The organism is Aureibaculum flavum, assembly GCF_016406085.1.
GTDB classification, from domain to species: Bacteria; Bacteroidota; Bacteroidia; order Flavobacteriales; family Flavobacteriaceae; genus Aureibaculum; species Aureibaculum flavum.
On sequence record NZ_JAEHFJ010000015.1, the window covers coordinates 1 to 57,671 of the forward strand.

A 57,671-nucleotide genomic window follows, 5' to 3' on the forward strand; every position below is an offset into this window, starting at 1 on the left:
ATTTGGCTTAAAGATTATCTTCAATTAGATGGATTGGCCTATAAATTCGTTCCTATTCTTACACCAAGTAAAAGTTCTAACGGACGTCCAAAAAGTGTGTTAGACCTTGGTAGAATAGACACTGAAACCATGTATAACAATGTGAAAAAATGGGATTGGAGAAACAGCAATGGTGACATTTACGTAGATGTAGAAACGCGTAAAAACGGCATTACATTTAGAAATAGTTTGATACGATTGGCAGAAGCATTTATTAAAGAAGGTAATAAAGAAAAAGCAGAAGAAATATTAGACCTTTCTATTGAAAAAATGCCCATAAAACGATATGGTCATTTTGGACTTGTATTAGGTTACCCAGATGCTTATTACCAAATTGGAAATAAAGAAAAAGCAAAAAATGTTGCCAATACCTTAGTTGATATTTTTCAAGATAGGATCGAATTTTATAGTGGGTTAGACAATTATGGTGTCTCACAACATTATGATGATATTGAAGGTACGTTAATGATGTATAACAACATCGTTGCTACTGTTGATGAAAATGACAAGGAATTTGCTGAAGAACTTAAAAAAGGATATATCGCTTCAATACGCTCTTTAGAAGGTGTTATTGAGTAATTGTAAGTGTTTATCAGTATAATGTCTTTCAGAGTGAGCGAAGAATCTTATTAAATTTTACACGAATAATAATGAGATTCGTCGTTTCTCGCAATGGCATTTGTTTCAAAACAAAGATACTAGTCGTTAATCCGTTTTCTACCTAAAATGAACTCTTATTTTACAAAAATTCCAAAATGGATTAGGTCAGTATACCCAAAACAAATATGGAGTTTTTCTAATTCTAAAAAAGAAATTTTTCTCACTTTTGATGATGGTCCTACCCCCGAAATAACAGATTGGGTTTTAAATATGTTAGACCAATTTGATGCGAAAGCTACATTTTTCTGTATTGGCAATAACATTGAACAGAATCCAACTACATATGAGAACATTCTAAAAGCAGGACATTCAGTTGGCAACCATACCTACAGTCATGAGAAAGGTTGGAAAACCAAGAATGAAGACTATTTGAATTCAGTTCTAAAAACAGACAGAATCATTGAAGAGTTAAAACTAAAACCGAATAACCCCAAACTGTTTCGCCCTCCTTACGGTAAAATAAAAAGATCTCAAACAAAACTTCTTTTAGAGAAAGGGTACAAAATAGTAATGTGGTCTATTTTAAGTTGGGATTTCGACACGTCTATTACTCCTAAACAATGCTTAAACAATGTAGTTAAAAATGCAGAGCAAGGCAATATTATTGTGTTTCATGATAGCGTAAAAGCTTTTGAAAGACTACAAATAGCACTTCCGAAGGTATTGGAATATTTTAGCGAGAAAGGATTCGTATTTAAAAGGATAAGCTAATAAATATTTATCATAAATAATTTTGAGACGCTTCGCACTACTCTTTAGAAGCATAACACGATTGAAAAATTAATTAACCCTGCCTCTATTATACGTACTGCTCTACCAAACTTATTAAGGTATTTGCATCTTGTTCTCCAGATTGACGCCATTTCATTTCTCCATTCTTGTAAATGATAAATGTAGGGTTACCTTTTATACGTAATGCGTTTGCTAAGATTTCGTTTTTATCAATATCTATTTTTATGACCTTGGCTTTATCTCCTAAAGCTGCAGCAACATCTCTTAACACTTTATGGAAAGTATTGTTATTTTCATTCCAATCCGCGTAAAAATCAATTAAAGTAGGAATGCTTGAACTGATTAACTCACCAAATTTTGCCATAAAATATAGTATTAAATATTAAACAATCAACTCCGAGTTAAAGGGTTAGTTATACAAATATAACATTTTTAGATTATTTTTTAACTTTTTAACGTAATAACAGACATTTCTACTAAAACAACTGATTATTGACAAACTAAATACATTTAAACGAAGACTTCAATTACTCAATAAAAAAACAAATAACAACCACCTTAGTCTTTGTAATAAAAGATTGAAGTGTATCTAAATTTAGATCCTAGTAAACTGAAACTAAGTTTGCATAGGTAACAAAACTAAATCAAAGCCATTCATAAATATATTTTTTAGCATTTATTTAACCAAATTAATCATACTGACAATCTTCTCAGAGTCAGAAATTGCCAGTATGGTATCATCAAAAAAACGGTCGCTATTCATTGTAACATGGACTTTCTTCTGAGAACGATATAATGATGTTGCAGAAAAATGTACTTGATTAAATCCAGCCTTTTTAAATTCCAAAATAGTATCTATGTTCACACCACTACCAGGCATAATTTCAATAAATGTACCAGCCCTAACCTTAAGTTTTTTTAATAATTCAATTCCTTTAATAGCCTGATTTTCTTGCCCCGAAGTTAATATTCTGTTAACTCCAATTGCCTTCAACTCATCCAAACTCTTAAGTGGATTCACCACCCAATCAAAGGCTCTATGAAAAGTAAAAGACATAGGCCTTGCCAACTCAATCAACTCTTTTGTTCTTTCTAAATCAATTGTATTATCTGTATTTAAAACACCTGAAACTACACCTTCACATCCAAGGTTTTTACATAACACAATATCTTGCTTCATAACTTCAAAATCAGCATTAGAATAGGTGAAATCGCCACTTCTTGGACGAATTAAAACATGCACAGGAATCCTTAAATCTTGTTTTATCTTTATTATTAATCCATAAGATGGAGTAATACCACCAACCGCCAATTCTGAACACAATTCAATTCGATCAGCCCCAGAAGCTTCAGCATTCACTGCAGATTGGTAACTATTTGCACAAATCTCTATTTTCATGGTTTATTATTTTACCTTTCCTTTTAACATTAATCTACTGTTGTTAATCTAAAATCTAACAAAGTTATCACTGTTTTTAGTATCTTGCTTCACTTAATAAAAATCACAACTAAATAGTAATAATATTCAACTCAAAAATACAACTAATGAATCAAGAAAAGTCATATCGCAGTTCCTTTATATTATTAACCGTATTATTTTTCCTTTGGGGATTTATAACCGTATTAGTTGATTCTTTAATTCCTCGCTTACGAGAATTATTTACACTTTCGTACTTCCAAGCAGGTATGGTACAATTTGCTTTTTTTGGAGCTTATTTTATCCTTTCTATACCTGCCAGTTTTATACTTTCTAAAATTGGATATAAACGCGGAATTATATTAGGATTAATAACTATGGCTGTTGGATGTTTATTATTTTACCCTGCGGCATCCTATCGTGAATTTAGCATTTTCATGTTGGCTTATTTTATTTTAGCAGGTGGAATGACGGTATTACAAGTAGCAGCAAATCCTTATGTAGCTGCCTTAGGTAGTGAAGATGGTGCTTCAAGTCGATTAAATTTATCACAAGCGTTTAACTCCGTTGGCACAGCTATTGCTCCTATTATAGGTGCACTGTACATCTTAAGTGACAAAATAAAAACACCAGAAGAAATTAGCTCATTAGTTGGTGCCGCAAAAGAAACGTATTTAACTGCAGAAGCTGCGGCAGTACAAACTCCATTTATAGGCTTGGCCATTTTTATAGGATTAATTGCCGTTGTTTTCTTTTTCGCAAAACTACCGAAACTGATAAGTGAAGAGTCTACAGGAACTTATGCTCAAGCCTTTAAACAAAAGAATTTAATGTTGGGTGTTTTAGGTATTTTCTTTTATGTGGGTGCTGAAGTTGCCATTGGTAGCTATTTAATCAATTATTTTTTAGACATGAACCTCGTGCCATTGGTAAGAGATAGTTCGGTAATGATGAATACAGCAAACTTTATTGCTAACCTTTTCCAAAAATCATTGGATGGTGCAGATGACAAGGCACTGTTAGGTATTTTTGTATTATTCTATTGGACGGGTGCAATGGTAGGACGTTTTGTTGGATCATATTTAACTACTGTAATGAAACCAGGTAAAGTATTGGGTGTTTTTGCAACGCTTGCGGTTACCTTAATTGTTATTTCAATGAGTACAACAGGGCTGGTTTCTATGTGGACAATTATAGCTGTAGGATTGTTTAACTCCATAATGTTCCCAACGATATTTACCTTAGCCATTGACGGTCTAGGTCCATTAAAACCGAAAGCTTCTGGTTTACTGTGTACAGCTATTGTAGGTGGAGCTATTATTCCACCTTTGTTTGGATTACTTACGGATAATGTTGGTTTTAAAACAGCCTTAATTTTTGTTATTTGCTGCTATGGATACATATTGTTTTACGGATTAAAAAACACAAAAAGCAAGCATAAAAGCGTAACAGAATATAGTTTGTAAAAGCCCCGGCTTGCTGCACCAGCACAGAAAATGAATAACGCAAATAACTTAACGACCAAATAATAAACATATGAAACGTAGAAATTTTATAAAAAATGCTTCCTTAAGTGGAGTTGGGCTAGCTATTGGAACTTCGTTAACAAACTGTGCTGAAAAAGCTTCTGAAAATAATGAAAAAGTAATAGCCACCTCTGTAAAAGCATCTTTACCATTGGTTATTGCAACATGGAATTTTCCTAATGCCACAACCAAAGCTTGGGAAACATTTCAAGAAGGAAAATCAGCTCTTGATGCCGTTGAACAAGGTTGCAAAGTTGAAGAAGCTGATTTAAATAACACCACCGTAGGTAATGGAGCTTCACCAGATAGAGACGGTAATGTTACCTTAGATTCTTGTATAATGAACGCCAAAGGAGATTGCGGATCAGTTGTCTATTTACAAAACATTACACACGCTATTTCAGTAGCTAGAAAAGTGATGGAAGATACACCTCACGTGATGCTAGCAGGTAAAGGAGCTGAACAATTCGCTTATGAAAGTGGATTTAAAAAAGAAGATTTATTAACTGAATCGTCCAAAAAAGCATGGGAAGCGTGGAAAGTAAAGTCAGAATATAAACCAATAATTAATATTGAAAATCACGATACCATTGGCATGTTAGCGGTTGATAAGAATGGAGACATTTGTGGGGCATGTACTACTAGCGGATTGGCATATAAAATGGCGGGACGTGTTGGTGATTCACCCATAATTGGTGCTGGATTGTTTGTTGACAATGAAATTGGTGCTGCCGTTGCCACAGGATTGGGTGAAGAAGTTATGAAAACCGTAGGTAGTTTTTTAGTTGTAGAATTAATGCGACAAGGTAAATCTCCACAAGAAGCTTGTGAAGAAGCCATAAAAAGAATTGTGTCCAAACCAAATAGTAATTATAAAAACTTTCAAGTCGGTTATATTGCCGTTAACAAAAAAGGAGAAACAGGGTCCTACTCTATCCATAAAAACTTTAGTATGAGCAAATTTCAGGATGGTAAAAACACAAATACCCAATCTGATTATTTTATTAAAGAAGAAAAATAATTTAAACCAAATACATACAGTAATTTAGACCTCACAGTTCGTTAAGACATGTGAGGTTTTTTTATTAGCAAATAAAATATTTTATTTGTCTAAACAATCTTTGTAGATTTGAGCATACTTGAAAACATAACAATGTCTGCACAAAAACGCTTATTCTTACTCGATGCTTTTGCCCTAATCTTTAGAGGTTATTACGCTTTTATAAAAAACCCTATCATAAATTCTAAGGGTATGGACACCTCAGCCATAATGGGATTCATGAATTCATTACTAGATGTAATAAAAAGAGAAAACCCTGATCATTTAGCGGTGTGTTTTGACAAAGGTGGCAGTGTAGATCGTGTGGAAATGTTTGCCGAATATAAAGCCAACAGAGACGAAACACCTGAAGCTATAAAAATTGCGGTGCCTTACATCCAAGAAATTTTAAAAGCCATGCACATTCCAATTATGGTAAAAGAAGGCTTTGAAGCAGATGATGTTATTGGCACACTAGCTAAAAAAGCGGAAAAAGAAGGGTACCAAACTTTTATGGTGACACCCGATAAAGATTTTGCTCAATTAGTTTCTGAAAATATTTTTATGTACAGGCCTAGATTTGGGGGAGGTTATGAAACTTGGGGGGTACCTGAAATACTTGAAAAATTTGAAATTACTGATCCACTACAGGTTATCGACTTTTTGGCAATGAAAGGTGATGCCATTGATAATATTCCTGGTTTACCAGGCGTGGGAGATAAAACAGCCAAAAAATTCTTAGCTGCTTATGGTAGTATTGAAGGACTATTCGAAAACAGTCACGAGCTTAAAGGTAAGATGAAAGAAAAGGTTGAGGCCAATGTTGAACTTGGACTTTTATCAAAAAAATTAGCGACTATAATGTTAGATGTTCCTGTGGAATTTGATGCTAAAGATTTTGAACTCGACCAACCCAACTTACCTAAAGTCACTGAAATTTTTGAAGAATTAGAATTTAGAAGATTATTGGTTAATCTTGAAAAAACTTTCGCCCCAAAAAATGAAAACACAGAAGTAAAGCCTCAAATACAAACGAAAAAAGAAGGAGTTAAAAACAATCCAACGGACAATATTCAATTCGACCTATTTGCAGCTCCTGGAACGGGAAGTAGCGAACCAAAAGTGATAGTTAACGGATTTAATTCCATTGAAAACACCACCCATTTTTACCAATTGGCGAACACACCACTTTCAAGAAAATTATTATTAAAACAACTATTAGCTCAAAAATCAGTTTGTTTTGATACAGAAACTACAGGTTTAAAATCTTTGGAAGTAGAATTAATTGGCATTGCTTTTTCATGGGAACACCACAAAGGTTTTTATGTTCATTTTCCAGAAAACCAAGAAGAGACTTTAGAAATATTAGAAGAGTTTAGACCATTTTTTGAGGATGAATCTATTGAAAAAGTAGGGCATAATTTAAAATATGATATTAAGGTATTATCCAATTATAATATGCCAGTAAAAGGTAAATTATTTGATACGATGATTGCACATTATCTGATAAACCCAGATATGCGTCATGGAATGGATATACTAGCAGAAACATATCTAAACTATCAACCCGTTCCAATTACGGAATTGATCGGTAAAAAAGGTAAAAACCAAGGCAACATGCGTGATGTTGAACTGGACAAACAAACAGAGTATGCGGTTGAAGATGCTGACATTACGTTACAACTTAAAACACATTTCACTAAAGAATTAGAAGGTGGTAACCTTACCAATTTATTCAATGATGTAGAAATGCCATTGGTAGCTGTGCTTTCTGCAATGGAAATTGAAGGAATTAACATAAATACTAGTTTTCTAAAAGAACTATCAGTAGCGTTAAATAAAGATATTGAACGTTTAGAAAAAAGTATTTATGAGCAAGCAGGAGAAGAATTTAATTTAGCATCTCCAAAACAACTGGGACCTATTTTATTTGACAAACTTAAATTAGTAGACAAACCAAAAAAGACCAAAACAGGTCAATACTCTACTGCTGAAGATGTCTTATCCTTTTTAGCGAAAGACCATCAAATTATTAGAGATATTCAAGAATTTAGACAATATAAAAAATTACAAAGTACCTATGTAGATGCGTTGCCTAATGAAGTTAACCCTAAAACTCATAGAATTCACACAGTATATGCTCAAGCGGTCGCCGCTACAGGTAGGTTGAGTTCTAACAATCCTAATTTACAGAATATTCCGATTCGGACAGAACGCGGAAGACAAGTGCGTAAAGCGTTTATTCCAAGAGATAAAAATTACACATTGTTGGCAGCAGATTATTCTCAAATTGAATTGCGAATTATTGCTGCATTAAGTAAAGAGGATAACATGATAAATGCATTTAAAAACAAAGAAGATATCCATGCTTCTACTGCCGCTAAAGTTTTTAATGTCCCAATTAGTGAAGTAACTCGCGAACAACGTGGTAATGCCAAAACAGTAAATTTCGGAATTATATATGGGGTTTCGGCATTTGGCTTGAGTAATCAAACCTCACTGTCACGAAGCGAAGCTAAAGAATTGATTGATACCTATTATGAAACCTATCCAAAATTACGCAGTTATATGGATGGTCAAATTCATTTTGCAAGAGAAAATGGCTATGTTGAGACCGTTTTAGGTAGACGTAGATATTTAAAAGATATAAATTCTCGTAACGCTATTGTTCGAGGAGCAGCGGAACGAAATGCTGTAAATGCTCCTATCCAAGGAAGTGCCGCCGACATTATTAAATTGGCAATGATTTCTATTTACAATCGTTTTCAACAAGAAAATTTTAAAAGTAAAATGTTATTGCAAGTTCATGATGAATTGGTTTTTGATGCACACAATGATGAACTGGAAATTATAAAACCTATCATTAAACAAGAAATGGAAAATGCTTACAAATTATCCGTACCTTTAGATGTTGAGATTGGAATAGGTGAAGATTGGCTAGTAGCTCATTAGAACTCAATCAGACTTCAAGATACATAAAAATATAACTAATTTTTTAAAAAAAATATCATGGCAAAATCACAAGACGCAAAGAAAAACTCAAAAAAAGAGCCTCTTTTAAGTGCAAAAGAAAAGAAGCAAGCTAAAAGAGATAAAAAAAACAAAAGAGAATAGCTTAATCTATTGCATTAATACCCAACAGCTCTAGCATCAAAACTTCTAGAATCTGCAGCACCATAAACCTTATTGTTTTTATGATCTATGGTTATACCCATGGCCTGCCCTTGCATATTTCTAAAATACACTTCATGTCCCAATGCCTCATATAATTTTTGGGTATCTGGTGAAATACCAAATTTTTCAAAAGAAGTTTTATTCGGAAACCATTGATGATGAATTCTCGGTGATTCTATGGCTTGAGCGATATTCATATCAAAATCAATTACATTTAAAATAACTTGTAAAACGGTGTTAATAATGGTTCTTCCTCCGGGACTACCAATAACAATTACAGGTTTTCCGTTTTTTGCAACAATAGAAGGTGTCATACTCGATAACATTCTTTTTTCAGGCTGCACTAAATTCGGTTTTGTACCAATTAAACCTCTAGAATTTGTATAACCAGGAATAGGGTTGAAATCTCCCATTTCATTGTTTAATAAAAATCCTGCTCCTTCGACTACATATTTATTACCATAACTATTCTCTAATGTATATGTCATAGAAACGGCATTACCTTGTTTATCAACCACAGAAATATGGGTAGTTTCAGGACTTTCAGGTACTAAATGTTTTGCATTAAAATGTGCAGAGTCACTTAATGAAGCCTTCTGTAAGTCAATACTAGATCTTAAATTATTAGCATGCTCTTTTGACAACAACTTATCTATTGGCAAATCAGGATTAAAATCTGAATCTCCCACAAACTCAGCCCTATCAGAAAAGGCTCTTCGCATCGCCTCTGTTATCACATGCAGGGAAGCTGCAGAGTTATGACCCATTTCACTCAAATTGTACCCTTCCAATATATTCAACATTTCAATTAAAGCAATTCCTCCAGAACTTGGTGGTGGCATACCTACAATTTCATATCCTCTATAGGTTCCCAAAACAGGTGTTAATTCCTGTGCTCGGTATTTGGCTAAATCTTTTTCAGTTATAATCCCTCCGTTTTTCTTCATAAAATCGGCAATTAATTTTGCTGTTTTGCCTTTATAAAAACCATCTGCTCCTTTTTTCTGAATTCTTTTTAATGTTTCTGCTAATTCTGGTTGTTTAAAAATTTCACCAGGTTTATAAGGTGTATTATCAGGTTTTAAAAATGCTTTAGCAGTAGAAGGGTATTTCGAATTATTTTTTGCAATAAAATGAACAAACCATTCATTACGATAACTTGCTGGATAACCCTCTTCTGCCAATTTAACGGCAGGAGCCACCAAATCTGACCAAGGTAATTTTCCCATTTTTTGATGAGCCATATATAAACCAGCAACAGTACCTGGTACCCCTGTCGCTAACAACCCTTCATGATTTGAATTATTTTTTATTTTACCATCTTTTCCTAAAAACATATCTTCTGATGCGGCTAATGGAGCTTTTTCCCTAAAATTAAACGTTGTTTTTTTTCCATCATCTCCATAATAAACTAAAAATCCACCACCACCAATATTACCCGCAGATGGTAAGGTAACTGCCAAAGCAAAAGCAGTAGCTACAGTAGCGTCAATGGCATTCCCACCCTTTTTAAGAATGTCACTCCCAACTTTAGATGCTAAGTAATGACTAGTAACAACCATTCCGTTTTCACTAGGAGCAGGTGTTTTTCCACTTTGAGCAAAAATGGCACTAGAAACAAATAATAAACCAAATACAATTGTTTTCAAGAAGATATTCATCGAAGTAAGATTATAGGTAAATAACAAACCTAACTAAAATATAGTTGATATGCAATAGAAGAGCTTAAAGCATAATGCTTGCAGTCATTCATTTAATAAGTTGTACATTGAAAATAAAATTACTCAACAAATGAAAACAATGACTTGCAAACAATTAGGTGGTGCTTGCGAAAAAAAGTTCAACGCGAATACGTTCGACGAAATAGGTGAAATGAGTAAAGTTCATGCTATGGAAATGGTTCAACTTGGAGATAAGCCTCATTTAAAAGCAATGAATTAAATGAGTGAAATAATGAAAACGTATAATACAATGAATGCTTGGTTTAACAACAAGAGAAAAGAATTTGACGCTTCTCCTGATAATTAAGAACCTCTAAGCCTTACCAGTTATGTTCTTCATTTTATAATAGCTTCATTAAGATATGAATTATTGTTGTCTGATTTACGGATTTTTAAACGTAAAAATGGAGTGTTACCCAGATGATATTCTTTGTAAATTATTGCCCTAAAAATATATCTAATACACTGTTTGTTATATAAATAAATAGTAGTATCTTTGCAAACCCTTTTTTAAGGGAAAAACAATTTATTATTAATAGACAAAAACTAATCGTGTGAACACATTAAGTTACAAAACAGTTTCAGCTAACAGAACCACTGTAAAAAAAGAGTGGGTATTGGTTGATGCGGACGGACAAACACTGGGTCGTTTAGCTTCTAAAGTAGCAATGCTTATAAGAGGTAAGTACAAACCCAACTACACACCCCACGTTGATTGTGGTGATAACGTAGTAATTATTAACGCAGAAAAAATTATCTTATCAGGTAAGAAGTGGACGGAAAAATCTTATATCCGTCATACAGGTTACCCTGGAGGTCAAAGGTCGCTTACGGCTACTGAGTTGTTTAAAAAAGATCCAACTCGTCTAGTAGAAAAAGCGGTAAAAGGGATGCTACCAAAAAACAAATTAGGTAGTGCTTTATTTAGAAATTTAAATGTCTTTACAGGTACTGAGCACAACAAAGAAGCTCAAAAACCAAAGACTATTAACCTTAACGATCTTAGATAATGGATATAGTACATAAAATAGGTAGAAGAAAAACGGCAGTTGCCCGTGCTTATGTTTCTAAAGGAAAAGGAAACATTATCATAAACAATAGAGAATTAAACAATTATTTTACTACAGGAACTTTACAATACAAAGTATTGCAACCTTTGACACTAACTGATAATGACAAAAATTATGACATTAAAGTTAATGTGTTTGGTGGTGGAGTTACAGGTCAAGCTGAAGCAATTCGTTTAGCCATTACTAGAGCCTTAGTTTCTATCGATCCTGATTATAGAACGATTCTTAAACCAGAAGGGTTACTTACAAGAGATCCAAGAATGGTAGAGCGTAAAAAATTCGGTCAGAAAAAAGCCCGTAAAAAATTCCAATTCTCTAAACGTTAATCATATTTTTATTAATTATAAACAGTTTAAGTTTAGCACCCAAATAATTAAGACTCATGTAACATGGCTACTTAGTTATTGCTAAATAAGGAACGTAAACAAAAAACAAAATGAACATTCAAATTCAAGAATTATTAGATGCAGGTGTACACTTCGGTCACTTGACAAGAAAATGGAATCCAAACATGGCTCCGTATATTTATACAGAGCGTAATGGAGTACATATTATCGATTTGTATAAAACTTCAGCTAAAATTGAAGAATCTGGGATTGCTTTAGAAAAAATAGCAGCTTCTGGTAGAAAAATATTATTTGTAGCGACTAAAAAACAAGCTAAAGATATAGTTGCTGAGAAAGCAGCGAGCGTCAACATGCCTTACATTACAGAAAGGTGGCCAGGCGGAATGCTTACTAACTTTGTAACTATTCGTAAAGCTGTTAAAAAAATGGCTCAAATTGATAGAATGAAACTAGATGGTAGTTTCAATGCTTTATCTAAAAGAGAAAAATTACAGATTGATCGTCAAAGAGCTAAATTAGAAAAGAATTTAGGTTCAATTTCTGACATGACTCGTTTACCTGGTGCTTTATTTGTAATTGATACTCGAAGAGAACATATTGCTATTGCTGAAGCTCAAAAATTGAATATTCCAATTTTTGCTATGGTAGATACAAATTCAGACCCTAGACCAATTGATTTCGTAATTCCTTCAAATGATGATGCTTCAAAATCAATCAACAAGATTTTGTCTTATTCAACTGAAGCTATTGCAAAAGGTTTAGCAGAAAGAAAATCTGATAAAGATTCAAGCAAAGATGATGCCCCTAAAGTTTCTAAAAAAGTAGAAAAAGCAAAGGCTAAAACTGAAGAAGTAATTGTAGAGGAGAAAAAATAAATTATTGTATAACCTACAATTAATGAATTTAGTTCAACAAAATTCATTAATAGATTAAACATAAAAACTATGGCAAAAATTACAGCCGCAGAAGTAAATAAATTAAGAAAAGCTACCGGTGCTGGTATGATGGATTGTAAAAATGCATTAGTAGAGGCGGAAGGTGACTTTGATAAAGCGATTGACGTTTTACGTAAAAAAGGTCAAAAAGTTGCTGAAAAAAGATCTGATAGAGATTCTTCAGAAGGTGCAGCAGTTTCTAAAATCAATGAGTCTAACACCGCTGGTGTTGCTATTGTTTTAGGATGTGAAACTGACTTTGTTGGTAAAAATGAAAATTTCTTAGCTTTAGCAAATAGCTTTGCTGAGAAAGCAATCAACTTTAATACTAAAGAAGACTTTTTAGCTTCTGACTTTGATGGAATGACAGTTGCCGATAAATTAGTTGAACAAACTGGTGTTATTGGTGAAAAATTAGAACTTACTGGTTTTGAAAAATTAGAGGCACCTTATGTAGGTACTTACGTGCACATTAATAAAATTGCAGCCTTAGTTGGTCTTTCATCTAAAGTAGATAATGCTGAAACATTAGTAAAAGATGTTGCAATGCAAGTTGCTTCTATGGGAGCTTCAACGTTATCTTTTAAAGATTTTGATGCAGATTTTGTAGCCTCTGAAACGGAAGCTAGAATTGCTGTTATTGAAAAAGATAATATTGAATTAGCTCGTTTAGGTAAAACACTTAAAAACGTACCTCAGTTCATTTCTATGGCTCAATTAACTCCTGAAGTATTAGCTAATGCTGAAGAAGCTGCGAAAGCAGAACTTAAAGCCGATGGTAAACCAGAAAAAATTTGGGATAAAATTCTTCCAGGAAAAATGGAACGTTTTATATCAGATAACACAACATTAGACCAAGAGAAATGTTTATTGGATCAAAACTTTATTAAAGATGAGAAGATAAATGTTGCAAAATATGTTACATCTTATGGAGATGTTTCTATTACAGACTTTAAACGTGTTTCTGTAGGATAAGCTTTTAATAAATTTTTCACTCATCAAAAAGTGGAAAATTCAATTTCTTAAAAATAATTTCAAAAACCTCGTCATATGACGAGGTTTTTTTATTTTTGAAATGCTTATATTTGTCAAACTTTCATAACAAATGCAATACAAAAGAATTCTATTAAAATTAAGTGGTGAAGCCTTAATGGGCGATCAAAATTTTGGTATAGACCAAACTCGTTTAAAACAATATGCTTTAGAAATAAAAAAGGTAGTTGAAAGCGGTGTTGAAGTAGCCATAGTTATAGGTGGCGGAAATATTTTCAGAGGTCTTTCGACAGAAGGCAGCAAGATGGATAGAGTTCAAGCGGACTATATGGGCATGTTGGCTACCGTAATTAACGGTTTAGCTTTACAAAGTGCTCTTGAAGACGCAGATGTGCAAACACGATTACTCACTGCCATAAAAATGGAGCAAATTGCAGAGCCTTATATTAAGAGAAGAGCGGTAAGGCATTTAGAAAAAGGTAGAGTAGTTATTTTTGGTAGCGGAACAGGTAATCCGTTTTTTACTACGGATACAGCTGCAGTATTAAGAGCTATAGAAATTGATTCTGACGTAATCTTAAAAGGGACACGAGTAGATGGAATTTACACCTCTGATCCTGAAAAGAACATTAATGCAGTAAAGTTTGAAAATATTACATTTAAAGATGTAATGAATAAGGGCTTAAAAGTTATGGACATGACAGCCTTTACATTGAGTGAAGAAAATAAATTACCTATTATTATATTTGACATGAATAAAGAAGGTAATTTGATGAAATTACTCTCAGGTGAAAATATTGGAACAAAAGTTGATATAGAAATTTAGAATTATTTTATTATGAACGAAGAATTACAATTTATAATAGATACTGCTAAAGAACAAATGGATAATGCAGTAGAACATTTAATTAAAGAATTAGCAAATATAAGGGCTGGTAAAGCATCCCCTGCCATGTTAAGAGGTGTAATGGTTGACTACTACGGTACCAAGACTCCATTAAGTCAAGTGGCAAATGTTAATACACCTGATGCAAGAACACTAAGTGTTCAGCCTTGGGAAAAAAATATGTTGCAAGAAATTGAAAGAGGAATAATGTTTGCTAATTTAGGACTTAATCCTATGAACAATGGTGATTATATTATCATTAATGTTCCGGCTTTAACAGAAGAACGTCGTAAAAATCTTGCAAAACAAGCTAAATCCGAAACTGAAAATGATAAAATTAGCATAAGAAATGCCAGAAGAGATGCTAATCACGATATAAAAAAATTGGATGTTTCCGAAGATTTACAAAAAATCGGTGAAGAAGAAATTCAAGTACTTACCAATAAATACATCAAAACTATTGATGATTTATTTGATATAAAAGAGAAAGAAATTATGACAATATAATTACATTTCAATAGTAATTTTCTGTCAAAAGCATCGTGTAAACAGATGCTTTTTTTATTTTAATATTATAATGTGTCCTATTAAGCGATTTTGTATCTTTTTATTCTTTCTTGTTCCTTTTTTAGGAATGGGACAAAATAATATTTCCGGTATTATCAAAGATAGTAAATCCAAAACACCTCTTCCCTTTGCAACCGTAATTACCAACACTGGTATTGGTACCATTACGGATACAGAAGGTCGGTTTAACATCTCATCAAAAAACGCTTTTTCTGCTTTTACAATTACCTATGTTGGTTACAACAAACAGAATGTTATCGTACCAAAAAAAAATAATTTTATAACAATACTATTAGAAGCTAGTTCCGAAAACTTAGGCGAAGTATTACTTATTGCAAAAGAGAATCCTGCTTTAGTAATTATTAGAAATGCCATAAAGAATAGAGATAAAAATAATATTTCAAAGGCCTTACAAACCTATAAGTACAAACTATACAATAAATTACTCGTTACTGCTAATCCCGATTCAATCAGTGGAACAATTGATTCCGTTTTTGTTAAAAAAAATGACAGCCTAGTTTTTGTTGCACTAGATTCTGCCAATTACAACTTTAAAAAACAAATCAACAGACATCATCTATACATAACGGAAAAAGTTGCCGAACACACTTTTCAAAGAGGTAAAAACAAAAAAGAAACTATTTTAGCCACACGGATGGCTGGGTTTAAAAACCCTATCTACGAGTTTTTAGCATTAGATATTGAGAGCTTCTCGTTCTATGATGAAGCCTACACGCTATTAGGCAATAATTACATAAACCCATTGGCTAAAAATGCTTTAAAAAAATACAATTATAAAATACTTGACACCATATATAACAAGCAAGGGGCCTCTTATATGATTCATTACAAACCTAAACAAAAAAAGGATGTTGTTGGTTTAGAAGGTGTCTTGTACATTCATGAAAACAGTTTTGCTCTAGAAAAAGGAATTGCTGAGTTAAAAGGAATTGTGGCGGTACAAGCTGTTCAAAATTTCACATACAAAAATGAAGAAAACATCTGGTTTCCTGACGAAACAACTATTAGTATTCGAAAAGGTAAGAATAAAGAAGATGTCTCAATTTTTGGCGAAGTTATAAAATTCTCCGAAAATCAAACACGGAATGACTCGATTGTAAATCCAAGGGGAAAAGATTTCACCGATGCCACGTTTTTAATATCAAAAAGTAACATATCCGATATAATTATTAATGACCCTATACGGGTTATTAACTCTGCTTCCTCAATAGAAATTGATGATTTTGCTGCAGACAGAAATGAAGACTTTTGGAATACATACAGAACCGATTCTATAACCTCTCGTGGTTTAGAGGCTTATAAAGTTTTAGACAGTCTATCAGAGTCAGAAGGTGCCGAACAAAAATTAAACATTGCCAGAAAAGTATTAAAAGGCTTTTACCCTACTAATTATTTTGATTTAGATTTGAGTAAAATGATCAATTTTAATAATTATGAAGGTTTTAGATTTGGTTTAGGAGGTATTACAAACTCCACATTCTCAAAGATACTAAAACTAGAAACTAATGCCGCTTATGGATTTAAGGATAAAACAATAAAGTATCATGTTGGTGCAGCTATAAGACTCAGTAAGACAAATAATAGCTGGATTGGTGCTGGTTATACAGATGACTTACAAGAAGCGGCTAAACTAGACTTCCTTTTTGAGGAAACATCATTTGCATTAATCAATCCTAGAAATTTAAATATAGGTCAGTTTTTTAATTACAAAACTTTTAATATCAATTTTAAACATGATATTTTACCAAATTTAGAAACAAAATTAGAAATGACCCGTGGCAGTTATTACCCAAAGTTTAACTATCAATTTATTACTAATAATTTAGTCTATTCTGAATATAATTTAACAACAGCAACTGCAGCCCTGAAATGGACACCATTTAGTAGATATTTAAATACCCCAGAAGGAAAATTTACTATTAAAAATGGTTTTCCAAAAATCACAATACAATTTGCAAAAACTTTTAATGATTTTTTAGGTGGTGATTTAGAATTTAATCAACTTAAATTAAAATACGAACACGATATAAAGTTCATAAACAAGAGCTCTACAAGTTTTTTAATACAAGGAGGGTATACTTTTGGCGATGCACCCTTAACACACCTTTATAATGCCACACCTAATTATTCTTTTGCAAACCCTTGGCGTAAACGAATTAATTTTTCAGGTACAAATGCATTCGAAACTATGGCATTTAACGAATTTATTTCAGACAGGTATGTTTCTATTCAAGGGCGATATAATTTTTCTAGATTTGAAATAACTAAAAAATTCAGACCAAGTTTAAGCTTAATTTCTAGATTTGCTATAGGATCAATAGAAAGTGCAAGTGAACATTATGGTGTATCCTTTAAAAAAATGAATAAAGGTTATATGGAATCAGGTCTCGTTTTAAACCATTTATTTAAAGGTTTTGGCGTGAGTTCCTTTTACCGTTATGGCCAATATAGCAATGCTAAATTCTCAGATAATTTAGCTGTAAAACTAACTTATGTGCTTAGTCTAGGATTTTAGCTTATTTTAGTACCTTTGCCGCATTATAAATACACAACTTCTTAATGAATTTTTGGACATACATTGCACGTATAATTATTAAAGGAAGGATTCCTATATTAATAATTCTAGCCTTTATTACTTATTTATTAGCAACGCAAATGAAATACATGCGTTTTTCACATAGTGAAGCTAATTTACTACCTAAAAACCACGAAGTAAATCTAGAATATAATAAGTTTTTAAAAATCTTTGGCGAAGAGGGCAACTTAATAATACTGGCCACACAAGATTCAACAATATATACTGCTAAAAAGTTTAATAATTGGAATAAACTGTCCAAACAATTAGACACTTTACCACAAATAGATTTTACGGTTTCTATTGGAGACATTAAAAAACTTTACAAGGATACCGAAAATGAAAGGTTTGATTTTACTCCAATTTATAATCACCCCCCGAAAACGGACAAAGAAGTTGATTCTATAAAAACAGACCTATTTGAAAATCTTCCTTTTTATGATAATTTCTTGTTTAATAAAAAAACAGGAACGATAAGAACCATTATCTATATAAAAAAGGACATTGTAAATACGATTGAACGTAAAAAATTCATCCTTGAGGTTTTAAATCCTACAATCGCAAAGTTCGAAAAAGATAATAATATTGATGTGAAAATTTCTGGTATGCCCTATATCAGGACCATGAATTCTAAAAGTATAACTGACGAGATTGGTATTTTTGTAGTACTCGCCTTATTGGTAACTTCAATTATTTTCTTTTTCTTTTTTAGATCACATAGAGCTACTTTAATTACCATGATAGTAGTAAGTGTTGGTGTGATTTGGGCTTTTGGCTTTATTGGCTTGTTTGGCTATGAAATCACAGTATTAACAGCACTAATTCCACCATTAATAATTGTTATTGGTGTGCCCAATTGTATATTTCTTATCAATAAATATCAGCAAGAAATTAAAGAACACGGTAATCAAGCAAAATCACTGCAGCGTGTAATTTCCAAAGTTGGAAATGCTACCTTAATGACCAATGTTACTACAGCATCTGGATTCGCTACTTTTATTTTTACAAAAAGTCAATTATTAAACGAATTTGGTATCATTGCATCCGTTAACATCCTTGCTATATTTATATTATCACTATTAATAATTCCAATTATTTATAGTTTTTTACATAAACCACAAGACAAACATTTAAGACACCTAGAAAAACGCTGGATTGATACAATTGTAAGTTGGATGGAGCGTACTGTGCGTCATAAACGTATTGCGGTTTACATCTCTACAGTGGTTGTAATTGTTTTTAGTATTATTGGTGTTTACATGATAAAAGTTTCAGGTAGTTTAATAGAAGACATGCCTAAAGGAAAAGATTTCTTTAAGGATATTGTTTTTTTTGAAAACGAATTTGGGGGTATAATGCCTTTAGAAATAATTATTGATACCAAACGCAAAAAAGGTGTAATGAAGCTGTCTACTTTAAAAAGGATGGACAAGCTCGTTGAAATTATTGATGAAATTCCTGAACTTTCACCTACAGTTTCTGTATTAAATATAGTAAAGTACTCTAAGCAAGCTTATTATAATGGCAACCCTAAGTACTATCAATTACCTACAACGCAAGAACAAAATTTTATATTATCCTACACTAAAAATTCAAATACAAATTCAGATTTGCTCAGTAATTTTGTCGATTCAACAGGTCAATATGCTCGTATTACCACCTTCATGAAGGATATTGGAACCGATAAAATGGAGCGAATAGAAGAACGACTGCAGGCTAGAATTGATAAAGTTTTACCTGCAGAAAACTATAACGTAACTCTAACCGGTAAATCATTAGTATTTTTAAAAGGAACTAATTATTTGATTAAAAATTTAGTGATTTCGTTGTCTCTAGCCATTTTTCTAATTTCCTTGTTTATGGCTTGGATGTTTAGATCCTTCAAAATGATATTGATTTCATTATTACCAAATATTTTACCTCTTTTGGTTACAGCAGGGCTTATGGGCTATTTAGGGGTCCCTATAAAACCATCAACTATTTTAGTTTTTAGTATTGCTTTTGGTATTTCGGTTGATGACACCATTCACTTTTTAGCTAAATACAGGCAAGAATTGCAAGTCAACAACTGGAGAGTTAAAATTTCTGTATATAATGCCCTAAGAGAAACAGGTGTAAGTATGTTCTATACTTCCATTGTATTATTTTTTGGATTTTTAGTCTTTACCGTTTCTAGTTTTGGAGGCACAATAGCATTAGGAGGCTTGGTATCCGTTACCTTACTTTTTGCAATGGTCTCAAATCTATTACTACTACCATCATTATTATTATCCTTAGAAAAAAAGATAGCAAATAAAAAGGTATTAAAAAAACCGCCAATTCAAATATTAACAGAAACAGAAGCTGAACTAAAGGAAGAAACTGAAGATTAAAATTAAATTATTATGAAAGGAATTATTTTAGCGGGAGGAAGCGGAACAAGGTTACATCCTTTAACATTAGCCGTAAGTAAGCAATTAATGCCTATTTATGACAAACCTATGATTTATTACCCTCTTTCAACCTTAATGTTAGCTGGCATAAAAGATATTCTAATTATTTCTACACCTCATGACCTGCCCTTATTCGAAAGACTATTGGGAGATGGTAAACAATTGGGGTGTAATTTTCAATATAAAGTACAAGAAATACCTAATGGATTAGCACAAGCATTTGTAATTGGTGAAGAATTCATAGGAGACGATAGTGTTGCTTTAGTTTTAGGTGATAATATTTTTTATGGAACAGGATTTCACCAAGCTTTAATTGAAGCTACAAGTAAAAAAGGAGGAACTGTATTTGCTTATCATGTTAATGATCCGAACCGTTATGGTGTTGTTGAATTTGATGAAGACAATAAAGCCCTTTCTATAGAAGAAAAACCCGAACATCCAAAATCTAATTACGCTGTTCCAGGAATTTATTTCTACGACAACACTGTTGTGGCTATTGCTAAAAATCTAGAACCTTCTGCACGGGGTGAATATGAAATAACTGATGTAAATAAAGTGTATTTAGAACAAGGTAATTTAAATGTAAGTATTCTGAACAGAGGTACCGCTTGGCTAGATACGGGTACGTTTCAATCATTAATGCAAGCTCAGCAATTTGTTCAAGTTATTGAAGAACGCCAAGGTTTAAAAATAGGTTGTATAGAAGAAGTTGCTTACAAAAAAAGATTTATCTCTGCAGATCAGCTTATTAAAATTGCCGAACCCTTGGTTAAAAGTGGTTATGGTGATTACTTAATGAATATTGTAAAACACAAACAGCACGGATAAAATTTGAATTTCTTAGAACTCCTTTAATCTATTTTAAAATCTATCAGTATCTTTACCGCTCATTAATTTTTAAGATAAATGCAAATGAGTGTTGCTGAATTATTACAATCAGAGAATTTTTTACATGATGTAACTATTAAAGGATGGGTTCGTACGTTTAGAGCGAACCGGTTTATCGCCTTAAATGATGGTTCTACTATCAATAATATACAATGTGTTGTAGACTTTGAAAATACAGACGAGAATATTCTAAAAAGAATAACAACAGGTGCGGCGGTTAGCCTTTCTGGAACTTTAGTTGAAAGTCAAGGTAAAGGGCAGCGTGTTGAAATAGAAGTTAAAAATATTGAAATTTTAGGTGATTCTAATCCTGAAGAATACCCAATTCAGCCTAAAAAACACAGTTTTGAATTTTTACGTGAAAACGCTCACCTAAGAGTAAGAACAAATACTTTCAGTGCAGTAATGCGTGTGCGATCTGCTCTTTCTTTCGCTGTACATAAATACTTTACTGAAAACGGCTTTTATAATTTTCATGCTCCAATTATTACGGGTTCTGACGCTGAAGGGGCTGGTGAAATGTTCAGAGTAACCTCGATGGATCCTAAAAATCCGGCAACAGATGAAAATGGTGAAATTGATTATTCACAAGACTTTTTTGGTAAAGAAACTAATTTGACCGTTTCTGGTCAACTAGAAGCTGAAACTTATGCTATGGCATTAAGTAAAGTATATACTTTCGGCCCTACTTTTAGAGCAGAAAATTCTAATACGACTAGGCACTTAGCCGAATTCTGGATGATTGAGCCAGAAGTGGCATTTAATGACTTAGATGCTAATATGGATTTAGCTGAAGACTTTATTAAAAGTGTAATCAAATATATTTTAGAGCACTGCAAAGATGATTTAGTCTTTTTAGACGAACGCTTTACAAAAGAAGAACAATCTAAGCCGCAGCTAGAACGCAGTGACATGTCTTTATTAGAAAAACTGAATTTTGTTGCTGAAAACAACTTTAAACGTGTTACTTATACTGAAGCTATAGATATTTTAAGAAACTGTAAACCCAACAAAAAGAAAAAATTTCAATACATTATTAATGAATGGGGTGCTGACTTACAAAGTGAGCATGAACGTTTTTTAGTTGAAAAACACTTTAAATGTCCCGTAATTCTTTTTGATTATCCAGCAAATATTAAGGCGTTTTATATGCGTTTAAATGATGATGGTAAAACCGTTAGGGCCATGGATGTACTTTTTCCTGGAATTGGCGAAATAGTTGGCGGATCGCAAAGGGAAGAACGTTTAGATGTATTAAAAGAAAAAATAAAAGCCCTAGACATTGATGAAAAAGAGCTTTGGTGGTATTTAGATTTGCGTAAATTTGGAACCGCAGTACATTCTGGATTTGGACTAGGTTTTGAACGTTTGGTACAATTTTCAACTGGCATGGGTAATATCAGAGATGTTATTCCGTTTCCTAGAACACCACAGAACGCAGAATTTTAGATCTATTATTTAAAAATAAAAAAAATATGAAAAGAATACTAGTTGTTACAGCCTTATTCAGTGGCATCATTGGTTTCTCTCAAGAGGAGGAAGTAGTGGAAATTATGGAAGTGGAAGAAACCGTTATTGAAAGTACAGAATCTGGAAATGTAAATCAATATTACCAAAATTCTACAAGTGATATTGTAACTGGAGAAATAGATAAAACCCTTTTAATTTATAAGGGAAAAAACTCAAATCTATATGGATTAAAAGACAAATCAGGCAAGGTATTAGTAAAACCCATTTTTAATTCAATTAATTCTTATGGTTCCACTAAAGACAGAATAAAGGCTTCTTTAAGTTATGGTAAAGAAGGAATAATTGATCCAAAAGGAAACATTATAATTCCTTTTGAATACTCTAGCTTTTATTATAATAATACCCATAATATTTATACGACAAATAAAGATGGTAAATCTTACTTATTTGATTATTATGGAAATAAATTATTAAAAGAAGCATACGACGAAATTAGTATTGAAGACAACTATTTTAAAGTTAAAGAAAATGGTTTTTATGGTATTCTTAGTGCTGATGGCGAAGAACTCTTGCCTATTAAGTATGATCAAATAAACTATTTTCAGCAAGAAAATTGGTTTTTAATTACCAAAAATGGTGTAGATAATATAATTTATAATAATGGTAAAAACGTTTTTGGAAATAAATTCACTTCTGTTTCCAAATTAGATTATTATTTTAAATTTATTCTAGTTGAAAAAAATGGAAAGTTTGGAATTGTAGATAAAACAGGGAACGATATAACGCCTATTACTTTTGATGCTGTTGACAAAAATTATAATGGTAATTTTTTTATTATCAAACAAAATGGCAAATGGGGCTTGTATAATATTGTTTTTAAAAAGTTTCTAATTGAACCTAGTTATGACAATGTAAAAATGCTATCCAATAATTATTATTTATTACAATCACAAAATAAAAAAACACTAATTGATATTCTTCACAATAAAAAAATTGACTTTACGCCCTATGACGAAGTAAATAACTATATTTCTAAAAATATTGCAGTAGTTAAAGTTGACGGATTACGCGGTGCGGTAAATATTGATTCTGGAAAATTAATCATCCCAACAAAATATAATTATCTAGATGTTAATTCGAACTATATAAAAGCAAGTTTGCCTGATAACAGATTATCTGATATTTATAATTATGAAGGCGACCCTATTTATACAGATGTTAGTTTTATTAAAAGTTTAAATAATAATTACAACTATAGCAAAATAACATCAAAAGGAAAAATGGGACTGATGTATAAGGGTAAAGAAATAATCCCTACAGCATATGACCAAATAAAAGATTTTAATAAATCCGTATTTGTTTTGGTTAAAAAAGACAATAAAAGTGCCCTTGTTAGTATAGTTGATGGCAGTTTTTTGATACCTTTAAGTGCAGATCCAATAACGGTTGATGTTGAAAAGAATATCATATCGTATAAAAAGAAAAAATATAGTATTAGATTAAATAAACTTGTTGAAATAAAATAATTAATGCTAAAACAAAGTCTTCAATATAAATTATTACAAAAATTATCTCCTCAACAAATACAGTTGATGAAAATGATTCAACTGCCTACGCAGGCTTTTGAGCAAAAAATAAAACAAGAAATTGAAGAAAACCCAGCATTAGATAGCGGTAAAGATGAAGATGAAGATAGTGATCTTCAGAATGAATATGAAGACTCTGGTAATGAAAGCATAGAAACTGATGTAAATATTGATGAATATTTGAGTGATGATGAGATGCCTAATTATAAAATGCAAAGCAATAATTATAGTAGTGATGATGATGAAAAAAACATCCCTTATGCTTCTGGAACTTCATTCAACCAATTTTTAACCACCCAATTAAATACATTTAGGTTAAACGAATTAGAATATCAAATAGCGGCATTCTTAGTAGGCAGTATTGATGAAAGTGGATATATAAGAAGAGAAATTGATGATATTGTTGACGATTTAGCATTCTCTGAAAATGTTTTTACGGAAGCTGCTGAAGTAAAACGGATGTTAGGCTATGTCCAAAAATTAGATCCAGCAGGTGTGGGAGCACAAAGTTTAGAGGAGTGTTTACTCATACAATTAAAACGAAAATCAGTCACTAAAGAGAGAGCTTTAGCCATATCCATATTAGAAAAAGCATTCGAACATTTTGTAAAAAAGCACTATAAAAAATTAATTCAAAAATTCGATATAACAGAAGATGAATTAAAAGGTGCAATTCATGAAATAGAAAGATTAAATCCGAAACCTGGTGGATCCTTTGCAAATAGCAATAAAATTGTAGAGCAAATTGTTCCTGATTTTTCAATTCGAATAATTGAAGGCCAATTAGACTTGACGTTAAATTCAAGAAATGCTCCAGAATTGCACATTTCTAATGAATATAACAATATGTTAAAAGGATATGCTGCTTCTAAAGACAAATCAAAATCACAAAAAGATGCAGTTCAATTTATAAAGCAAAAACTCGATTCGGCAAAATGGTTTATTGACGCAATAAAACAACGTCAACAGACGCTTTTGCTTACAATGAATGCTATAATGCATATGCAGGAAGCCTATTTCTTAACAGGCGATGAACGTAAACTAAAACCAATGATCTTAAAGGACATTGCCGATACAATTCATATGGATGTATCAACTGTTTCGAGAGTTGCTAATAGTAAATATGTTGATACCCCTTATGGGACAAAACTTATAAAAAATTTCTTCTCGGAATCTATGATGACAGATCAAGGGGAAGAAGTTTCTACAAGAGAAATAAAAAAAATACTAGATACCGTTGTTAAAGAAGAGGATAAGAAAAAACCTTTAACCGACGAAAAACTAGCAAAAATATTAAAAGATAAAGGCTATTTGATAGCACGCAGAACAGTAGCAAAATACAGGGAACAATTAAATATTCCGGTAGCAAGATTACGAAAAGAAATTTAATAAAGACCGATGCAGTTTTCAAAACTAATTTCTTTTGTTTTTCACCCAATTATAATACCAATAGCAAGTGCTCTGTTGTATTTTATATTAATACCTAGTCATATATCTAAAGATGCCTCCTATCGTATCTTAGGGCTTATATTTATCGCCACTTATATTTTACCGGTAATTTTACTTTTCTTTTTAAAACAGACAAAATTAATAGATGATTTTTACCTAAAGTCAATTGATGAACGAAAGTTTCCAATTACCTTTTTTGCTATTTTAACTTTTCTATTAGGTAAATTGTTATTACACAAAATTGGTGTTGTAGATCTTTTAGCTCATTCCTTCTTTGCCTGTAGTTTGGCTTTAGGAGTAGTGTATGTGCTGTTTTATTTTAAAACTAAAACGAGCTTACACACATTAGCAATTGCCGGTCTTATTGGCTTTATTTCAGTTGTTAGTTATGAATACAAAAACAATTTACTACCAATTTTAATTGGTTTGTTTATATTGGTTGGAATTGTCGGAGTGGCTCGGTTAAAACTAAAAGCACATACATTAACTGAAGTGATACTTGGATTCTTTATTGGTTTCCTATCACAAATAATAATCTATGCATACTTTGCGATGCATATATATTAAGTAATTCTTTTCTAAAGTATATAAAAAATTAACCCAACTCTAAAATCTCTAATTGTAATAGGTATTTCTTCTTGCAGTGCTGCATCTGAAAATATATCTGACAATCCGTAATATACATTTAGGTTCCATGTTCCATAGCCCATTGAAAGTGACAAACCATATTGAAGTTTATTAATTTCATCAATTCCGTTTATCTTAACTATTTTATTATCATCATCCTTATATTTTGCATTCGTTGCAACTGCATAACTTATTTTCCCTCCAAAATAAATTCGATAGAACTTATAACTATCAATTGTAGAAGTACGCCAACGAAGCTCCAGTGGCATTTCTATTGCATGTATAGAAAACTTGTTACTATTAAAATTAGTTGCCACATCAAAGACGGAAACATTATTGGGTCTGGTAATTTTTAAATTCTGGTAATAAGTATGCCGACCATAACCCAAGCCAATACCTAAAGCTACATTACTTTTGTCATTTAGAGGTATATCTTTAATAAAACCTAAAGTTAAACTATTAGAAAACCCATTACTAGAAATACTATCTGGTAACTTATGCATAAGCATATAAGAAAGACCTATATAGATTTGATCTTCTAAATAATGTGTATCTTTTATTGTATCATTATTTTTCACGACATTACTTTGTGCTCCAAGTAAACCACTGATCATAAATAAAAATAAAAAACATTTTTTCATTGAACAAAAATAAATCAATTAGTTTATAAAGTAATAAAGCCGTTATATTACTATTTAATACTTAATAAACAAATATAAAAAACAAAAGGCAACCTTTTCAGATTGCCTTTTCAAATTATTTAAAAAATAATTATTTATTTAATATTATCTACTGCACTACCTTTTGTGGTAGAATAATTTATTTTAAGTGCATTAACATCTCTCAGTTGTAATTTAATGTCAGTAATAGTACCTACACTAGACTTACTGTCAGCCTTAATAGAAGTTGTTAAAAGTGGTATTTCTTGTTCAGAGTGTTGAGCTCTTTCTGCATAAATAAAACTTTTAATATCACCTACATTTGATATACGATCATTTAACTGAATTTTATCACCAGGCGTATTGTCTTTCGACTTACCAACATATATATAGCTTACCAAACTCTTTTTTTCTAGTTTTTTTACTTGATCAGCTGAAGGTAATTTAGGATTCTGAATCTTCAATTCTGTTTCACGCATTACAGTAGTTACCATAAAAAAGAATAACAACATAAAAACAATATCGGGTAAGGCCGCTGTATTTACAGCTGGCATTCCTTTTTTCTTCTTTCCAAACTTAGCCATATCTTATTTATTTTGTTGGTTCTGCCTCAGAAATAATTTGAGGATATATATTCTTACTTATTTCTTCTTGCTGTATTCCAGTTAAATCTTCAAAAGAACGTCCAAACTTCTTTTTAGCATACTTGTTTCTTAAATCAGTATATGCTCCAACAAGTTCATTTTGAACTGCTACATACATTGCATATGATGTACCTCTATCACTTTGTAGTGAAATTACAGCTTTCTTTGGATGATCTGATGATGATGGATCTTTATCACCTTCACACCAAGTACAAGCTGTTAAACCTGCACCTTGCAATTCAGCAGTAGTACCACCTCCATTATCAATAAACTTCATTGCAGCCTCTCTCAGATCTTTTACTTGCATATAAGTATCACTTTCAACTAAAATCTCATCATTTCGGTTAACGTTAACTTCAAATACATTCTTTTCTTTTAGTATCGGTGGTACTACATTAGGATCTTGCTTTTCTGGTAATTTACGCGATATACCAATATCGGTATCCATCGTGGTTGTTACCAAAAAGAATATTAATAACAAGAATGCAATATCTGCCATAGATCCTGCATTAATTTCAGGTGTGTCTCTTCTTGCCATAATATATTTATTTACCTAATGATTTAACAAATCCCCATCCAATTGTAAGCAAACCAATTAACCCTAAAATACCAGTAAAGTTAATTAAACCTGTAACTTTTTTTGTAAGGGCATGAGCTGCATCTCCTGTTAAAATTTTATCTGACATATCTTTAATTTCAACTGCCTTACCTTGAGCGTTTGTAGCTAAGTCGTCTCCAGCTGTAAAATAAGCTATTAGAAACAGACCAACAAAAATACCAAAGGTAATAAGAGTCTTTTTTAAAGATTCCGGATGTTTAACCAAATTTACTACTGAAAACACAAGAGTTATAATTGCGGCAGCATAAAGTAAAAGTGTTGAAAAAGTTATCATCGGATCTACTATACTACCCTGTAGGGCTGCATCAGTTTCAATTGCTTCATCTCCTGCCATAATAATTCTGACTAAGAAAAATACACCAATTAACCCTAAAACAGCAGCAATGATAGTTACTATTTTTGATTTATCCATGATTAATTATTTTTTATGTCTTATTAATAAATCTATTAAAGAAATTGAAGCATCTTCCATACTATTTACTATACTATCTACTTTAGAAATAATATAATTATAAAAAATCTGTAAGATAATGGCTACAATAAGACCAAATACAGTTGTTAAAAGTGCTACTTTAATACCAGTTGCAACAACACCTGGAGAAATATCATTAGCAGCCGCAATCGCGTCAAATGCACCAATCATACCAATTACAGTACCCATAAAACCTAGCATCGGAGCTAAGGCAATAAATAAAGATAACCAAGAAATATTTTTCTCTAATAATCCCATTTGAACTCCACCATAACTTACAACTGCCTTTTCAGCTTGGTCAACACCTTCATCCATTCTATCTAAACCTTGATAAAATATTGAGGCAACAGGCCCTTTTGTATTTCTACAAACTTCTTTTGCAGCTTCAACACCACCAGAAGATAATGCTTCATCTATATTGCTTACCAATTTTTTTGTATTAGTACTAGCAAGATTTAAATATATAATTCTTTCAATTGCAATTGCTAATCCTAAAATTAAGGTAATTAGTACAATTCCCATAAAGAAAGGTCCACCTTCAATAAAGCGTTGCTTTAAAATTTGGTGAAATGTTTTACTCTCTGCAGCAGCTTCATCTGCTTGCTCAGTTTGAACAGTTGTTAATGCATGACTGCTTTGTACTGTACCTAGAAATAATAATCCTGTGATTGCAAGGATAGTAAGTAGTTTTTTCATTGTTTGATTCTTAATTATTAATTTAGTTAACGGGTTAAAGATATAAATTTTTTTTATTATCCACAACATTTTTTGCGGAGAGAAAGGGATTCGAACCCTTGTTACAATTTCTCATAAATACGCTTTCCAAGCGTACGCCTTAAACCACTCGGCCACCTCTCCATCAAAGGTAATTATTTTTTTTTGTGGATGTCAAATAAAACATTTTTTTTTTAAGTGAAAAAATTATTTAGCTATAATTTAACTCATTTCTCCCCTTAAAGAGGTCTCAAATACACTTCTAAAGCTTTCTGTTGCTATATTTTCACCCAAAAGATACATTAATTTGGCAATTGCTGATTCGGTTGTGATGTCCTTTCCGTTAATTAAATTTAATTGCTTTAATTTAACACTTGTATCATATTGACCTAAAATCACGCTACCTCCTACACATTGTGTGACATCTATAATATGAATTCCTTTATCAATTGCATTTTTTAACAGGTCTAAAAACCACACATTTGTTGGTGCATTACCGGACCCATAAGTTTCTAATACAACCCCTTTTAAACTTTGAATCTCTAAAATAGCCCTTACAACTTCTTTGGTAATACCAGGAAACAATTTTAAAATAACAATATCATCGACGAGCTTTTTTCTAAATAAGGTCTTTTTATTCTTATCTGACTTTAGTAATAGATGATTTTCAAACTTCAAATGCACGCCACTTTCACCGATTGGCGGATAATTAGCGGATGCGAAAGCTTCAAATTGCTCTGCATTTATTTTAGTTGTTCTGTTTGCTCTATATAATTTATATTCAAAATACAACCCTACTTCTGTAACTAAAGGTTCATTATCGTTATTTTTAGCTGAGGCAATTTGAATCGCTGTGATTAAATTTTCTTTAGCATCAGTACGTAAATCACCAATGGGCAACTGCGAACCTGTAAAAATTACAGGTTTTGAAAGGTTTTCTATCATAAAACTTATGGCAGATGATGTATACGACATTGTATCTGAACCAGTCAGTACTACAAAACCATCTTTTTTATGATAATACTCTTCAATTATTTCAAGAATGTCAGCCCAATAATGCGTATTCATATTTGAAGAATCCATTGGCTCTTCAAAAGAAACACTTTCGACATTGCAATTCAATTGCTTTAACTCAGGAATTTTTTCAAAGAGATGATTAAAATCAAATGCCTTTAAAGCATTTGACTCATAATCTTTGACCATTCCTATGGTACCTCCAGTATATATTAATAATATCTCCGGCTTATTTGTCATATTGTCATCTTCAATATTAATTTTATACTTATTTCTTCTTAAAATTAACTTATTTTAGATAAATTAAGAAATTGGAATACTTTATGATATACATATTACTAATATTGTATATTTTTATGCAATATTAATCCCAGTAACAGGGATCAAGTAAAATAGGTATTATGACTTTAAACAAAAATAAGTCTTTAAATTAAACGAATAAACAATTATGATAGGATTTTATATATTAATAGGTGCAATTTCTCTAGTGAGTTGGTTGATAAGCAACAAGCTTAAAAGTAAATTTAAATATTACTCAAAAGTACAACTCAGAAATGGTATGAGTGGTGCAGAAATAGCAACAAAAATGTTAGCAGATCATGGAATTAGAGATGTTGAAGTCATTTCAACACCCGGTATGCTTACTGACCACTACAACCCTGCAAAGAAAACTGTAAATTTAAGTGAAGGTGTGTATAACCAGCGTAACGCTGCTGCTGCTGCTGTTGCAGCACACGAGGTAGGACATGCAGTACAACACGCTCAAGCTTACCAATGGTTAACGATGAGATCTAAATTAGTACCAGCTGTTAATATTACCTCAAAATTTTCACAATATATGGTTATTGGTGGTATCATATTAGGTGCCGCAACAAGTGGTGCCGCAGGCGGTATTGGATTTTATATCGCTGTTGCAGGCTTAGCGTTTATGGCCTTAGGAACTATTTTTAGTTTTATTACGCTTCCCGTTGAATATGACGCTAGTAACCGTGCTTTGGCATGGCTTAAGAATAAAAACATGTTAAGTCAAGAAGAATACAAAGGATCTGAAGATGCGTTAAAGTGGGCCGCTAGAACATATTTAGTTGCAGCATTAGGCTCTTTGGCAATGCTTTTATATTGGGGACTACAAATTTTAGGAAATAGGGACTAACTAGGTATTATAAATAAAAAAAAGGTAATTTTTCATCAAATGAAAAATTACCTTTTTTTATTGATGTTTGACAAATACGAAAGCTATATTTTTAACTGCCTTTCAATTTGCTGATCAAGTGAAATAAAAGTTTCAGTTCTAGAAACTCCTTTTATTCCCTGTATTTGTTTGTTCAACACCTCCATTAAATGCTCATTGTCTTTACATAAAACTTTTGCAAAAATAGCATAATTACCAGTTGTATAATGACTTTCAACAACCTCATCAATCTCCTTTAATCTCTTGAGGGCTTCTTTATATGTACTGGCAGCATCTAAGAAAATACCAACAAATGCGAGGGTTTTATAACCAAGGACTTTCGGATTAATAACAAATTTTGACCCAACAATTAATCCTGATTTTTCTAACTTCCTCAACCTTTGATGAATTGCAGCTCCGGAAATACCAACTTCTCTGGCTATACTTAATATAGGAGCTCTAGCATCTTCCATTAAATTTTTAAGAATAATCTTATCTATTCCATCTATATGTAAGTCCTTTTCCTTCATTTCGCTATAATTTTCAATCAAAAGTAAGTAAAATCATTTGTAGACATAAAAATTAAGCAAAAAAAATCCCGATAATTAAATCGGGATTTGTATTTGTGAAAAAATCTATTTTTCTATCATCTTAAAGTCTTCCATAAACTTAGTGGTATAATTACCTGCTAAATAATCTGGATGATCCATTAATTGTCTGTGAAAAGGTATTGTAGTCTTAATACCTTCAATCACGAATTCATCTAATGCTCTTTTCATTTTGTTAATTGCCTCTTCCCTCGTTTGAGCAGTAGTAATTAACTTCGCAATCATTGAATCGTAATAAGGTGGTATTACATAATCTGCATATACATGCGTATCAAGCCTAACTCCATGTCCTCCTGGCGAATGCAATGTTGTAATTCTACCTGGAGAAGGTCTAAAATCATTAAACGGATCTTCAGCGTTGATTCTACATTCTATTGAATGCAATTTCGGCATATAATTTTTACCTGAAATTGGTACACCAGCGGCAACTAAAATTTGCTCTTGAATAAGGTCAAAATCTATAACTTGTTCAGTTATTGGATGTTCAACTTGAATTCTGGTGTTCATTTCCATAAAATAGAAATTTCTATGCTTATCTACCAAAAATTCTATGGTACCTGCACCCTCGTATTTAATAAATTCGGCGGCATTAACTGCAGCCTCACCCATTTTTTTTCGCAAAGGCTTGGTCATAAAAGGTGAAGGAGTTTCTTCTGTTAATTTTTGATGACGACGTTGAATTGAACAATCTCTTTCTGACAAATGACAAGCTTTACCATAAGAATCACCAACAATCTGAATTTCTATATGGCGTGGTTCTTCAATAAGTTTCTCCATGTACATTCCGTCATTACCAAAAGAAGCTTTAGCTTCTTGTCTCGCATCATCCCATCCTTTTTTCAACTCTTCTTCTTTCCAAACAGCTCGCATTCCTTTTCCACCACCTCCCGCAGTTGCTTTAAGCATCACAGGATAACCTGTCTCTATTGCTATTTTTTGACATGATTCAAAGTCTTCAATAATACCATCACTACCAGGAACACATGGCACACCAGCCTCTTTCATTGTAGCTTTGGCAGATGCTTTATCACCCATTCTGTCTATCATTTCAGGTGAAGCTCCGATAAATTTAATATCGTGCTCTGCACACATTTTAGAAAATTTAGAATTTTCAGATAAAAATCCGTAACCTGGGTGTATGGCGTCAGCATTAGTAATTTCTGCTGCTGCCATTATATTTGACATTTTAAGATAAGACTCGCTACTCGCAGGTGGACCGATACAAACGGCCTCATCTGCAAACCTTACATGAAGACTTTCAGCATCTGCAGTTGAATATACAGCTACCGTTTTAATGCCCATCTCCTTGCAAGTACGTATAATTCGCAGTGCAATCTCTCCTCTATTTGCTATAAGTATTTTTTTAAACATAACTTTTCGTTTTAAAAATTCAATTTCCAAGCACCAAATTCCAAATAATTGGGTTCAGGATTTTATTGATTGGAATTTTCAATTGGTTATGATGGATCAACTAAAAATAATGGTTGATCAAATTCTACTGGAGATGAATCATCTACTAATATTTTAACAATTTTACCTGAAATTTCAGATTCAATTTCGTTAAAAAGTTTCATGGCTTCTATAATACAAACCGTGTCACCTTCATTAATAGTGCTACCAACTTCAACAAAAATTGGCTTATCTGGAGAAGGTCTTCTATAAAAAGTACCAATGATAGGAGATTTTATAGTTAAATATTTGTCATCTTCACTTACCGCTGCCGCAGGTTGAACTGGAACAGCTGAGATGTCTTGTGCAGGTGCTTGAGCTAGTTGCACAGGTGCAGTTGGTGCCTGATGAACGATAGTTGTTTCTGTTTTTTCAGCACCTGTTTTAATGGTTATTTTAACATCTTCCATTTCAAGTTTAACCTCGTTTGCACCCGATTTAGCAACAAACTTAATTAAGTTTTGTATGTCTTTTAAATCCATTTTATTTAGATTTTATAGTTAGTTATTTGAGTTGTATGCCCATTTTAAATAGATAGCTCCCCATGTGAAACCACCTCCAAATGCAGCAAAAATTATATTATCTCCTTTACGGAGTTGGTCTTCGTAATCAGCTAGCAACAATGGTAATGTAGCAGAAGTTGTATTCCCATACTTATGAATATTAACCATTACTTTATCCATGTCCAATCCAATTCTATTGGCCGTTGCTTCAATAATTCTATTATTTGCTTGATGTGGTGCTAACCAAGTAACATCCTCCTTAGTTAAATTATTTCTTTCTAAAATCTTTTCACTAACGTCAGCCATGTTCGATACTGCAAATTTAAATACAGTTCTCCCTTCTTGACGCACATAGTGTTGTCCATTTTTAACTGTTTCTTCTGAAGCTGGTAAAATAGAACCACCTGCTGCAACATTTAAAAACTCTCTACCACTACCGTCGCTTCGTAAATATTCATCTTGCAAACCTAAACCTTCTGTATTAGGTTCAAATAATGCGGCCCCTGCCCCATCACCAAAAATAATACAAGTAATTCTGTCTGTATAATCAATCATTGAAGAGTTCATGTCTGCACCTATAAGTAACACTTTTTTATACCTACCGGCTTCAATGTAACTTGATGCTGTAGACATTCCATATAGAAAACTTGAACAAGCCGATTCTAGATCAAATGAAAAAGCCTCTGTTGCTCCAATTTCTGAAGCTACAAAAGCTGCTGTAGATGCCGCCTGCATATCTGGTGTTGCCGTCCCTACAATTACTAAATCAATCTCTTTTGGATCTATATTTGACTTTGCAATTAAATCTTGAGCCGCTCTTATAGCCAAAAATGACGTCCCTTTTCCTGGTTCTTTTAATATCCTACGTTCCTTTATTCCTGTACGTGTAGTTATCCATTCATCATTCGTCTCAACCATGCTTTCTAACATTTTATTTGTTAGTACATGATCAGGAACATATTTTCCAACAGCTGTAATCGCAGCAGTAATTTTAGTCATATGTTTGTTTTAGTAGGTATTTTTTTGATAAAACAGTTTTCAAATGTAATGAAATTTATTTCGCTTTTTATCAAAATTAGCGTAGTTTTCGTTCTTTTTGACGAATAAACATAAAAAAACCCTCAAAAAAGAGGGTTTTTTGTGCTTAATTTTTTTTACTATGCAACAGCTTCTTCACTATCAATTACTATTTGACCGCGGTAATATAATTTACCTTCGTGCCAATGAGCTCTATGAAATAAATGTGCTTCACCTGTTGTTGGGTCTTTCGCTATTTGAGGAGTAGTCGCTTTATAATGTGTTCTTCTCTTATCTCTTCTTTGCTTAGAAATTTTTCTTTTAGGATGTGCCATTTTATACTTTTTTATCGGTTATCAGTCCTTTTAATTTATCCCATCTAGGATCAGAACCTTCTTTATTAATTATTATTTCTTTTGGTTTTAACTCTTCTAACTTATCTAATATTTCCGACGTTAAACTTCCATCTTTTACTCCTGGATGAACTTTTTTTGACGGAATTGCCAATATAATCATTTCATAAATATATTGCGAAACATCAACTTCATAAGCTTCATGAGGCAATATTAAAATATCAATATCATCATCATTAAATTCTTCGCCAAATGTAACAACTAAATCTAACTTCGCTTTTATTGGTTGTTCAAATAACTCATTGGTTAAATCACAAACAACCTCAACAACACCCTTCGCATTAAAACTAAGCTCAATTAAAGTGCTTTTTTTATTAAAATCTAATTGCACTAAAATATCAGCATCACAAACATCATCATATTGATAAAACTCAAAGAACTCCTTATTTATTTGAAACTCAAACTTATGATTGGCTTCTTTCAATCCTTTAAAAGGAATAACAAACATTTTCTTTTTCATGCGTTCATATCTATTGTTTTTCAATGGTCACATGCAGTTCGCTATTAATCATTACCCATTGATGATAAAATTTAGAACATGCTCGTTTCATAACTTCCATCAAAAATGAGCGTGCAAATGTAATAAAAATTTTACAATTATTATTTTCTTGTACGTAATTTATTTTTAGTTAGCTCATTATACTCCGATCTGTTCTTAAACACATCCATTGCAGTATATAATGCTTCCTTAAATGAATTATTGCTAGCTTCACCTTTTCCTGCAATTTCAAAGGCCGTTCCATGATCGGGCGAAGTTCTAATCTTACTCAATCCTGCTGTAAAATTAACACCATTACCAAAAGATAATGTCTTAAAAGGTGCCAAACCTTGATCATGATACATGGCCAAAATACCGTCAAATTTTTTATAAGCACCTGACCCAAAAAAACTATCAGCAGAATACGGACCATAAATTAGCTTATCATCAGCCTGTAATTTTTCTAAAGTTGGCCTTATAACGGTATCATCTTCTTCACCGATAACACCATTATCACCACAATGAGGATTCAACCCTAACACCGCAATTTTAGGTTTACTTATTTTAAAATCCTGTACAAGTGCGTTGTACATTAAATTAACTTTACATTCAATTAGTTCTGGCGTAATAGTCTCCGCAACCTTCTGTATCGGTATATGCCCAGTTATGAGTCCTATTTTTAACTCATCGGTCATTAAAATCATTAAACTTTCACCTTCCAAATTTGCCTCTAAATATTCAGTATGTCCACTAAATTTAAAATCTTCAGATTGAATGTTATGTTTATTAATAGGAGCAGTCACCAATACATCAATGTCATTTTGCTTTAATGCATTTGTTGCCGCTTGCAATGAGACTAAAGCATACTTACCGCCTAAAGCAGTTTCTTTACCAAACTCAACCTCAACTTGCTCTTTCCAAACGTTAACTAAGTTAACTTTATTAGGTACGCATTTAGAAACTGAATCTACTCCATGTGTTTGTGTATGAATATTCAATTCTTTTTTATGAATTGAAAGTATTTTATTGGAAGCGAAAATTAGAGGAGTACACAATTCTAACATCCTTGGATCTTCAAATGTTTTTAATATTATTTCTATTCCAATACCATTTATATCTCCAACAGAAATACCTACTCTTATGGTTTCATTTTTCTTCATTATCATTAAATTTCACCAACTTTTAAAACGCAGTTCTAATTAAGTCGATTGTTACTGCTCGTGTTTTCAATTAAATGCCAAGTATACGTTTTCATGCAGCAATTAAATTCGTATTTTTGAGCATACAAAAGTACTGATTAAAATTAATATAAATGTTTACAGGAATTATAGAATCTTTAGGAGAAGTTATTGCACTAAAAAAGGATAAAACAAATCTTCATATTACCATAAAAAGTAAAATTACAGAGGCGTTGAAAATTGACCAAAGTGTTGCTCACAACGGCGTCTGCTTAACAGTGATTAAAATTAACAATAATGCATACACTGTCACTGCAATAGACGAAACATTAACTAAAACAAATTTAAACAAACTCAAAGTTAATGATAGCGTCAATTTAGAAAGAGCAATGAAATTAGGAGATAGGCTTGATGGACATATCGTACAAGGTCATGTGGATCAAACAGGTAAGTGTCTTGCTATTGAAGAACAAAACGGAAGTTGGATTTTTACTTTTGAGTATAATGAAGGCACAGACAACATTACTATAGAGAAGGGCTCTGTAACAATTAATGGAGTAAGCTTAACCGTATTAAACTCCAATAAAAATAAGTTTAGTGTCGCAATAATACCTTATACGTATATGCATACAAACTTTAGTTCAATAAAAATTAATGATTTGGTAAATTTAGAATTTGATGTAATAGGAAAATATGTTGCTAAATTAACGAAGTCTTATAATAATTAGTCTTCTTTTCTTAACTTTTTGACTCCGTACCCAATACCTACAACTAACAACAGACCTAAACCTCCGTCAATTGGGTTTGCAGGTGGTGTACCATTATCTACAGGACCTCCTCCTCCGGGAGCTGGTGGACCTTGTCCTCCTCCTTGAGCAAATACACTGGTTGTCGTTAAAACTAACAACGCAAATGATAAAAACACTAAATACTTTTTTAACATATACTTCCCCTTTTTGCAAGTACTAACGAAAAACTCGTTAATTAATTGCAAATATATAAATTCTTTTTTAGGATTAGTCGGTTAACTGCCTTTAATTTTAATGTTTGAGTTTAAAATTGCAACTCAAATAAACTTGTCCTTCTTTTATTAATGATATCGCAAAATTTACTTTAAATTTCAAAAAGACCACTAATAATTTCAACAAATCAACGAACCTACATAACGAAAATTTCTTGTAAATTTTCATTTCCTAATTTCATAACAGTGGACCCAGAAGGGCTCGAACCTTCGACCCCCTGATTATGAGTCAGGTGCTCTAACCAACTGAGCTATGGGTCCAAATTTGGAGTGCAATATTACTATTTATTTACAAACTTTACAATATTTTAGCAATATTTGATTGATCATTTATATTTTCCTTTCCATCAAACGATTCGCAAAACTTACTAAGCTTGACTTTTTAAACTTACTAACAGTTAGGTTTTCAATGTTTTGAATAGCCATAGCTGTATATTTTTGAATTTCCAATTCTATTAATAATGGGATTTTATAAGTATCAAATAAAGTGATTACACTTTCAATTTTACGCTCAGAATACTCTTTTGTACTATAAAATTGAATCAACTGTTCTCTATCTTCTTCATTTGCTAACTCTAAAGCCTTTAAAAATAAAAACGTTTTTTTATTTTCAATAATATCACCTGCCTTTTGTTTTCCAAAATCTTCTACCGCATATATATCCAAATAATCATCTTGTAATTGAAATGCTATTCCCAAATTCAACCCATAATTATAAACATTTTTTGAATCTTCATCACTTGCTCCAGCTATTATGGCTCCAAACTTTAGGGATGCTGCCACTAATACTGCTGTTTTTTGAGTTATCATTGCCACGTATTGATTCACATCCACATTAAATGTAGTTTCAAAATCAAAATCATATTGCTGACCCTCACACACTTCTAGAGCAGTTTTTGTAAACAATGTATTTAATGCTTTATACGTTTTTCCTTCATATGATTCTAATAATTGTTGAGCCCAAACCAACAATGCATCACCAGACAATATTCCTGTGTTTAAATTCCATTTATTATGGACTGTTACATTTCCTCTTCTTAAAGGAGCTGCATCCATTATATCATCATGAATTAATGAAAAATTATGAAACATTTCTATAGCCAAAGCAGCATCTAATGCAGTTTCAACCTTTCCTCCAAAAATATCACAACTCAATAAACACATGACTGGCCGTAACCTTTTACCTCCTATATTTAATATATAATATATAGGTTCATATAAATTTACTGGTTCTTTTACTTCGATTTTATCTGATAAATGCCCTAAAAACAGCTTTTTATAACTTTCTAATTCCAAATTTTAATATTTTTTGTAAAAATAACGTAATGATTTGTAAAAGAAAATAGAAATAAATAAATTTTACAAAACTTTGGAAACTTTTTTTGTTTATTAAGTTTCCGTATTGTATTTTTGCCGTAATTATGAAGGATAAAATATTAAATACAGCTTCTGATTTATTTATGAATTACGGATTCAAAAGCGTAACTATGGATGATATTGCTCATAAAATGGGTATTTCAAAGAAAACCATATATCAGCATTATGCAAATAAAACAAAACTTGTTGAGGCGACAACATTGCACACTTTCAATATGATAAGCAGTGGTATAAATGGAATTTGTGCATTAAATAAAAACCCTATTGATGAAATATTTGAAATAAAAATATTTGTTATGAATTTTCTAAAAGATGAAAAGACATCTCCTCAATATCAATTACAAAAATATTATCCTAAGCTTTTTACTACTTTAAACAAAAAACAGTTTGAAGTTATGGACACTTGTGTTAAGGAAAATTTATCACGAGGCTTAGCCCAAAAACTTTATAGAGACTCTATTGATATAGACTTTATATCAATTTTATATTTTCATAATATGGTTTCTTTAAAAAACCAAGAACTATTTTCAAACAAGCAATTCCCTATTAGTTCACTTATGGATAATTATTTAGAGTACCACTTAAGAGGAATTTGTACACCTAAAGGCCTAGAGGTTTTAAACACAATTATTGACAATAAATAACATATATAAATGAATAAATTTTCACTACTTATTGTATGCCTTCTATTAACGACCTATGGGTTTTCGCAAGAAAATTCTAAAAGTTTTAGTTTACAACAAGCTATTGACTTTGCATTAGAGAATAATAGAACAGCTAAAAATGCTTTGCTGGATATAGATGCTGCAAAAAAGCAAAAATGGGAGACAACGGCAATTGGATTACCACAAGTTGATGCTTCTATAAATTACAACAACTGGTTAAAACAGCAAGTCTCATTAATACCTGCCGAATTTTTTGGAGGAAATGCAGGAGAATATGCTGAAGTTGTCTTTAGCACAAAACAATCTATGGATGCAACGGTAACCCTAAAACAATTGTTGTTTGATGGCTCCTATTTAGTAGGGTTGCAATCTGCAAAAGTATTTTTAGAAATATCAAAAAATGCAAAAGAAAAGACTGATTTAGAAATTAGAAAAGCTGTTATTAATGCCTATGGTAATGTTCTATTAGCCGAAGAAAGTGTTAAAATACTCGAAAAAAACAAAGCTGTTTTACAAAAGAATCTTAATGAAACTACTAAAATTTATGAAAATGGATTAGAGGAAGAAGAAAGTGTAGAACAACTACAAATAACCTTATCTGGCATTGAAAGCAACTTAAACAATACTTTAAGGTTAAAGACCTTGGCGTATCAAATGTTGAACATAACAATTGGTTTAGATTTGAATACAAACACCACCTTGCTTGATGATTTAGAAAATTTAACCAATCAAAACATATCATTAGAGCTTTTAAATTATGGAGAAAACGTAGAAAACACCATTGATTATAAAATAGCATTTAACGACAAAACATCAAAAGAGCTATTACTTAAACTTGAAAAAAGTAAAGCACTTCCAACTTTAAACGCATTTATTAATGGCGGTTATACTGGTTATAGTGAAGATTTTTCATTTGCAAAAAGTAATCAACAATGGTTTGGATCTTCATTATTTGGAGTGAGTTTAAATATCCCAATATTTAGTTCTGGTATGCGTAGTTCAGCTACTCAACGTGCCAAAATTAACTTAAAAAAAAGCAATAACGATTTAACTGAAACTGAACAGCAGTTGCTCTTACAAATAGAATCAGCAAAAAGTAATTATCAATTTGCAATTGAAGATTATCAAAACAAAAAGAAAAACTTAAACTTGGCAGAACGCATAGAAAAAAAGAATCAAATAAAATTCTTTGAAGGAATTTCCACCAGCTTCGAATTAAGACAAGCACAAATTCAATTATATGCTGCTCAACAAGAATTTTTACAAACGATGCTAGATGTTATTAATGAGAAAGCAGCTCTCGAAACTATTTTAAATACACCAAACAACTAAGATAAATAATATGAAAAATATAATTTCAACATTAATAGTTACACTTCTAATTGTATCATGTGGAGGTGAAGAAAGTAAGAATTCCGTCGAGAATATTTTAGAAACTAACAATTTAGAAAAAATACGTGCTAAACGTTCTGAACTTGTAAATGATCAGCAAGCGATACATGACAAAATAAAGTTGTTAGACGAAGCTATTTCAACTATAGATACAGTTCAAAATGTACCACTAATAACAACAATTACAGCAAAACAAGAAGTATTTAAACATGTTTTAGAAATTCAAGGGAATGTAACTACTAAAAATCTTCTTGTAATTTATCCTGAATATAATGGCATTCTTTCAAGAATTTATGTTAAAGAAGGACAAAAAGTGAGTAAAGGCCAACTATTGGCTAAAGTTGATGATGGTGGGTTAAGTCAACAATTATCTCAAATACAAATTCAAGCGGATTTAGCAAAAACGACTTTTGAGCGTCAAAAAAGACTTTGGGATCAAAACATAGGTAGTGAAATTCAATATTTACAAGCAAAATCAACTTACGAATCGCAAACAGAATCGGTTAATCAAATGAAGCAACAATTAGGTAAAACTAATATAAGAGCTCCGTTTTCTGGTGTGATAGATGATATCATCACTGAACAAGGAAGTGTTGTAGCGGCCGGCCAATCACAATTAATGCGTATTATTAATCTTGATAATATGTATATAGAAACTGATGTTCCTGAAAGTTATATATCAAATGTTACTAAAGGCAAAGATGTAACTGTAAACTTCCCCGTTTTAGGACAAGAAATAAAAACTACTATCCGACAAGCGGGTGATTTTATCAATCCTGCTAATAGAACCTTCAAAGTTGAAGTTGCTGTACCTAATAAAGACAAATCAATCAAACCTAATTTGACTGCAAAACTTAAGATTAACGATTACACTAATGAAAAAGCAGTGTTAATTCCACAAAGTATCATTTCTGAAAATGCTGATGGCGAACAATATATTTATATTGTTTCTGATAAAAATGCTAAAGAAGAAGGTGTCGCTAAAAAAGTTATTATTAAAACTGGTAAAACTCAAGGTGATGTTATTGAAGTACTTGAAGGTATTGAGAGCGGCTCCGAAATTATTAAAGAAGGAGCTCGTAGTGTAAAAGATGGGCAAACCGTAAAAGTGATAAAATATTAAACCAAAAACGATGACAAAAAAGAAAAAAATAATCGATAAGGAATTTGGTTTATCGTCTTGGGCAATCAATAATAAGACGACCATGTACGTTCTTATTGCGGTAATTTTCTACTTAGGTATTGCTGCTTTTTTCAGTATGCCTAGGGAAAATTTTCCGGAAGTAAATGAAACAAAAATTTATGTAAGTACTGTTTACCCTGGAAATACTGCAGAAGATATAGAGAAGCTAATTACTGATCCTTTAGAGGATCGATTAAAAAGTGTGAGTAATGTGGTTGAAATCACCTCAACATCTCAAGAAGATTACGCAATGGTTATTGTGGAATTTGATGAGAACATTACTGTAGAGCAAGCGAAACAAAAAGTAAAAGACGAAATTGACCAAGAAACATCAGGTGAAGATTGGCCTACATTTAATGAGGCAAAAGTTGAACCAGACGTGTTTGACTTAAGTCTTTCTGAAGAAATGCCTATTCTTAATATTAATATTTCAGGAAATTATCCAATTGAAAAACTAAAAGAATATGCTGAGTACTTGCAGGATGAAATTGAAGACATACAGGAAATTAAAAAAGCAGATATTCGTGGAGCACAAGATAAAGAGGTAGAAGTTGCTGTAGATATTTTCAAAATGATGGCGGCTGAAGTAACATTTAACGATGTTATTGGATCCATTAATAGTGGTAATGTTACCATGTCTGCTGGTAATTTAATAACTAGTGGACAAAGAAGAACCATACGAATACTTGGAGAAATTCAAAACCCGAATGAATTAGAAAATTTTGTTGTAAAATCTGAAAATGGTCATGCGATATACTTAAAAGATATTGCATCTATAAGTTTTAAAGAAGAAGATAAAACTACTTACGCCAGAGAACATGGAGAACCAGTTGTTATGCTTGACGTTAAAAAAAGAGCTGGAAAAAACATGGTTGCGGCGGCAGAACAAATACAAGTTATAGTTAAAGAGGCTGTAAAAAATGTATTCCCTCAAGATCTAAGTGTAACCGTTGCCAATGACCAATCTCCAAAAACTATTGGTCAAGTAGATGATTTAGTAAACAATATCATTTTTGGAATTATCTTAGTAGTTACTGTTTTAATGTTCTTTTTAGGTTTTAAAAACGCCATTTTTGTAGGGTTTGCAATTCCAATGTCTATGTTTATGTCTTTAATGATATTAGAACTTCTAGGACATAGCTTAAATACCATGGTTCTTTTCGGATTAATTATGGGGTTAGGTATGTTGGTAGATAATGGTATTGTAGTAGTGGAGAACGTATACCGACTCATGGATGAAGAAGGAATGAGTCGTATTGAAGCTGCGAAAAAAGGTATTGGCGAAATTGCTTTTCCTATAATTATTTCTACAGCTACTACGGTTGCGGCCTTTATCCCTTTAGGTTTATGGCCAGGAATTATGGGTGATTTTATGATGATTTTACCAATTACGCTTTCCGTTGTATTGGGATCATCACTTTTTGTAGCAATTTTCTTTAATTCGGTTTTAGTCTCTCAATTCATGAGTATTGACGATGAAAACATGCCATTAAATCGTATCATTAGAACCACAGTTATTATGGCTGTAATTGGTACTTTAATAATTATTTTCGGCGGCGAATATAGAGCTCTAGGAACACTGATGGTGTTTACTGCAATTATGCTTTGGGTGTACAGATTATTTCTGCGTAAATGGGCGAACAGCTTCCAAACTAAAACACTTGTAAAATTAGAGAATTGGTATGAACGAATGCTTCGTGGTGCACTTTCCGGAAAAATGCCATATGTATTAAGTATTGGTACTTTTGTGTTATTAATACTTGCATTTGTTGCTTTCGGTGCTTCATTATCGAGTCAACGTACCAAGGTGGAATTTTTCCCAGATAATAAACCTAATCAAATTATTGTCTATATAGAATATCCAGAAGGTACAGACATTGCAAAAACCAATGCTATTACTAAAGAAATTGAAAATCGAGTTTATAAAACGCTTAATCAAGAGCAGTATTTGGCCGCAGATGGTCAAAATTTCATGGTTGAAAGTACCGTATCGCAAGTTGGTGCTGGTGCTGGAAATGCACAAACAGATATGGGTTCTGCAGCTGAGACACCTCATAAAGCAAAAATTACGGCTTCAATGAGAGAATTTAAATTCCGTCAAGGAGAGGATAGTGAATTATTGCGTCAAGAAGTACAAAAAGCCTTAGTTGGTATTTATCCTGGCGTATTAATTTCAGTTGAAAAAGATGCTAATGGTCCTCCAGCTGGTTCTCCAATTAATATTGAAATTGAAGGTAACGACTATAATGAATTGATTGCTGTTGCAGAAAACATGCGTGAATTTATTAATACTAAAAATATTTCTGGTATTGATGAATTAAAAATTGATGTAAACAAAGACAAACCTGCAATGCGTGTCGTCGTTGATAGAGAAAAAGCCGGTGAATTAGGCGTAAGTGCATCTCAAGTTGGGCAACAATTACGAAATTCTATATTCGGATCTAAAGCTGGAATTTATAAAGAAGATGGTGATGATTTTGATATTTATGTACGTTTTAATAAGGAAAATAAATACAATACCAGTGCCTTATTTAATCAGAATATTACCTTTAGAGATAATACAGGTCAAATAAAAAGTGTACCTATTTCTTCTATTACAACATATGAAAATAATTCAGGATTTAGTGCGATTAAACATAAAGAGACAAAACGTGTTGTAACGGTTTATTCTGCACTATCACCTGGCTACACAGATGCTGGAGCTATCGTAACTCAAATTCAGAATGAAATGAAAAGTTATGAAAATTTACCAGAGAATGTAAACATTGATTATACTGGTCAAATTGAAGAACAAAATAAACAAATGACTTTCTTAGTCGGTGCTTTTTTTACAGGACTTGGTTTAATATTCTTCATTTTAATTTTCCAATTCAACTCTGTATCTAAACCCGCAATAATTATGCTGGCTATTTTCTTGAGTTTTATTGGTGTATTTGGTGGTATTGTTATCGCAGGTAGTTCATTTGTAATTATGATGACTATGGTGGGTATTATTTCACTAGCAGGAATTGTAGTAAACAATGGTGTGGTGTTACTTGATTATGCCCAACTCCTAATTGATAGAAAAAAGTTCAACCTTAATTTAGAAAAAGAAGATTATTTAGAAACAAATGATTTATATGAAGCAATTGTAAAAGCGGGTAAAGCACGTTTGCGTCCAGTATTATTAACAGCCATTACTACAATTCTTGGATTAATTCCATTAGCAATAGGGTTAAATATTAACTTCTTTACTTTATTTAAGGAATTGGATCCTAATATTTACATGGGTGGAGATAATGTTGTTTTTTGGGGTCCACTAGCATGGACAGTAATTTACGGACTATTTGTAGCTACATTTTTAACATTAATAGTAGTACCAATTTTATTTTTTCTAATCACTAAATTTAAGATGTGGTTGCGAACACTAAAGAAAAATGATACAATTGAAACTGTGGGAATAGAAGAAGTAACTCCATAATTTTTAATGTGGGTTTTTAAAACCAAAAACCCACATTAAATAACCAGTAATTTCGCCCAGTATCAGGTGACCAAGTATACTTTACTTCTAGCGGACCTAAAAAAGATTCAATGCTGTAACCCGCAGCAAAACCAAGTTTAGTATTGTCAAAAATTTCTCCTTCATTTAATAAATCATTTTCGACTCGGGCTACATTCGAAATTAAAGAAATATAATTTTTATTAAATAATTCATAACGTAATGTAACCGCTGTTTTTAAAAATGCACTCTCGGCTAAATCAGCAACATCATAGCCATAAAAATTATAAAAATTATTAATATAGTTTTTATTAGCTCCTCCTAAAAAATAATTAAATACTCGTGGACCATCGCCCAAAGTAATTCCGGCCTGAGAAACAATATGAGTGGTAAATCTATTTCCAATTGTAAACGCCCCAGATAACTCTCCTTTTAATTGTGTAAACGGTTTAAAACTATTGTCAAAATTTGAAGCCGTTAAATAAGCATGATAATCTACAAAAAAATAAAGTCCTTTTTTAGGGAAGTACTTATTATCATAAGTATCTAATACCAAATTTGTATATGCACTAACATACGAAGTGTTATCAATAAAATTCTTTATGGTCTGGTTACTTTCTATAGTTTCGAAATAGGTTCTAATCAATTTATTCTCTGCTCCTAACCGTATCGCAATCCCTTTAGTAAATGAATTTTGTAAATATAGCTGCGTTGTAAAATCATTATAATCAATGGGAACTTTACCAACAGTTACACCTGATGCATCATCATTAATTAAATTCTCAAAAAAAGACTTTTCAAAGTTATTATATCGTGTTTTAACACCATAACTCCAATGAAACCCATTATCTATAAAGTAATCTAAATTATACCGAATATTATCTCCTAAAACAAGATCTGCGGAAAGCACATCATTTTTTAAAAGAGCGTGTTTTGAAGTTACGTTTAACAATACTCCTGTTTTATATAAATCATCATAATGGATACCTAATTGTAAAAAAGTAGACATTTCTTCTTCTTTCAATTTTAACTGTAATGTCGTACCTTTTTCACTCGGAAGAAATTGATATTGAATATTTCTGAAATTACCTGTAGCGGATAAATTATTTATTCCCTCCGTAAATTTATCATAAGAGATAGAATCTTTTTCTTTAAAATTTAACTTACCAATGATATATTTGTTCGTGTAATTTTTATTTCCCATGACACTAATTTCGTTTATAATTAGTTTTTCATTTGCAATCGGAATAACTCTTTTGATTCTCTCTTTTGTAATTTGGTTTTTTGCAATTTTTTGTAATGCACCTAACTGTTTATCTGTAGCACTTCTCCCTCTTTCTATGATATCTTTTGTTAAATCAAAAGAAACTACATTAAAGTCACTTATATCTGGATGTATATAAATATCTGTTTGATTTCGCTTGCTTACGGCATCCGTATACATTTGAAAACTTACAATTTGCATTACAATTTCAAAGGCAGAGTTCAATCCTTTTTGCCCTTTTAATTTATCTTGAACATCTATTCCAATAATTACATCTACACCTTTCTCCTTCATTACATCTACGGGGAAGTTATTCGTAATACCTCCATCTGTTAACAATTTTCCATTAATCTCAACAGGATCTAACAACGTTGGAAAAGAACCACTTGCCCTAACGGCTTCAGGTAAAAAACCATCTTCCAAAATTTTTGCTGTGCCACTTTCTAAATCTGTTGCAACGCAAAAAAACGGAATAGGTAATTTCGAAAAATCATTAATACTATGAACATGTTCCGTAAGTTGAGATAAGAGGTTAAATATATTTTGCCCTTTTGAAAGTGCAGTTGGCAACTGAACACCTCCATTTTTTATGGGAAGCGTTAATGCATACTTTTCTGTATTCTCTTTTTGATAAATAGATTTTGATTTTCGAGGTAAATTGTCTTGCATTAATTCATTCAAATCAAAAGCTGTTACTATCGAATCTAACTCATCTGCTGAATACCCCGACGAATATAGTGATCCGATAATAGCACCCATGCTTGTACCTCCAATGTAATCTATCCTAACACCAGCTTCTTCTAAAACTTTTAATGCTCCAATATGTGCAAAACCCTTAGCTCCACCTCCACTTAAAACTAAACCTACTTTTATATCTTTTTGAGGCTTTGGAGTATCCTGCCCAAGCATAACTTGTGCTTGGATAAGTAATAATATGATTACTATTTTTTTTAACATTAAGAGTCCTTTTTCTTTAAATGATAATAATTATACACTTTGGTTGCTCTAGAAGTACCTATTACTTCTTCAATAGCTTTTAGGGATGCTTCAGAAACCCTTTTGGCAGATTTAAACTGTTTTAATAAACTTTCTACAGTTTGTTTACCAATACCAGGAATCTGCTCTAACTCGGTTTGAATAGCACTTTTACTTCGCTTATTTCTATGAAAAGTTATAGCGAACCTGTGAGCTTCATTTCGCAATTGTTGTATTATTTTTAACGTTTCCGATTTTTTATCTAGATACAATGGAATTGGATCGTCAGGATAAAAAATCTCTTCCAAGCGTTTTGCTATACCAATTATTGCTATTTTTTTTCGTAAACCTAACACATCAAGGCTTTTTAATGCTGATGATAGCTGCCCTTTTCCTCCATCAATAACAATTAGCTGCGGTAACTCTTGTCCTTCATCTAGCAAGCGTTTATATCTTCTATGAACAACCTCTTCCATAGAGCCAAAATCATCTGGACCTTCAACTGTTTTTATATTATACTTTCTATAATCGCTCTTACTGGGTTTACCATTTTTAAAAACAACACAAGACGCTACTGGGTGTGTTCCTTGTATATTAGAATTATCAAAACATTCTATTTGACGTGGCTCTTTTGGCAACCGTAAATCCTTTTGCATTTGAGCCATGATTCTGTTAGTATGCCTATCTGGGTCAACTATTTTAATTTGTTTAAAACGTTCTTGCCTAAAATATTTAGCATTTCGCAAGGACAGATCAACTATTTGCTTTTTGTCACCCTGTTTTGGAACCGTCACCTTTATTTCATTACCAACATTAACTTTAAAAGGTACATAAATTTCCTTTGATTGCGAATTAAACCGTTGTCTTATTTCTATAATAGATAATTCCAGTAAATGTTTATCTGTTTCATCTAATTTCTTCTTAATTTCTGTAGTATGCGATTGGATAATAGCACCATTCATTATTTTAAAAAAATTTACATACGCAAAACTCTCATCCGAAATTATTGAAAATATATCTACATTTGAAATTGACGGATTTACAACCGTTGATTTTGCCTGATAATTAGCCAATAAATCTATTTTTTCTTTTATGCTATGAGCTTCTTCAAATTCGTGATTTTCAGCAAATTTGAACATAACATCTTTAAAATGTTCCAATGAAGATTTAAAATTACCTTTAATAATATTTCTAATTGCATTAATATTTTCTAGATATTCCTCTTCCAACTGTAAGCCTTCACATGGGCCTTTACAATTTTTTATATGGTATTCTAAACAAACCTTATATTTACCTGTAGCTATATTTTTTTGCGATAAATCATAAACACAAGTACGTAATTGATAGAGTTCTTTTATTAGAGACAATAAAGCTTTTGCTGTTCTGACCGAGGTATAGGGGCCAAAATATTCCGACCCATCTTTAATGACATTTCTAGTTAAAAACACTCTAGGAAATGGCTCTTTTTTAATACATATCCATGGATATGTTTTATCATCTTTTAATAAAATATTATACCGTGGCTTATATTTTTTTATAAGATTATTTTCCAACAACAAGGCATCCATCTCCGTAGAAACGACAATATGTTTTATGGAAGCAATCTTTTTTACTAAGACTTTAGTTTTACCGTAGTCGTGATTTTTTGTAAAGTAAGAACTTACACGCTTTTTTAAATTTTTGGCCTTACCTACATATAAAATTGCATCATCCTTATCAAAATATTGATAAACACCGGGCGTATTGGGTAAGGTTTTTACTTGAAGTTCTAAATCGGTGTTTTGCATGCAACGAAGTTAAGAAATTAACTCCATTTTAAAATTATGATTTTGGCTTTTCATAATGCGTTACGACTACAGGTGGTTCAATATAATTTTTAGGTTCTTCAACTTTCTCTTTTTTAGGAAAAACCTTTTTATTGAAAATTAGTAGTAACCCGACTCCTGCCGTAATTGATGCATCAGCAACGTTAAAAATATACTGAAAAAACGTGAAATTTCTATCTACAAATAAAGAAAAGTTATTCCCTCCGATACCAGGTATCCAATCGGGCCAATTAAAATCAATCTCAGGAATCCAAGAGGGTAATTGAGCATTTTCTACGATTGGAAAATAAAATAAATCGACTACTTTACCATGAAATAATGTACCATAGCCACCTTCTTCAGGTAAAAATGTTGCTAATGTTCCATGACTGTCACCAAATAAAACGCCATAAAATACAGAGTCAATAATATTACCTAATGCTCCTGCAAAAATAAACGCTATGGCAACAATTAATATTTTGTGACCATTTGATTTTACAGCTGAATATAACCAGTAGCCAATACCTACAATAGCTATTAAACGAAATAAGGTTAAAAATAACTTACCATTAGAACCTCCAAATTCTGTTCCCCAAGCCATGCCGTAATTCTCAATAAAGTGAATTCTAAACCAATCTAAACCCAACACTTTAAAATCATCTCCCAAAACAAAGTGTGTTTTGATATAGATTTTACTCCATTGATCTATCAATAGAATGATTATAATTATAATAACGGCTTTTTTCATCAACGAAGTCTTTTTCTAAAAAGTTTAGCAAAAATAAGAATATTATTGAGTTTCAATAGTCTTAAGGTTAATATTTGCACTGATAGATTCTACCTTTAACAAATTATTATTAATTCCTAAAATCCCTTTTAAAGAAATATCCGTCTTTTGCCATTGTTCTGAAGGAAAAGTAGTTGTAATATCTCCATGATTCGATATAATATTCACCTCAGTGTCTCTAATTGTTGCATTGATATTTCCAAATAGCAATTCTGTAGTTATACTTCCCTTGAAATCATCAATTTTCACATCGCCAGTATTCAACCTGAGATCCATATTACCGGTAAAACTTACCACTTCAATATTCCCATTTTTATAACTAATTTCAACAGCACTCCCTTTAGGCAATGAAAGTTTATAAGAAGGAAATAATGGTTGCAGGTAACAAAATTTTTCGATTTTTGAATTTGGCTCGAAAGGAATTAAACTTTTAGAAATAATTCTAATATTATTTCCAACATTTTCAATTTCTAATTGTGTAGTATTTTCAACGTAATCGACCATTGAAATACTTATTTTTTGATCTTCTGTTCGAACAATCTCTAATAAATCAATATCCTCAAATTGCACTTCAATATTTTGATTATTAAAGTCAACTTCCTTTAGCACCTTTTTTTGAGCACTAATAGATAAAGAAATTAACAAAATAAATATGTAATATAATATTTTCAATTTTTGTTTAAATCTATTCTTGTATTTAAGCTTTTAATTGTGAGTACAAAAGCTTATTCTAAACTTGACCACAATAAATGGAAACTCAATGTAAAGTAATAAAAAAGGCTTCCGAATGGAAGCCCTTAGTTATGATTGCATGTTTTTTGCTTCTATGCTAAGCGTAGCATGTGGTACTAATTTCAAACGTCCTTTTTGAATTAGTTTTCCTGTTACACGACAGATGCCGTAAGTCTTGTTTTCTATTCGTAACAAGGCATTCTTCAAGTCTCTGATAAACTTTTCTTGACGAATTGCCAATTGCACATTAGATTCTTTTGACATAGTCTCTGATCCTTCTTCAAACGCTTTGAACGTTGGCGAAGTATCATCAGTGCCATTATTACTGTCATTTTTATAGGCACTATTAATTAAAGCTAAATCTTCCTTTGCGTTATCAATCTTTTTCAAGATGATTTCTTTAAATTCATTCAAATCAGCATCTGAATATCTTTCTTTATTCTCACTCATATTGATTAATTTTTTTGAATTAATAATTTTGTATTTACATTATCAAATACAATTTCTATACCATCAATTACTTTATCTTCTAAAAGTAACTCGTTCGTTAATGTTTCATTTTTAATATAGGTTGCATTCGCTAAAATGGCATCATCAACTATACCATCTTTTTCTATTTTTAATTTTATTTTATCAGTTACTTCCAATCCTGATTCTTTTCTTAAATTCTGAATTCGATTAACTAACTCTCTAGCAATACCTTCTTTACGCAATTCTTCAGAAATAGTAACGTCTAAAGCTACAGTTAAATTGCCTTGGTTAATAACTAGCCATCCCTCTATGTCTTGTGATGATATTTCCACTTCATCTATGGTTAAACATAAGGTTTTTTCTCCTATTTCTAAAGAAATTTCACCTTCTTTTTCGATAGTGACAATATCATCTTGTGTCAATTTTCCAATTTCAGCCGCTACCAAACGCATATCTTTTCCAAATTTAGGGCCTAATACCTTAAAATTTGGTTTGATATTTTTTACTAAAATTCCTGAAGCATCATCAATCAATTCAATAGCTTTTACATTTACTTCAGATTTTATCAACTCTTCAACTGCTTCAATATCCTCTCTATCTTGATCTCCTAAAACAGGAATCATTATACGTTGTAATGGTTGACGCACTTTTATCATTTCCTTTTTACGTAATGATAATACCATCGAAGATATAGCTTGTGCTTTTTGCATTTTTCTTTCTAAAGCTGCATCAATAAAAGAGGCATCATATTTAGGGAATTCTGCTAAATGTATTGATTCTGGTTCATTACCACTTGTTACATTAGTAAGGTCTTTGTACAATTGATCCATATAAAAAGGTGCAATTGGCGAACTTAATTTTGCAACGGTTAACAAACAGGTATACAATGTTTGATATGCCGATATTTTATCTTGTTGATAATCTCCTTTCCAAAAACGTCTTCTGCTTAAACGCACAAACCAGTTACTCAAATTTTCTGTTACAAAATTCTGTATGGCTCTTGCTGCTTTTGTCGGTTCATAATCATTATAATACTCTTCTACATTCTTAATCAAAGTATTTAGTTCAGAAAGTACCCAACGATCAATTTCTGGTCTCTCGTTGATATCTATATCGTCTTCAGCATAAGCGAATTTATCGATATTGGCATATAAAGTAAAAAAGGAATAGGTATTATACAGTGTACCAAAAAACTTACGTCTTACTTCTTCAATTCCCTCAATATCAAATTTTAAATTATCCCATGGGTTTGCATTTGAAATCATGTACCAACGTGTGGCATCTGCACCATGTGTCTTCATGGTCTCAAAAGGATCAACAGCGTTACCTAAACGCTTTGACATTTTTTTACCTTCTTTATCTAATACCAATCCGTTAGACACTACATTTTTATACGCATTTGAATCGAACACTAATGTTCCAATAGCATGTAACGTATAAAACCATCCTCTGGTTTGATCTACACCTTCTGCAATAAAATCTGCAGGATAAAATTTATTTTCGTCAATTAATTCTTTGTTCTCAAATGGATAATGCCATTGTGCATAAGGCATAGAACCTGAATCAAACCAAACATCAATTAAGTCAGATTCACGTTCCATTGGTTTCCCTGTTGATGAAACCAATGTAATTTTGTCTACTATATTTTTATGAAGGTCTAATAGATTGTAATTTTCTTCAGCCATGTTACCAACTTCAAAATTGGCAAAAATATCAGCATCCATAAATCCTGCTTCAACTGCTTTATTCATTTCAGCTTTCAGCTCTTCTACAGAACCTATTATTATTTCTTCTTTACCATCTTCTGTTCTCCAAATAGGAAGTGGAATTCCCCAAAAGCGTGAACGTGATAAATTCCAATCATTAGCATTTTTTAACCAATTTCCAAAACGGCCTTCACCAGTTGATTTCGGTTTCCAATTAATTGATTGATTCAGTTCATACATTCTATCCTTCTTATCAGATACCTTTACAAACCAAGAATCTAAAGGGTAGTATAAAATTGGTTTATCGGTACGCCAACAATTGGGATAACTGTGCTTGTATTTTTCAACCTTAAAAGCTTTGTTTTCTTCTTTTAACTTAATTGCTAATTCCACATCAACAGAACGTTCAGGAGCTTTACCATCATCGTAATACTCATTCTTTACATATTTACCGGCATACTCACCCATTTCTGGTCTAAATTTACCTTGTAAATTTACTAATGGAACGGGATTTCCATTTTCATCTAACACCAACATTGGTGGAACTTCTGGTTCCGCTTGTTTTGCTACCATGGCATCATCTGCACCAAAAGTAGGAGCAGTATGTACAATACCAGTACCGTCTTCTGTGGTTACAAAATCACCAGCGATAACTCTAAATGCATTTTCTGGGTTTTGATAAGGCAACGTATAAGGCAATAATTGTTCGTACTTAACACCAATCAAATCAGCACCTTTACATTCGGCAATGATTTTGTAAGGAATTTTTTTGTTACCTTCTTTATAATTCGTCAACTCATCTTCAGATTCTACTTCTACAAACTTACCTGCAAACTGACCACCTACTAATTTTTTAGCAAGAATTACTTTGATAGGTTCGAAAGTATATTGATTATACGTTGAAACTACCACGTAATCAATTTTATTACCAACTGTTAATGCGGTATTACTCGGTAAAGTCCATGGAGTGGTAGTCCATGCTATCATGTATAAATTATCAACCCCTTTTAAAAGGTCTGGTAATGTATCAGGTATCACTTTAAACTGTGCAACTACTGTGGTATCCGTTACATCTTGATATGTACCTGGTTGGTTTAACTCGTGCGAGCTTAATCCTGTTCCAGCTTTAGGTGAATAGGGTTGAATCGTATAGCCTTTATACATTAAACCCTTGTTATAAATCTCTTTTAGTAACCACCAAACAGATTCTATATATTTTGGTTTATAGGTTACATACGGGTCATTCATATCTACCCAATGCCCCATTTTTCTAGTCAGTTCTTCCCAGACATCGGTATAACGCATTACTGCTTTTTTACAAGCTTCGTTATATTCTTCCACTGATATTTTTTTACCAATATCTTCTTTGGTAATACCCAATTCCTTTTCTACACCTAGTTCAATTGGCAGACCATGGGTATCCCAACCTGCTTTACGCTTTACTTGATAGCCTTGTAAGGTTTTATACCTACAAAACAAATCTTTAATAGTACGAGCCATAACATGATGGATACCTGGCAAACCATTTGCTGATGGTGGACCTTCGTAAAACACAAATGGTTTATTAGCATCACGCGAAGTGATACTTTTTTGAAATATATCGTTTTCTTCCCAAAATTGTTGGGTTTCATCAGCTACTTTTGATAGGTCTAAACCTTTATATTCTTTAAATGGCGTACTCATTTTCTTTCAAAATTCTTTCGAGTCGCGAAATTACGTATTTTATTGAAAATATTGATTTATAGACACAAAAAAAAGCATCTTAAAAAATTCTTAAGATGCTCTTTTATAATTATATATTCGTTTGATTTTTTATTTTCTTATCACCACAAATTCTGTTCGTTTATTTTCTAAATGTTCCAGTTCCGTACATTTTACGTTATTGGCACATTTATTAAGTAACTCTGTTTCTCCATAACCCTTGCCAGTTATTCTACGTGGGTCTAAGCCTTTTTCAATAAGATTGTCTACTGTAGCGGCAGCTCTACTTTTAGTTAAGCTTAAATTATAGGCATCTGGACCTCTTGAGTCCGTATGTGCACCAAATTCAATGACCATTTTTGGATATTTACTCATCAATCGCATTACTTTTTCTAATGCTCTTTCTGAAGCTTCTGTAATTTCAGCTGTATTTATTGTAAACGTAATATTTGGAACATTTAAGATTTCATAATCTTTTCTGTTCATAAACTCTTTCTCTTCGATAAAGATAACCTCATTGTTGTCATAACCGTTTTTATGCGAAGTACTTAAATTTATAGTATTACTAAAGTATCCATTTTTCGTAACTTCTATGGTGTAATTTTCTGCACAATCTACTCCAAAATAATAAGTACCATCAAAGGCAGTTTCAATTTTACGAATATGGTTACCATTTTCATCAATTAACGCAACAAAAGCGTTTCCAACTCTATTTCCGGTAACTTTATCTTTAATAATACCTGTAGCAATTTGATCACAAATAGCTATTGTTGTTTTTTGTTTAAATGAATAAATATCATCGTCACCCATTCCTCCATTTCTATTGGATGAAAAATACCCTTGCAATTTATCACTATCTATAATAAAAGAGATATCGTCTCCTTTACTATTCATTGGCTCTCCTAAATTTATAGGCTCGGGAATTGAACCGTCTAATTTTGTCATATATATATCAAAACCACCTTTGCCTCCTGGTCTATTAGAAGAGAAATAAATAACATCACCATCAATATAGGGTGAGTATTCTTTATATTTAGAATTTATTGTTTTACCTAAATTAATGATTTTTCCATAATGCCCTTGGTTTAAATCCACCACAAAAATATCAGTATCGCCCATTGTTCCTGGCATATTAGACACAAAGTATAGCTTTTTACCATCTGCACTTATCATCGGATGTCCTGTATCATAATCATCATCATTAAAGGGTAATGAAGAAAAATCTTTCCAATGTCCTTTTTTATCAACTGTAGCTCTAAATATTTTAAGTCCGTCGGATTTTAATTTTCCACCCATATAATTATTCGAGGTAAAGTATACCTCATCATTATTAGGTGTAAAAGCCACAAATGCATCGTGATATTTGGAATTTAAATCACTGGAAAAGGGTTTTACATTGGTAATTTCACCTTGGTTGGTAAGATCACCTATATATAAATTTAAAAAAGGTTGATCATTATCTTTCCATTTTCTCTTTGATAAACCCGCAGTTTTTCTACTTGAAGAAAAAACGATTTTATCTTTACCCATAAAAGTGGAACCAAAATCTTGATATTTGGTATTAACCTTAAGGTTTTTAATACTATACTCTGCACCTTTAATAGAGTCTGCTCTTTCAATTTGTGCAAAAGAAAAAAGGGTGCTTACAATAAAAAATATATTTATTAGGGTTCTCATTGGGGTAATATCTTGTTTGTCTAATTCAAACGTTATGCCAAAGTATAACACTATGTAAACGAAAAAACCTTCAAAATATTTGAAGGTTTTTTCGTTTTATATGTTTTAGTTACATTCTTATAATTACAAATTCAGAACGTCTATTTTGCTGATGTTGTGCATCAGTACATGGAGTGTTATCATCACATTCATTTACTAATTGCGTTTCTCCATAACCTTTTCCTGCTATTCTTGAATAATCAATACCTCTTCCAATAATATACTCGACAGTTCTTTTAGCTCTGTTATTAGATAACCAAATATTATAACCTGCCGGAGCTCTTGAATCGGTATGAGACGCCGCT

At 31.9% G+C, this 57,671-nt stretch carries 50 protein-coding genes, 2 tRNA genes and 1 pseudogene (1 of these 53 running past the window's edge); 25 read left to right on the forward strand and 28 right to left on the reverse strand.

What is annotated here, in order from left to right; genetic code table 11:
- Both JBL43_RS19145 and JBL43_RS19150 read left to right on the forward strand, forming a co-directional pair.
- Positions 1-618, forward strand: a pseudogene (locus tag JBL43_RS19145) (tetratricopeptide repeat protein); the annotation flags it as partial.
- Between the two features lie 147 nt (positions 619-765).
- A complete protein-coding gene (locus JBL43_RS19150; RefSeq protein ID WP_198842974.1) occupies positions 766-1,410 on the forward strand; it encodes a polysaccharide deacetylase family protein in 645 nt (214 codons plus the stop codon).
- An 88-nt stretch (positions 1,411-1,498) separates the two neighbouring features.
- Here the strand turns inward: JBL43_RS19150 and JBL43_RS19155 are convergent, their stop codons facing one another.
- Together JBL43_RS19155 and JBL43_RS19160 are read right to left on the reverse strand one after the other, a co-directional pair.
- The gene (locus tag JBL43_RS19155) at positions 1,499-1,795 is read right to left on the reverse strand and encodes a thioredoxin family protein (RefSeq protein WP_117882117.1); all 297 of its coding nucleotides are present in this window, start codon (positions 1,793-1,795) and stop codon (positions 1,499-1,501) included.
- Between the two features lie 312 nt (positions 1,796-2,107).
- Positions 2,108-2,830, reverse strand: coding sequence for a copper homeostasis protein CutC (locus tag JBL43_RS19160; RefSeq protein WP_198842975.1), 723 nt, complete (start codon positions 2,828-2,830; stop codon positions 2,108-2,110).
- 146 nt (positions 2,831-2,976) lie between these two features.
- Here JBL43_RS19160 and JBL43_RS19165 point away from each other — a divergent pair, with 146 nt between their 5' ends.
- From JBL43_RS19165 to polA, 3 genes are all read left to right on the forward strand, one after another.
- Positions 2,977-4,314 carry a sugar MFS transporter gene (locus JBL43_RS19165; RefSeq protein ID WP_198842976.1) on the forward strand — a complete coding sequence of 446 codons (1,338 nt, stop codon included), beginning with the start codon at positions 2,977-2,979 and terminating at the stop codon, positions 4,312-4,314.
- Between the two features lie 70 nt (positions 4,315-4,384).
- On the forward strand, positions 4,385-5,395 hold the full coding sequence (locus JBL43_RS19170) for a glycosylasparaginase (RefSeq protein WP_198842977.1): 1,011 nt from the start codon (positions 4,385-4,387) through the stop codon (positions 5,393-5,395).
- A gap of 132 nt (positions 5,396-5,527) precedes the next feature.
- Entirely contained in the window at positions 5,528-8,365 is a 2,838-nt protein-coding gene (gene polA / locus JBL43_RS19175) for a DNA polymerase I (RefSeq protein WP_198842978.1), read from the forward strand.
- Between the two features lie 176 nt (positions 8,366-8,541).
- Here the strand turns inward: polA and ggt are convergent, their stop codons facing one another.
- A complete protein-coding gene (gene ggt / locus JBL43_RS19180; RefSeq protein WP_198842979.1) occupies positions 8,542-10,248 on the reverse strand; it encodes a gamma-glutamyltransferase in 1,707 nt (568 codons plus the stop codon).
- A 130-nt stretch (positions 10,249-10,378) separates the two neighbouring features.
- On the opposite strand from ggt, the gene JBL43_RS20320 reads away from it, so the two are divergent.
- The 14 genes from JBL43_RS20320 (at position 10,379) to JBL43_RS19250 (ending at position 26,094) form a co-directional block, all read left to right on the forward strand.
- Entirely contained in the window at positions 10,379-10,528 is a 150-nt protein-coding gene (locus tag JBL43_RS20320; RefSeq protein ID WP_233098838.1) for a hypothetical protein, read from the forward strand.
- 334 nt (positions 10,529-10,862) lie between these two features.
- On the forward strand, positions 10,863-11,318 hold the full coding sequence (rplM, locus tag JBL43_RS19190; protein WP_138948136.1) for a 50S ribosomal protein L13: 456 nt from the start codon (positions 10,863-10,865) through the stop codon (positions 11,316-11,318).
- Complete coding sequence (gene rpsI, locus JBL43_RS19195) at positions 11,318-11,704, forward strand: 30S ribosomal protein S9 (protein WP_117882137.1); 387 nt, start codon at positions 11,318-11,320, stop codon at positions 11,702-11,704. The genes rplM and rpsI overlap by 1 nt, the downstream gene beginning before the upstream one ends.
- Positions 11,705-11,814: 110 nt before the next feature.
- On the forward strand, positions 11,815-12,600 hold the full coding sequence (rpsB, locus tag JBL43_RS19200) for a 30S ribosomal protein S2 (protein WP_198842980.1): 786 nt from the start codon (positions 11,815-11,817) through the stop codon (positions 12,598-12,600).
- Positions 12,601-12,669: 69 nt separating this feature from the next.
- Positions 12,670-13,635 carry a translation elongation factor Ts gene (gene tsf, locus JBL43_RS19205; RefSeq protein WP_198842981.1) on the forward strand — a complete coding sequence of 322 codons (966 nt, stop codon included), beginning with the start codon at positions 12,670-12,672 and terminating at the stop codon, positions 13,633-13,635.
- Positions 13,636-13,765: 130 nt separating this feature from the next.
- Positions 13,766-14,479, forward strand: coding sequence for a UMP kinase (gene pyrH, locus JBL43_RS19210; protein WP_198842982.1), 714 nt, complete (start codon positions 13,766-13,768; stop codon positions 14,477-14,479).
- Between the two features lie 12 nt (positions 14,480-14,491).
- On the forward strand, positions 14,492-15,046 hold the full coding sequence (gene frr, locus JBL43_RS19215; RefSeq protein WP_117882145.1) for a ribosome recycling factor: 555 nt from the start codon (positions 14,492-14,494) through the stop codon (positions 15,044-15,046).
- A gap of 127 nt (positions 15,047-15,173) precedes the next feature.
- Positions 15,174-17,642, forward strand: a complete 2,469-nt coding sequence (locus tag JBL43_RS19220; protein WP_198842983.1) for a DUF5686 and carboxypeptidase-like regulatory domain-containing protein — start codon at positions 15,174-15,176, stop codon at positions 17,640-17,642.
- A gap of 44 nt (positions 17,643-17,686) precedes the next feature.
- Entirely contained in the window at positions 17,687-20,074 is a 2,388-nt protein-coding gene (locus JBL43_RS19225) for an efflux RND transporter permease subunit (protein ID WP_198842984.1), read from the forward strand.
- A gap of 12 nt (positions 20,075-20,086) precedes the next feature.
- On the forward strand, positions 20,087-20,962 hold the full coding sequence (rfbA, locus tag JBL43_RS19230; protein WP_198842985.1) for a glucose-1-phosphate thymidylyltransferase RfbA: 876 nt from the start codon (positions 20,087-20,089) through the stop codon (positions 20,960-20,962).
- Positions 20,963-21,046: 84 nt separating this feature from the next.
- Complete coding sequence (asnS, locus tag JBL43_RS19235) at positions 21,047-22,471, forward strand: asparagine--tRNA ligase (protein WP_438839438.1); 1,425 nt, start codon at positions 21,047-21,049, stop codon at positions 22,469-22,471.
- A 26-nt stretch (positions 22,472-22,497) separates the two neighbouring features.
- Positions 22,498-24,018 (forward strand): WG repeat-containing protein, encoded by a 1,521-nt coding sequence (locus tag JBL43_RS19240; protein ID WP_198842987.1) that lies wholly within the window; start codon positions 22,498-22,500, stop codon positions 24,016-24,018.
- Positions 24,019-24,021: 3 nt separating this feature from the next.
- Positions 24,022-25,467, forward strand: coding sequence for an RNA polymerase factor sigma-54 (gene rpoN, locus JBL43_RS19245; protein WP_198842988.1), 1,446 nt, complete (start codon positions 24,022-24,024; stop codon positions 25,465-25,467).
- Positions 25,468-25,476: 9 nt separating this feature from the next.
- Positions 25,477-26,094, forward strand: coding sequence for a hypothetical protein (locus JBL43_RS19250; protein WP_198842989.1), 618 nt, complete (start codon positions 25,477-25,479; stop codon positions 26,092-26,094).
- Positions 26,095-26,105: 11 nt separating this feature from the next.
- Here JBL43_RS19250 and JBL43_RS19255 read toward each other — a convergent pair whose 3' ends face one another.
- The 7 genes from JBL43_RS19255 to JBL43_RS19285 form a co-directional block, all read right to left on the reverse strand.
- Positions 26,106-26,795 carry a porin family protein gene (locus JBL43_RS19255; RefSeq protein ID WP_198842990.1) on the reverse strand — a complete coding sequence of 230 codons (690 nt, stop codon included), beginning with the start codon at positions 26,793-26,795 and terminating at the stop codon, positions 26,106-26,108.
- A gap of 134 nt (positions 26,796-26,929) precedes the next feature.
- Complete coding sequence (locus tag JBL43_RS19260; RefSeq protein WP_198842991.1) at positions 26,930-27,397, reverse strand: ExbD/TolR family protein; 468 nt, start codon at positions 27,395-27,397, stop codon at positions 26,930-26,932.
- Between the two features lie 7 nt (positions 27,398-27,404).
- Positions 27,405-27,995 (reverse strand): ExbD/TolR family protein, encoded by a 591-nt coding sequence (locus JBL43_RS19265; RefSeq protein ID WP_198842992.1) that lies wholly within the window; start codon positions 27,993-27,995, stop codon positions 27,405-27,407.
- Between the two features lie 7 nt (positions 27,996-28,002).
- On the reverse strand, positions 28,003-28,488 hold the full coding sequence (locus tag JBL43_RS19270; RefSeq protein WP_198842993.1) for a hypothetical protein: 486 nt from the start codon (positions 28,486-28,488) through the stop codon (positions 28,003-28,005).
- Between the two features lie 6 nt (positions 28,489-28,494).
- On the reverse strand, positions 28,495-29,244 hold the full coding sequence (locus tag JBL43_RS19275; protein WP_198842994.1) for a MotA/TolQ/ExbB proton channel family protein: 750 nt from the start codon (positions 29,242-29,244) through the stop codon (positions 28,495-28,497).
- Between the two features lie 75 nt (positions 29,245-29,319).
- Positions 29,320-29,406 (reverse strand) — tRNA-Ser (locus JBL43_RS19280).
- Between the two features lie 78 nt (positions 29,407-29,484).
- Entirely contained in the window at positions 29,485-30,516 is a 1,032-nt protein-coding gene (locus tag JBL43_RS19285; RefSeq protein WP_198842995.1) for an asparaginase, read from the reverse strand.
- Between the two features lie 208 nt (positions 30,517-30,724).
- On the opposite strand from JBL43_RS19285, the gene JBL43_RS19290 reads away from it, so the two are divergent.
- Positions 30,725-31,429 carry a zinc metallopeptidase gene (locus JBL43_RS19290; protein WP_198842996.1) on the forward strand — a complete coding sequence of 235 codons (705 nt, stop codon included), beginning with the start codon at positions 30,725-30,727 and terminating at the stop codon, positions 31,427-31,429.
- 83 nt (positions 31,430-31,512) lie between these two features.
- On the opposite strand, the gene JBL43_RS19295 is transcribed toward JBL43_RS19290, so the two are convergent.
- The 7 genes from JBL43_RS19295 to pdxA all read right to left on the reverse strand — a co-directional run bounded on the left by JBL43_RS19295 (position 31,513) and on the right by pdxA (position 37,075).
- Positions 31,513-31,977 carry an Lrp/AsnC ligand binding domain-containing protein gene (locus JBL43_RS19295; RefSeq protein WP_138948120.1) on the reverse strand — a complete coding sequence of 155 codons (465 nt, stop codon included), beginning with the start codon at positions 31,975-31,977 and terminating at the stop codon, positions 31,513-31,515.
- A 105-nt stretch (positions 31,978-32,082) separates the two neighbouring features.
- Positions 32,083-33,426 (reverse strand): acetyl-CoA carboxylase biotin carboxylase subunit, encoded by a 1,344-nt coding sequence (accC, locus tag JBL43_RS19300; RefSeq protein ID WP_198842997.1) that lies wholly within the window; start codon positions 33,424-33,426, stop codon positions 32,083-32,085.
- Between the two features lie 86 nt (positions 33,427-33,512).
- Complete coding sequence (accB, locus tag JBL43_RS19305) at positions 33,513-33,986, reverse strand: acetyl-CoA carboxylase biotin carboxyl carrier protein (protein ID WP_198842998.1); 474 nt, start codon at positions 33,984-33,986, stop codon at positions 33,513-33,515.
- Positions 33,987-34,004: 18 nt separating this feature from the next.
- A complete protein-coding gene (locus JBL43_RS19310) occupies positions 34,005-35,006 on the reverse strand; it encodes a beta-ketoacyl-ACP synthase III (protein WP_198842999.1) in 1,002 nt (333 codons plus the stop codon).
- A 158-nt stretch (positions 35,007-35,164) separates the two neighbouring features.
- Positions 35,165-35,359 carry a 50S ribosomal protein L32 gene (gene rpmF, locus JBL43_RS19315; RefSeq protein WP_198843000.1) on the reverse strand — a complete coding sequence of 65 codons (195 nt, stop codon included), beginning with the start codon at positions 35,357-35,359 and terminating at the stop codon, positions 35,165-35,167.
- 1 nt (position 35,360) lies between these two features.
- Entirely contained in the window at positions 35,361-35,897 is a 537-nt protein-coding gene (locus JBL43_RS19320) for a YceD family protein (protein ID WP_198843001.1), read from the reverse strand.
- A gap of 140 nt (positions 35,898-36,037) precedes the next feature.
- On the reverse strand, positions 36,038-37,075 hold the full coding sequence (gene pdxA, locus JBL43_RS19325) for a 4-hydroxythreonine-4-phosphate dehydrogenase PdxA (RefSeq protein ID WP_198843002.1): 1,038 nt from the start codon (positions 37,073-37,075) through the stop codon (positions 36,038-36,040).
- A gap of 152 nt (positions 37,076-37,227) precedes the next feature.
- On the opposite strand from pdxA, the gene JBL43_RS19330 reads away from it, so the two are divergent.
- Complete coding sequence (locus JBL43_RS19330; RefSeq protein WP_198843003.1) at positions 37,228-37,821, forward strand: riboflavin synthase; 594 nt, start codon at positions 37,228-37,230, stop codon at positions 37,819-37,821.
- Here the strand turns inward: JBL43_RS19330 and JBL43_RS19335 are convergent.
- The 3 genes from JBL43_RS19335 to JBL43_RS19345 all read right to left on the reverse strand — a co-directional run bounded on the left by JBL43_RS19335 (position 37,818) and on the right by JBL43_RS19345 (position 39,410).
- Positions 37,818-38,036, reverse strand: a complete 219-nt coding sequence (locus tag JBL43_RS19335; protein WP_198843004.1) for a PID-CTERM protein-sorting domain-containing protein — start codon at positions 38,034-38,036, stop codon at positions 37,818-37,820. The genes JBL43_RS19330 and JBL43_RS19335 overlap by 4 nt on opposite strands.
- Before the next feature lie 265 nt (positions 38,037-38,301).
- Positions 38,302-38,375 (reverse strand) — tRNA-Ile (locus tag JBL43_RS19340).
- A 69-nt stretch (positions 38,376-38,444) separates the two neighbouring features.
- Positions 38,445-39,410, reverse strand: coding sequence for a polyprenyl synthetase family protein (locus JBL43_RS19345; RefSeq protein ID WP_198843005.1), 966 nt, complete (start codon positions 39,408-39,410; stop codon positions 38,445-38,447).
- Positions 39,411-39,601: 191 nt separating this feature from the next.
- On the opposite strand from JBL43_RS19345, the gene JBL43_RS19350 reads away from it, so the two are divergent.
- Genes JBL43_RS19350 through JBL43_RS19365 form a run of 4 tightly spaced genes read left to right on the forward strand, consistent with a single transcriptional unit; the run spans position 39,602 to position 46,191 of the window.
- The gene (locus JBL43_RS19350; protein ID WP_317193473.1) at positions 39,602-40,135 is read left to right on the forward strand and encodes a TetR/AcrR family transcriptional regulator; all 534 of its coding nucleotides are present in this window, start codon (positions 39,602-39,604) and stop codon (positions 40,133-40,135) included.
- Positions 40,136-40,144: 9 nt separating this feature from the next.
- The gene (locus tag JBL43_RS19355; RefSeq protein WP_198843007.1) at positions 40,145-41,488 is read left to right on the forward strand and encodes a TolC family protein; all 1,344 of its coding nucleotides are present in this window, start codon (positions 40,145-40,147) and stop codon (positions 41,486-41,488) included.
- Between the two features lie 10 nt (positions 41,489-41,498).
- On the forward strand, positions 41,499-42,671 hold the full coding sequence (locus JBL43_RS19360) for an efflux RND transporter periplasmic adaptor subunit (RefSeq protein ID WP_198843008.1): 1,173 nt from the start codon (positions 41,499-41,501) through the stop codon (positions 42,669-42,671).
- Positions 42,672-42,681: 10 nt separating this feature from the next.
- Positions 42,682-46,191: an efflux RND transporter permease subunit gene (locus tag JBL43_RS19365; protein WP_198843009.1), complete on the forward strand. Its 3,510-nt coding sequence runs from the start codon at positions 42,682-42,684 to the stop codon at positions 46,189-46,191.
- 16 nt (positions 46,192-46,207) lie between these two features.
- On the opposite strand, the gene JBL43_RS19370 is transcribed toward JBL43_RS19365, so the two are convergent.
- The 8 genes from JBL43_RS19370 to JBL43_RS19405 form a co-directional block, all read right to left on the reverse strand.
- Positions 46,208-48,430, reverse strand: coding sequence for a patatin-like phospholipase family protein (locus tag JBL43_RS19370; protein WP_198843010.1), 2,223 nt, complete (start codon positions 48,428-48,430; stop codon positions 46,208-46,210).
- Positions 48,430-50,235 (reverse strand): excinuclease ABC subunit UvrC, encoded by a 1,806-nt coding sequence (gene uvrC / locus JBL43_RS19375; RefSeq protein ID WP_198843011.1) that lies wholly within the window; start codon positions 50,233-50,235, stop codon positions 48,430-48,432. Before uvrC ends, JBL43_RS19370 begins: the two co-directional genes overlap by 1 nt.
- Before the next feature lie 34 nt (positions 50,236-50,269).
- The gene (locus JBL43_RS19380) at positions 50,270-51,001 is read right to left on the reverse strand and encodes a lipoprotein signal peptidase (protein WP_198843012.1); all 732 of its coding nucleotides are present in this window, start codon (positions 50,999-51,001) and stop codon (positions 50,270-50,272) included.
- A gap of 42 nt (positions 51,002-51,043) precedes the next feature.
- Positions 51,044-51,712, reverse strand: a complete 669-nt coding sequence (locus JBL43_RS19385) for a DUF4097 family beta strand repeat-containing protein (protein WP_198843013.1) — start codon at positions 51,710-51,712, stop codon at positions 51,044-51,046.
- A gap of 129 nt (positions 51,713-51,841) precedes the next feature.
- Entirely contained in the window at positions 51,842-52,222 is a 381-nt protein-coding gene (locus JBL43_RS19390; protein ID WP_198843014.1) for a TraR/DksA family transcriptional regulator, read from the reverse strand.
- Between the two features lie 5 nt (positions 52,223-52,227).
- Positions 52,228-55,632, reverse strand: coding sequence for an isoleucine--tRNA ligase (ileS, locus tag JBL43_RS19395; protein ID WP_198843015.1), 3,405 nt, complete (start codon positions 55,630-55,632; stop codon positions 52,228-52,230).
- A 129-nt stretch (positions 55,633-55,761) separates the two neighbouring features.
- Positions 55,762-57,327 carry an OmpA family protein gene (locus tag JBL43_RS19400; protein ID WP_198843016.1) on the reverse strand — a complete coding sequence of 522 codons (1,566 nt, stop codon included), beginning with the start codon at positions 57,325-57,327 and terminating at the stop codon, positions 55,762-55,764.
- A 109-nt stretch (positions 57,328-57,436) separates the two neighbouring features.
- Positions 57,437-57,671 carry the final stretch of an OmpA family protein gene (locus JBL43_RS19405; RefSeq protein ID WP_198843017.1) on the reverse strand. It continues 1,433 nt past the right edge of the window, so only the last 235 of its 1,668 coding nucleotides appear in the window; the start codon falls outside the window, past its right edge; the stop codon is at positions 57,437-57,439.

Coding starts and splice junctions, on each gene's coding strand:
- accC (WP_198842997.1), bottom strand. CDS start 33,426: ATGTTTAAAAAAATACTTATAGCAAATAGAGGAGAGATTGCACTGCGA.
- JBL43_RS19285 (WP_198842995.1), bottom strand. CDS start 30,516: ATGACAAATAAGCCGGAGATATTATTAATATATACTGGAGGTACCATA.
- rfbA (WP_198842985.1), top strand. CDS start 20,087: ATGAAAGGAATTATTTTAGCGGGAGGAAGCGGAACAAGGTTACATCCT.
- JBL43_RS19165 (WP_198842976.1), top strand. CDS start 2,977: ATGAATCAAGAAAAGTCATATCGCAGTTCCTTTATATTATTAACCGTA.
- rpsI (WP_117882137.1), top strand. CDS start 11,318: ATGGATATAGTACATAAAATAGGTAGAAGAAAAACGGCAGTTGCCCGT.
- ggt (WP_198842979.1), bottom strand. CDS start 10,248: ATGAATATCTTCTTGAAAACAATTGTATTTGGTTTATTATTTGTTTCT.
- JBL43_RS19270 (WP_198842993.1), bottom strand. CDS start 28,488: ATGGATAAATCAAAAATAGTAACTATCATTGCTGCTGTTTTAGGGTTA.
- JBL43_RS19320 (WP_198843001.1), bottom strand. CDS start 35,897: ATGAAAAAGAAAATGTTTGTTATTCCTTTTAAAGGATTGAAAGAAGCC.
- JBL43_RS19265 (WP_198842992.1), bottom strand. CDS start 27,995: ATGGCAAGAAGAGACACACCTGAAATTAATGCAGGATCTATGGCAGAT.
- rpmF (WP_198843000.1), bottom strand. CDS start 35,359: ATGGCACATCCTAAAAGAAAAATTTCTAAGCAAAGAAGAGATAAGAGA.
- JBL43_RS19355 (WP_198843007.1), top strand. CDS start 40,145: ATGAATAAATTTTCACTACTTATTGTATGCCTTCTATTAACGACCTAT.
- JBL43_RS19275 (WP_198842994.1), bottom strand. CDS start 29,244: ATGAAAAAACTACTTACTATCCTTGCAATCACAGGATTATTATTTCTA.
- tsf (WP_198842981.1), top strand. CDS start 12,670: ATGGCAAAAATTACAGCCGCAGAAGTAAATAAATTAAGAAAAGCTACC.
- JBL43_RS19365 (WP_198843009.1), top strand. CDS start 42,682: ATGACAAAAAAGAAAAAAATAATCGATAAGGAATTTGGTTTATCGTCT.
- rpoN (WP_198842988.1), top strand. CDS start 24,022: ATGCTAAAACAAAGTCTTCAATATAAATTATTACAAAAATTATCTCCT.
- JBL43_RS19290 (WP_198842996.1), top strand. CDS start 30,725: ATGATAGGATTTTATATATTAATAGGTGCAATTTCTCTAGTGAGTTGG.
- JBL43_RS19150 (WP_198842974.1), top strand. CDS start 766: ATGAACTCTTATTTTACAAAAATTCCAAAATGGATTAGGTCAGTATAC.
- JBL43_RS20320 (WP_233098838.1), top strand. CDS start 10,379: ATGAAAACAATGACTTGCAAACAATTAGGTGGTGCTTGCGAAAAAAAG.
- uvrC (WP_198843011.1), bottom strand. CDS start 50,235: ATGCAAAACACCGATTTAGAACTTCAAGTAAAAACCTTACCCAATACG.
- JBL43_RS19155 (WP_117882117.1), bottom strand. CDS start 1,795: ATGGCAAAATTTGGTGAGTTAATCAGTTCAAGCATTCCTACTTTAATT.
- JBL43_RS19170 (WP_198842977.1), top strand. CDS start 4,385: ATGAAACGTAGAAATTTTATAAAAAATGCTTCCTTAAGTGGAGTTGGG.
- ileS (WP_198843015.1), bottom strand. CDS start 55,632: ATGAGTACGCCATTTAAAGAATATAAAGGTTTAGACCTATCAAAAGTA.
- JBL43_RS19260 (WP_198842991.1), bottom strand. CDS start 27,397: ATGGCTAAGTTTGGAAAGAAGAAAAAAGGAATGCCAGCTGTAAATACA.
- JBL43_RS19335 (WP_198843004.1), bottom strand. CDS start 38,036: ATGTTAAAAAAGTATTTAGTGTTTTTATCATTTGCGTTGTTAGTTTTA.
- pdxA (WP_198843002.1), bottom strand. CDS start 37,075: ATGAAGAAAAATGAAACCATAAGAGTAGGTATTTCTGTTGGAGATATA.
- JBL43_RS19220 (WP_198842983.1), top strand. CDS start 15,174: ATGGGACAAAATAATATTTCCGGTATTATCAAAGATAGTAAATCCAAA.
- JBL43_RS19360 (WP_198843008.1), top strand. CDS start 41,499: ATGAAAAATATAATTTCAACATTAATAGTTACACTTCTAATTGTATCA.
- JBL43_RS19255 (WP_198842990.1), bottom strand. CDS start 26,795: ATGAAAAAATGTTTTTTATTTTTATTTATGATCAGTGGTTTACTTGGA.
- JBL43_RS19250 (WP_198842989.1), top strand. CDS start 25,477: ATGCAGTTTTCAAAACTAATTTCTTTTGTTTTTCACCCAATTATAATA.
- frr (WP_117882145.1), top strand. CDS start 14,492: ATGAACGAAGAATTACAATTTATAATAGATACTGCTAAAGAACAAATG.
- rpsB (WP_198842980.1), top strand. CDS start 11,815: ATGAACATTCAAATTCAAGAATTATTAGATGCAGGTGTACACTTCGGT.
- JBL43_RS19380 (WP_198843012.1), bottom strand. CDS start 51,001: ATGAAAAAAGCCGTTATTATAATTATAATCATTCTATTGATAGATCAA.
- JBL43_RS19160 (WP_198842975.1), bottom strand. CDS start 2,830: ATGAAAATAGAGATTTGTGCAAATAGTTACCAATCTGCAGTGAATGCT.
- JBL43_RS19330 (WP_198843003.1), top strand. CDS start 37,228: ATGTTTACAGGAATTATAGAATCTTTAGGAGAAGTTATTGCACTAAAA.
- JBL43_RS19400 (WP_198843016.1), bottom strand. CDS start 57,327: ATGAGAACCCTAATAAATATATTTTTTATTGTAAGCACCCTTTTTTCT.
- JBL43_RS19295 (WP_138948120.1), bottom strand. CDS start 31,977: ATGAAGGAAAAGGACTTACATATAGATGGAATAGATAAGATTATTCTT.
- polA (WP_198842978.1), top strand. CDS start 5,528: ATGTCTGCACAAAAACGCTTATTCTTACTCGATGCTTTTGCCCTAATC.
- JBL43_RS19225 (WP_198842984.1), top strand. CDS start 17,687: ATGAATTTTTGGACATACATTGCACGTATAATTATTAAAGGAAGGATT.
- JBL43_RS19370 (WP_198843010.1), bottom strand. CDS start 48,430: ATGTTAAAAAAAATAGTAATCATATTATTACTTATCCAAGCACAAGTT.
- JBL43_RS19310 (WP_198842999.1), bottom strand. CDS start 35,006: ATGACTAAAATTACTGCTGCGATTACAGCTGTTGGAAAATATGTTCCT.
- asnS (WP_438839438.1), top strand. CDS start 21,047: ATGAGTGTTGCTGAATTATTACAATCAGAGAATTTTTTACATGATGTA.
- JBL43_RS19390 (WP_198843014.1), bottom strand. CDS start 52,222: ATGAGTGAGAATAAAGAAAGATATTCAGATGCTGATTTGAATGAATTT.
- accB (WP_198842998.1), bottom strand. CDS start 33,986: ATGGATTTAAAAGACATACAAAACTTAATTAAGTTTGTTGCTAAATCG.
- JBL43_RS19240 (WP_198842987.1), top strand. CDS start 22,498: ATGAAAAGAATACTAGTTGTTACAGCCTTATTCAGTGGCATCATTGGT.
- pyrH (WP_198842982.1), top strand. CDS start 13,766: ATGCAATACAAAAGAATTCTATTAAAATTAAGTGGTGAAGCCTTAATG.
- JBL43_RS19350 (WP_317193473.1), top strand. CDS start 39,602: ATGGATGATATTGCTCATAAAATGGGTATTTCAAAGAAAACCATATAT.